At 49.2% G+C, this 53,645-nt stretch carries 44 protein-coding genes; 8 read left to right on the forward strand and 36 right to left on the reverse strand.

Annotation, left to right across the window (positions count from 1 at the left end; genetic code table 11):
- Positions 1 to 126 precede the first annotated feature (126 nt).
- From FZ040_RS11900 to FZ040_RS11990, 19 genes are all read right to left on the reverse strand, one after another.
- Entirely contained in the window at positions 127 to 477 is a 351-nt protein-coding gene (locus FZ040_RS11900) for a flagellar protein FliT (RefSeq protein WP_255448872.1), read from the reverse strand.
- Entirely contained in the window at positions 467 to 880 is a 414-nt protein-coding gene (fliS, locus tag FZ040_RS11905; RefSeq protein ID WP_149172190.1) for a flagellar export chaperone FliS, read from the reverse strand. Before fliS ends, FZ040_RS11900 begins: the two co-directional genes overlap by 11 nt.
- A 44-nt stretch (positions 881 to 924) precedes the next feature.
- Positions 925 to 2,550, reverse strand: coding sequence for a flagellar filament capping protein FliD (gene fliD, locus FZ040_RS11910; RefSeq protein WP_149172191.1), 1,626 nt, complete (start codon positions 2,548 to 2,550; stop codon positions 925 to 927).
- A gap of 13 nt (positions 2,551 to 2,563) precedes the next feature.
- Positions 2,564 to 3,007: a flagellar protein FlaG gene (locus FZ040_RS11915; RefSeq protein ID WP_149172192.1), complete on the reverse strand. Its 444-nt coding sequence runs from the start codon at positions 3,005 to 3,007 to the stop codon at positions 2,564 to 2,566.
- Between the two features lie 41 nt (positions 3,008 to 3,048).
- A complete protein-coding gene (gene csrA, locus FZ040_RS11920) occupies positions 3,049 to 3,276 on the reverse strand; it encodes a carbon storage regulator CsrA (RefSeq protein ID WP_149172193.1) in 228 nt (75 codons plus the stop codon).
- The gene (gene fliW, locus FZ040_RS11925; RefSeq protein ID WP_149172194.1) at positions 3,276 to 3,722 is read right to left on the reverse strand and encodes a flagellar assembly protein FliW; all 447 of its coding nucleotides are present in this window, start codon (positions 3,720 to 3,722) and stop codon (positions 3,276 to 3,278) included. The genes csrA and fliW overlap by 1 nt, the downstream gene beginning before the upstream one ends.
- 37 nt (positions 3,723 to 3,759) lie before the next feature.
- Positions 3,760 to 4,338, reverse strand: a complete 579-nt coding sequence (locus FZ040_RS11930) for a DUF6470 family protein (RefSeq protein ID WP_255448873.1) — start codon at positions 4,336 to 4,338, stop codon at positions 3,760 to 3,762.
- Between the two features lie 89 nt (positions 4,339 to 4,427).
- Positions 4,428 to 5,771: a flagellar hook-associated protein FlgL gene (gene flgL / locus FZ040_RS11935; protein ID WP_149172195.1), complete on the reverse strand. Its 1,344-nt coding sequence runs from the start codon at positions 5,769 to 5,771 to the stop codon at positions 4,428 to 4,430.
- Positions 5,772 to 5,797: 26 nt separating this feature from the next.
- A complete protein-coding gene (flgK, locus tag FZ040_RS11940) occupies positions 5,798 to 7,606 on the reverse strand; it encodes a flagellar hook-associated protein FlgK (protein WP_149172196.1) in 1,809 nt (602 codons plus the stop codon).
- Between the two features lie 57 nt (positions 7,607 to 7,663).
- Positions 7,664 to 8,134 (reverse strand): flagellar export chaperone FlgN, encoded by a 471-nt coding sequence (gene flgN, locus FZ040_RS11945; protein WP_187620328.1) that lies wholly within the window; start codon positions 8,132 to 8,134, stop codon positions 7,664 to 7,666.
- 33 nt (positions 8,135 to 8,167) lie between these two features.
- Positions 8,168 to 8,653, reverse strand: a complete 486-nt coding sequence (locus FZ040_RS11950; RefSeq protein WP_149172198.1) for a flagellar protein FlgN — start codon at positions 8,651 to 8,653, stop codon at positions 8,168 to 8,170.
- A gap of 34 nt (positions 8,654 to 8,687) precedes the next feature.
- A complete protein-coding gene (gene flgM / locus FZ040_RS11955; protein WP_149172199.1) occupies positions 8,688 to 8,966 on the reverse strand; it encodes a flagellar biosynthesis anti-sigma factor FlgM in 279 nt (92 codons plus the stop codon).
- A 187-nt stretch (positions 8,967 to 9,153) separates the two neighbouring features.
- Entirely contained in the window at positions 9,154 to 9,567 is a 414-nt protein-coding gene (locus FZ040_RS11960) for a flagellar protein (protein ID WP_149172200.1), read from the reverse strand.
- Positions 9,568 to 9,699: 132 nt separating this feature from the next.
- Positions 9,700 to 11,385, reverse strand: coding sequence for a ShlB/FhaC/HecB family hemolysin secretion/activation protein (locus FZ040_RS11965; protein WP_149172201.1), 1,686 nt, complete (start codon positions 11,383 to 11,385; stop codon positions 9,700 to 9,702).
- A 29-nt stretch (positions 11,386 to 11,414) separates the two neighbouring features.
- A complete protein-coding gene (locus tag FZ040_RS11970) occupies positions 11,415 to 19,574 on the reverse strand; it encodes a YDG domain-containing protein (protein WP_149172202.1) in 8,160 nt (2,719 codons plus the stop codon).
- A gap of 101 nt (positions 19,575 to 19,675) precedes the next feature.
- The gene (locus tag FZ040_RS11975; RefSeq protein ID WP_149172203.1) at positions 19,676 to 21,103 is read right to left on the reverse strand and encodes a flagellin N-terminal helical domain-containing protein; all 1,428 of its coding nucleotides are present in this window, start codon (positions 21,101 to 21,103) and stop codon (positions 19,676 to 19,678) included.
- A gap of 212 nt (positions 21,104 to 21,315) precedes the next feature.
- Entirely contained in the window at positions 21,316 to 21,777 is a 462-nt protein-coding gene (locus FZ040_RS11980) for a type III secretion system chaperone family protein (RefSeq protein ID WP_149172204.1), read from the reverse strand.
- Between the two features lie 22 nt (positions 21,778 to 21,799).
- Positions 21,800 to 23,206: a glucuronate isomerase gene (gene uxaC / locus FZ040_RS11985; RefSeq protein ID WP_149172205.1), complete on the reverse strand. Its 1,407-nt coding sequence runs from the start codon at positions 23,204 to 23,206 to the stop codon at positions 21,800 to 21,802.
- A gap of 176 nt (positions 23,207 to 23,382) precedes the next feature.
- A complete protein-coding gene (locus FZ040_RS11990; protein ID WP_149172206.1) occupies positions 23,383 to 24,822 on the reverse strand; it encodes a carbon starvation CstA family protein in 1,440 nt (479 codons plus the stop codon).
- Between the two features lie 210 nt (positions 24,823 to 25,032).
- On the opposite strand from FZ040_RS11990, the gene FZ040_RS11995 reads away from it, so the two are divergent.
- Complete coding sequence (locus FZ040_RS11995) at positions 25,033 to 25,839, forward strand: sulfite exporter TauE/SafE family protein (RefSeq protein ID WP_149172226.1); 807 nt, start codon at positions 25,033 to 25,035, stop codon at positions 25,837 to 25,839.
- On the opposite strand, the gene FZ040_RS12000 is transcribed toward FZ040_RS11995, so the two are convergent.
- From FZ040_RS12000 to FZ040_RS12015, 4 genes are all read right to left on the reverse strand, one after another.
- Complete coding sequence (locus tag FZ040_RS12000) at positions 25,781 to 26,596, reverse strand: class I SAM-dependent methyltransferase (RefSeq protein ID WP_255448874.1); 816 nt, start codon at positions 26,594 to 26,596, stop codon at positions 25,781 to 25,783. The two genes, FZ040_RS11995 and FZ040_RS12000, sit on opposite strands and share 59 nt — an antisense overlap.
- A gap of 25 nt (positions 26,597 to 26,621) precedes the next feature.
- Positions 26,622 to 28,064, reverse strand: a complete 1,443-nt coding sequence (locus tag FZ040_RS12005; protein WP_149172207.1) for an O-linked N-acetylglucosamine transferase, SPINDLY family protein — start codon at positions 28,062 to 28,064, stop codon at positions 26,622 to 26,624.
- A gap of 2 nt (positions 28,065 to 28,066) precedes the next feature.
- Complete coding sequence (locus tag FZ040_RS12010) at positions 28,067 to 28,918, reverse strand: metallophosphoesterase (protein WP_187620329.1); 852 nt, start codon at positions 28,916 to 28,918, stop codon at positions 28,067 to 28,069.
- Between the two features lie 176 nt (positions 28,919 to 29,094).
- Positions 29,095 to 29,334, reverse strand: a complete 240-nt coding sequence (locus FZ040_RS12015) for a hypothetical protein (RefSeq protein WP_033171335.1) — start codon at positions 29,332 to 29,334, stop codon at positions 29,095 to 29,097.
- A 243-nt stretch (positions 29,335 to 29,577) separates the two neighbouring features.
- On the opposite strand from FZ040_RS12015, the gene FZ040_RS12020 reads away from it, so the two are divergent.
- Genes FZ040_RS12020 through FZ040_RS12030 form a run of 3 tightly spaced genes read left to right on the forward strand, consistent with a single transcriptional unit; the run spans position 29,578 to position 33,115 of the window.
- On the forward strand, positions 29,578 to 30,084 hold the full coding sequence (locus FZ040_RS12020; protein ID WP_149172209.1) for an NADH-quinone oxidoreductase subunit NuoE family protein: 507 nt from the start codon (positions 29,578 to 29,580) through the stop codon (positions 30,082 to 30,084).
- Between the two features lie 17 nt (positions 30,085 to 30,101).
- The gene (locus FZ040_RS12025; protein WP_149172210.1) at positions 30,102 to 31,355 is read left to right on the forward strand and encodes a complex I 51 kDa subunit family protein; all 1,254 of its coding nucleotides are present in this window, start codon (positions 30,102 to 30,104) and stop codon (positions 31,353 to 31,355) included.
- Entirely contained in the window at positions 31,352 to 33,115 is a 1,764-nt protein-coding gene (locus tag FZ040_RS12030; RefSeq protein ID WP_149172211.1) for an NADH-dependent [FeFe] hydrogenase, group A6, read from the forward strand. The genes FZ040_RS12025 and FZ040_RS12030 overlap by 4 nt, the downstream gene beginning before the upstream one ends.
- 24 nt (positions 33,116 to 33,139) lie before the next feature.
- Here the strand turns inward: FZ040_RS12030 and FZ040_RS12035 are convergent, their stop codons facing one another.
- From FZ040_RS12035 to FZ040_RS12050, 4 genes are all read right to left on the reverse strand, one after another.
- Complete coding sequence (locus FZ040_RS12035; protein WP_187620330.1) at positions 33,140 to 33,694, reverse strand: LacI family DNA-binding transcriptional regulator; 555 nt, start codon at positions 33,692 to 33,694, stop codon at positions 33,140 to 33,142.
- Positions 33,695 to 33,777: 83 nt separating this feature from the next.
- The gene (locus FZ040_RS12040) at positions 33,778 to 35,097 is read right to left on the reverse strand and encodes an ATP-binding protein (protein WP_149172213.1); all 1,320 of its coding nucleotides are present in this window, start codon (positions 35,095 to 35,097) and stop codon (positions 33,778 to 33,780) included.
- Positions 35,098 to 35,107: 10 nt separating this feature from the next.
- The gene (gene trpS / locus FZ040_RS12045; RefSeq protein ID WP_149172214.1) at positions 35,108 to 36,118 is read right to left on the reverse strand and encodes a tryptophan--tRNA ligase; all 1,011 of its coding nucleotides are present in this window, start codon (positions 36,116 to 36,118) and stop codon (positions 35,108 to 35,110) included.
- A 346-nt stretch (positions 36,119 to 36,464) separates the two neighbouring features.
- Entirely contained in the window at positions 36,465 to 37,049 is a 585-nt protein-coding gene (locus FZ040_RS12050; RefSeq protein WP_187620331.1) for a hypothetical protein, read from the reverse strand.
- Positions 37,050 to 37,298: 249 nt separating this feature from the next.
- Between FZ040_RS12050 and proC the strand changes: the two genes are divergently transcribed.
- Positions 37,299 to 38,081, forward strand: coding sequence for a pyrroline-5-carboxylate reductase (gene proC / locus FZ040_RS12055; RefSeq protein WP_149172216.1), 783 nt, complete (start codon positions 37,299 to 37,301; stop codon positions 38,079 to 38,081).
- A 371-nt stretch (positions 38,082 to 38,452) separates the two neighbouring features.
- Here proC and FZ040_RS12060 read toward each other — a convergent pair whose 3' ends face one another.
- The 7 genes from FZ040_RS12060 to ulaG all read right to left on the reverse strand — a co-directional run bounded on the left by FZ040_RS12060 (position 38,453) and on the right by ulaG (position 44,616).
- Positions 38,453 to 39,154: an L-ribulose-5-phosphate 4-epimerase gene (locus tag FZ040_RS12060; RefSeq protein ID WP_074515739.1), complete on the reverse strand. Its 702-nt coding sequence runs from the start codon at positions 39,152 to 39,154 to the stop codon at positions 38,453 to 38,455.
- Between the two features lie 23 nt (positions 39,155 to 39,177).
- Positions 39,178 to 40,227, reverse strand: coding sequence for a hypothetical protein (locus tag FZ040_RS12065; RefSeq protein WP_149172217.1), 1,050 nt, complete (start codon positions 40,225 to 40,227; stop codon positions 39,178 to 39,180).
- Positions 40,228 to 40,242: 15 nt separating this feature from the next.
- Positions 40,243 to 41,085: an L-ribulose-5-phosphate 3-epimerase gene (locus FZ040_RS12070; RefSeq protein WP_149172218.1), complete on the reverse strand. Its 843-nt coding sequence runs from the start codon at positions 41,083 to 41,085 to the stop codon at positions 40,243 to 40,245.
- A 76-nt stretch (positions 41,086 to 41,161) separates the two neighbouring features.
- Positions 41,162 to 41,449, reverse strand: a complete 288-nt coding sequence (locus FZ040_RS12075; RefSeq protein ID WP_033171328.1) for a PTS sugar transporter subunit IIB — start codon at positions 41,447 to 41,449, stop codon at positions 41,162 to 41,164.
- 41 nt (positions 41,450 to 41,490) lie between these two features.
- Complete coding sequence (gene ulaA / locus FZ040_RS12080; protein ID WP_075428890.1) at positions 41,491 to 42,978, reverse strand: PTS ascorbate transporter subunit IIC; 1,488 nt, start codon at positions 42,976 to 42,978, stop codon at positions 41,491 to 41,493.
- A 75-nt stretch (positions 42,979 to 43,053) separates the two neighbouring features.
- On the reverse strand, positions 43,054 to 43,494 hold the full coding sequence (locus tag FZ040_RS12085) for a PTS sugar transporter subunit IIA (RefSeq protein WP_149172219.1): 441 nt from the start codon (positions 43,492 to 43,494) through the stop codon (positions 43,054 to 43,056).
- Positions 43,495 to 43,512: 18 nt separating this feature from the next.
- Entirely contained in the window at positions 43,513 to 44,616 is a 1,104-nt protein-coding gene (gene ulaG, locus FZ040_RS12090) for an L-ascorbate 6-phosphate lactonase (protein WP_149172220.1), read from the reverse strand.
- Positions 44,617 to 44,930: 314 nt separating this feature from the next.
- Here ulaG and FZ040_RS12095 point away from each other — a divergent pair, with 314 nt between their 5' ends.
- Complete coding sequence (locus tag FZ040_RS12095) at positions 44,931 to 45,725, forward strand: DeoR/GlpR family DNA-binding transcription regulator (protein WP_149172221.1); 795 nt, start codon at positions 44,931 to 44,933, stop codon at positions 45,723 to 45,725.
- 68 nt (positions 45,726 to 45,793) lie between these two features.
- Here FZ040_RS12095 and FZ040_RS12100 read toward each other — a convergent pair whose 3' ends face one another.
- Positions 45,794 to 47,212 (reverse strand): helix-turn-helix transcriptional regulator, encoded by a 1,419-nt coding sequence (locus tag FZ040_RS12100; protein WP_149172222.1) that lies wholly within the window; start codon positions 47,210 to 47,212, stop codon positions 45,794 to 45,796.
- A 204-nt stretch (positions 47,213 to 47,416) separates the two neighbouring features.
- On the opposite strand from FZ040_RS12100, the gene FZ040_RS12105 reads away from it, so the two are divergent.
- Positions 47,417 to 49,693 (forward strand): autotransporter domain-containing protein, encoded by a 2,277-nt coding sequence (locus tag FZ040_RS12105; protein ID WP_187620332.1) that lies wholly within the window; start codon positions 47,417 to 47,419, stop codon positions 49,691 to 49,693.
- A 19-nt stretch (positions 49,694 to 49,712) separates the two neighbouring features.
- On the opposite strand, the gene FZ040_RS12110 is transcribed toward FZ040_RS12105, so the two are convergent.
- Positions 49,713 to 51,548: a M48 family metallopeptidase gene (locus tag FZ040_RS12110; RefSeq protein ID WP_149172228.1), complete on the reverse strand. Its 1,836-nt coding sequence runs from the start codon at positions 51,546 to 51,548 to the stop codon at positions 49,713 to 49,715.
- A gap of 545 nt (positions 51,549 to 52,093) precedes the next feature.
- Here FZ040_RS12110 and FZ040_RS12115 point away from each other — a divergent pair.
- Positions 52,094 to 53,629, forward strand: coding sequence for an SLC13 family permease (locus FZ040_RS12115; RefSeq protein WP_187620333.1), 1,536 nt, complete (start codon positions 52,094 to 52,096; stop codon positions 53,627 to 53,629).
- Positions 53,630 to 53,645 lie beyond the last annotated feature (16 nt).

Here is a 53,645-nt window from a genome sequence, read left to right on the forward strand (position 1 = left end):
GGTTTCGGGGCTGCTAGCTGACCGCCGTCGCCTTCCTTAGCAGCTTACGTATTACCAAAAGATTTGTTCTTACACTTTATGTATCGAAGATTTTTCGATTTTCTTAAGGTTAAACTCAAAAAAAATTTAATATTTTCGATTCATGATATTCCCGAGCGGGTTGATCCCTTGCAGATCGTAAGCATGCACGGTTGCATTTTGGCGCTTTGATTTATTGAGCCACGCCTTTGCCTTATAGATGATCTGCATGTCCAGCGGTTTGATCTTTGCGATCAGGGTCTGGCACTCTTCGGTCTGCCGATACGTCTCCGTAGCCGGCATAGCCTTCATCCTTGCGACAACCGTATCCCGCTGCTTCACGAGCTCGATAAACTCGTCGACATCATTCCGATCGATAAATTTCAGGAGCTCCTGCGATATCGTATAGTACAGCTGCCAATTTTTCTTTGCCTGAACCAGCGCATCATCATCCAACATAGCTGTCTCCTTGGACATTCTTGGTGCCATTTTCCTGACGAGCTTTCTTCATCGCCTGAACCCAGGCATCGCGAAGCTCCTTGATGATATCGATTGCCTCCTGGACCATCTTCGTATCGCTTTTGATATTTCCCTCGACCAGGCGGTCATACGTATAATTATAGAGGGGCATCAGCTGCTTACTGATTTCATATTCCATATTCAGTGTAATGCGAAACTCAGAGATGATATTTTGCGCCTTCTGCAAGCATGTATTGGCCTGCTCCCACTGTTTCGCTTCGATGGCATCCTTGCCCTCATTCATGAATTTCAGGCAGCCATTATAAAGCATCAGCGTCAGCGCCTCCGGCGTAGCCGTCATAATCTGCTGCCGTTTATAGGCCTCTGCTGCGTTATTTATCATTTTGTGCCTCCCTCTGGAGCAACCATTGCCCCATTCATCATTCCCTACTGATTGCTAATATAGCCCATCTGCATGCTAAGCTGCTGTATGGCGCTTTCCATAGCATCATATTTCTTATAGAGCTTACTCTCATAAGCATCCATCATCGTCTTGAAATTTGACATCTTTGTCTGCAGCTGCAGGATAAGTGTACCAAGGGTACTACCATCCGATGCTTCGGTCGAAGTACCGGCATAGGTTTTCATTTCCTTCAGCGAGCTATTCATCTTGTCATAAATACGGCCTATTACGCCCTCCTGCTTATAGTCAGTCGTCGTTTTGCCGTTTTTATCGGTGACATCACCTGACGCTGTGAACAGCTGGTAAACGCAATCCGGGTCTTCAGACAAAGCCTTCTTGAGCTTGTCCTCATCAAGTTTCAAATGACCGCGATCCGTCTTAGACTCAATGCCAATAGACATCATCGTGTTATAGCTGCTGTCTACCGACTCTACCGGCGTATAGATGGCCTCACGCAAGGCACTGATTGCCTTACCAAGCGTCTGATCATGATAGAGCAGGCCAGATTTGGCCTTTTCATTCCACTTCTCAATCTGCTCTTTGGTCATGCTGTTTTCCTGCGATTTTGTCAGCACACCATAGTCTTTATATCTAGTCTCATTATACTTATCGTTCAGACTATCAATCATCTTATTGTAATCTTCAACGAATTTCTTGACGTTTTCGATAAGCTTATCTGTATCCTGCGAGACCGTCATCGTCGACGAACCCGTTGACAACAACGAATACGTAACGTTCGATGCCGACACCTTATTGGTATCTGTCTTATAGGTCTTACCATCAATAATCGCAATCGCATCCTTACCGGCCACGGACTGCTCTGCATCAACAGCAAAATTAAGCGTACTGCTGCCATCAGCATTCTTTTTCAGACTGCTCGACGGTTTGCCATTATCATCATAAGTTGTCTCTACCTGATAAAGATTCAGCGCATTCATCAGACTAGCCGCGTTGGTATCCTTAGCGGTTATAGAAATCTTATTATCCTCACCACCAGAGCTATTATACAAAGAGAACGAATCATTCGTTGCATCATAGCCCCCCTTGATATTGAGACCAAGATTCTTAAAGCTAGCTGCCAAATCATTAAGCGTCTGTTTGTTCGTTACAACCTGTTCATAAGTCAGCGTCAATGTCTCTGTCGACTTGCCGTCACTGACGGCTAAGGATAGCTTGGTATCCTTGTCCCAGTTTGACGTATCAATAAGATCACTAAGATAGATGCTCTTCTCATCCTCGGCACCAGCATTACGCGTGATGCCATTATCACCAGTCAGCATATAGGCATTCGAAGCCAGCTGTTTTACTTCTACCGTATGACTCATAGCTGCCGCATCAGCATTAGCCGTGGCTGTAACTACCGAAGAATCGGATGCAGCCACCAGCATCGGATTGGTTGCCGCCGAACGCCGATACGTCGTCATCGTCGAATTGGTAAACGTATTTAGCTCGCTGTACACATTAGCATAAGCCTCTTTGAGCCATTCATTTTTGACTTCTTTTTTATAGAGCTTATCATAGTCATTCTGCTTGGAAATCATACCAACCTTGACCATCGAATCAACGTCGATGCCCGAACCAGACAGACCATAGATACCATTTACCGCCATATCCTACACCTCCTTAGGCATTTTTGTCCAGGAAGGCTCCAAGCCAATCCTTAGCTTTGATCATATGCTTGATCATTTCCTCAGGGGGAACTTCCTTGAGTACCTCACCAGTCTTTTTATCCAGCATCTTGACGGACATCGTATTGACTTCCTTATGATACTGGAATTCAAGGTCTGCATCAATCCGACGCATCAGATCGTTAAGTTCCTCTGTCATATAGCTGACAGAGGACTCATCCATCTTCTGCTCCTCATTTTGCTGTTTCTGATTCTCTGCATTCCGAGCATTTTCGCCCTGCTGCACCTGCTCCTTGACCGCATCCATATCCGATGCTTTAGCAGTTGCCACCTCGGCATTAGCTTTTTGCGAGCTTACCGCTGCCTTATCGGCACTAGCTTTCTCTGCTGCACCCACAACAATAGCGGAAGCCACCACATCCTGAACTTTACCTATCATCGTAATCCCTCCGTAGAATAAACTTAAGCTTTCCCTAACTTTTATTTTACCGGCATAACTGCACTTAGATCCAAATCCTTTGGTGCTGGTGCCGCCGCTTTTTGATTTTCTTCCTGAATGGCACGATAGATTTCACCGCGATAGATTTTTACCTCGCGTGGTGCATCAATGGCGATGCGCACATTGTCCCCCTGTACTTCAACAACGTTGATGACAATATTATCACCGATCATAATCTGCTGGCGGGGTTTTCGAGTAAGTACGAGCATTATTTGTCCTCCTTATTTTCCGGAAACAATCTATGCTTCGTCGTATAGCGGCTCTTATCGAGTACAATCTGACGAGCCTGCATCGTCGCAGAATTGACAACCACCGGTGCCATGAGATTTGCCGTCATTTCAGGGACTTTACCGCCAGGAATCGTAAGGAGCGTATAAATCAGCATGTCTTCCTGTGAAGTGATGCCCAGTTTTTCCTGATTCTCGTCATCAAGCTCAAACTCGTAATCTGGAAAGAATACAAACGGCATCGTCATAAGGAATGCCAGCTCTGGCGTGGAAAGTGACTGTAAGAAAACATACGGACTCTCATCATCATAGGGGATAATGACAAAGTCATGTTCCTCTTCAAAGGCTGGAATCCCATCTTCAAAGTGTACAATCTTTTCTTCATCGATTTCAATTTCGCCAAACCGTAGTGTGTTGACCTTTTTCATTCGTTACGCCTCCAAATCCACATGATACCATCTGCCATCATGCGTAAATATCGTATTTGCCTTCCGTAACCCATTGTTTCAAATCCGGTTTCTGCTTTAGATAAGTCTCGACTTTGCCCGGGGTAAAATGCGTCGTGGCAAAAGCATCCGTGTCAATCTTGACCGTCACATCCCCAGGATCTACATCGCCCTTTGCCTCTACGGGATGGAAATGGATTTCCGGGGCTGGAATGAGATTGGCTACGATATGACGCTGTTTTTTTATCTCCTGTTGGAGGTTGCTGTCATACCGCTGCTCGACCGGCTTTTTGCCCTTCTTGCCACCATTTTCAATATTATCCCAAGCCTCCGATGTCCAACGGGACGTCGTTTTTTGGAGATCGCTGAACCCCTGCTGCCCATGTTCCTTGGCAAAATCCGTATGATTCGTAAAGCCATAGGAATGACGGCTGGGATACTGGTTAATCTCAACCGTGGGCTGCGTCCAATGGGCATTGGACCGTGCCTGTCGATTTTCACTATGCAGTTTTGCCGGTGTTGAATGGGCTTCCAGCTTTCCAAGCTGCGTGTGCAGCCCAATCATGGGCTGTGTCGTCCGCATATTTAACCGCAGCATAGATTATTTCACCCTTTCCCTAGGAAAATCCTGCTAATCCTTTATCTTACCTTTATTATACTATGTTTTTCGCCGTTAAGCTATCCTTATCACAGGTAATCCGCCAGTGACTGCGGCAAAATTCTGCCGCCAAGCGACAAACTCATGTTGTAAATTGTCTGCTCCTGCATAAGCTGTACGGCTAGTTTGGCTACATCCGTTGAACTTACCTTGGTAATATCAGCCGTAATTATTTCATTCTGATTATCCAGCATAGTCTGTACGGACTGGTAGAGCTGTTGGCGGGCACCAAGTTTTGTCTCCGTGTTGACTGTAGTCGAATGAGCCGCATCCGCCACCGTCTGTCCATCTTTTGAAAGCCATTTATGATTGGAACTTTCTACCTGTGCCCTTACCGTCAACATCTGATTGAGCATTGCCGATCCAGATGCCTTATTACCAGAAGCCGAGTCATCAAAGATATCCGTACCGAAGATTTCAGGGCCCGTGACGTTGACCGTATCGGCTACCGGCTCCGTCGTACCATTTTTCTTGACCATGGAAATACCTTTGTCATCGCCATGGTAGGTAACGATTTGCTGCTTGATTGTTGCAAATTTTAGTGTAACCGTCTTACCGTCCACTGTTATGCCAGTACTAAATCCTTCACCAGCTGTTGTCAACTGCCCAGTATTAGTAAAATAATCGGCTACCTTTGCCGTACCACTTTGTGCAGGATCAAATCCAGAAATCGTTCCTATTTCATCTCCATCTTTAACCTGGGTACGAGACTCACTGGCTATTTTATCCTTATAGCCTTCTTCTACAAATTCCTGCGTATAAATCTTGCCATTCTTGGTATTGAGATAATAGGTATTTCCATCATCTCCCGTGAGTGTAAGCATCTGCTTCATACTGCCGGAGCCATCCACTGCGCCATCCCCACTGAAAAACGCTGCCTGATTTTCTTCCAATGTCTTAGCAAGGCCACGTTCGACTTCTTTCGTCGACATGATAAACGGCTTCGTCAAATCCTTCTGGCCGCCGAATACATAGCTGTCGCCCTGCATCGTATTGCCGAGCGAAACGAGCTCCTGAATCTCTGCCATCATTTCCTTGGCAATAGCAGCCATATCACTGGCGTTGTTCGTGCTGTTAGCCGCTGCCACCGTCTTTTCCTTAAAGGTCGTCTGGATGCTCGTCATATTGACCAGTGCCGCATCGGAGGTCTTCATCCAGGAAAGTGCCGTACTGACATTATCCTGATACTGAACATTTTCATTCTCCGATACCGTGTAGCGGAGATATTTCGAATAATCAACTGAATTATCCGAAGGACGATGTAACTTGCTGCCATCGCCCTGCTCCAAAAGCTTCGTCTGACGGGTATTGGCATCATTGAGCTGTTTCTGATAGCCATAGACCATCTGATTACTGCTTACGCGAATAGACATTTTATTTCACCTCGTTAAATCAAAGATTACCGGCCTACCGTGCCCGTACTATTGATCAGACGGTCGAGCATCTCATCCATAGTCGTCAGGCAGCGCGAGCAGGCACTATAGCCCTTTTGGAACGTAATCATATTCGTAAGTTCCTCATTCCAGTCAACACCTGCTGTCGACGACCGCCAATTGACAATCTGGGTAATCAGGTCTTCCTGCGAACTTTCCTTATCCTTTAACGACTCTGCATCACTGCCCAATCTGGACATAGCCGCATTGTAATAGGCATTGAGTGAATCCGCTTCGGTAGAACGAGACGATGTTGAAACTGCCTCGGTACTGTCCTTCAAATATACCTTAGCCGTATTGTATTTCTGCGCCTCGGAACCATTCATATTTATAAGGGCACTGAGATTGACCGCATTTGTACCGTCTTTGGAACCATTCGTGACAATCTTATAACTATCCAAAAGCTTGCCATTTGCATCGGTAGCTTGCTCTACTGAGAAGATACGAGCAGCTACGCTATCCTGACCGCCAGTTTTGGACAGCTGGCCATTAACAGTCAACGCCGTGATGATATTAATGCCTCGAACTGTATCGACGGATTTGATCGTTCCATCAATCTTTACCTTTGGCATTCTAGTTGTCGTACCATCCGCGTTGGTCGTCTCCGTATAACCATCGAGGGAGCGCGTAACCGTACCAGCCGTCATAGCCGTAGCCTTCATCTGGTGATTGTCCGCATCCCATTCGTATACCGTATTGTCATCGCCATAGAAATTCAAGCCGTAGAGCGGGCCTTTGTATTCGCCATTGGCATCAGTCACGGTGCCGTCCGGCTGGGTGGTAAACGATCCCAGCGAACTATCCGAGCCATTGATACCAGCACCCTGCTGGTGCATGTTGTTGAACGTCGTGAGCAGAAAGCCTGCCATATCGGCGAGTTTATCGATATATTCCTTATCTTCAGCAATGGTATCCTGCTGGGCCTTTAAACTGCCATTCTGCGGCAGAAAGGTAATGCCGGATTCCTTGATGTTGATGACATAGTCATTGATGCCATAATCGCCATTATTGATGGGGTCAGACATCTCAAGCGTCAGCCGTTCTACACCACCGACCATTGTGATACCATTCGATACCACCGAGTACATGCCCTTCTCGTCCTCATAGACGTTGAGGTTCATATACTGGGAAAGCTCGTCTACCAGCAAATCGCGCTGGTCGCGCAAATCATTTGCCGAAGCCCCGATTGCTTCCTGTTGCATGATGTTCTTGTTGAGCTGAACAATCTTGGCCGTCGTCTCATTGACCTTATTGACTGTCACGCGCATATCATCATACTGCGAATTAATCTGCGACTGGAGCTGCTGGCCTGCCGTCTTGATTCTATCGGCAAGGGTATTGCCCTTCTCGATGACAGCCACACGCGTACTGGCAGTTGAAGCATCCTTCGACAGATTCTGCCAAGCCGCATAGAACTGATCCATAGCATTCATGATGCCGGTCTTATCCGAATCATCAAATACCGCCTCAATCTTTTCGTAGTTGACCTGCGTCGTCTTGTAATACTCCTGCGTCGAGGTTTCCTGCCAAAATTGCTTATCCGCATAAATATTACGGGCACGTTCGATGGACATCGAATCAACACCCGTACCAACCATAACATTGCCATAAAGAGAGGATACTCCCTGGCCTCTCGTTGCTGCGAGATTTACTTTCTGACGAGAATATCCTTCCGTTGAAGCATTTGTGATATTATGGCCGACCGTATCAAGCGACAGCTGGTTAGCAAATACGCCGCGAACCATCGTATTCAGACCAGAAAATGTTGAACGCATTTATCTCACCTTATCTTTCTTCATTTCCCTATCATCTTCCATATTCCGCAAAGGGAATCATACATTTGCATCAAACATCTTAATGCCACGGCGATTCTCCACCTCAGGTGCCCCCGGAGGAGCATAGGTATCGTTAGCCGCGGTCTGGGTCATCACATTGATGTGAAAATCCACAAACTCCTTACTTCGTTTCAGGAGTGCCTGCGTTGATGCCAGTTCCCTCTGCAGGCGTTCATCCAATCCCTGGATTCTTGCTAAGAGCCGCATAACCGCATCTCTTTCCACAGAGTCCGGCATGCCGGCTGCATAGGCAGTCAATCTCTTCTTGCCTGTCTGCTCGAGAAATTCACGCGTGAGCTTCTCAAGCTGACCTAACTTAGCCAGGGTGGGCTCGATTGCCTGAACAGCTTCCGTAACGCCCTTGCCAGCACTGTTTTCCTTTAATGCCGTTTTGATTGCCTGGAGTTTTTCCAGACATTCTGTCGAAAGCATGAGCTGCGTGCGCAACAGTTTAACGACTTCATTCATCATCTTCCCACCCTTGCTTTATCGCTATGCCTTTCAGGCATCAAATTCATAGTTTTTCCGGTGGCTGACCACTTCGCCGCCACCCTGTCCATAGGTCGGTTCCACCGTGGCTCCGCCCAGCCTATTCAAATGATAGGCAACGGCCTGCATAGCTCCCCGGATAAGCAGGCTGTTGCCCTCGCTTAATTCTTTTGCCTCAGCTGTATTTTGGGATAAGGAAGTATGAAGCTGTACCAAAATCTGCTGCAGCTGTGGGGTTGGCGCCATCCGTACCAAATCTTCCATCTTGGTATCCTGCTTGATGGAACGGTTCTCTACCGCCAGGTGTATCAACGCCTTCTGGCGTTTCTGCTCCAACTCCCGGATTTTTTTCGTCAAGGCATCTTCTTCTTTAACGAGTTCCTCAAGGGTCTTCATGTCAATCGTGACCAGAGCCTTTTTCTTCTTTGTCCCGAGCTCGATGAGCTGCAAATAAACTTTGTTCAAGTCATTGAGTATTGCTGCAATTTCCTGCCACATAGGCTGCCTCCGTTCTCAGGAATCGATTTCTTCATCAGAAACGCGTGTCCAGCAAGCGATCTGCGATGCTCTTGCTATCCACTTCATAAGTTCCATCGGCAACCTGCTGACGAAGCTCCGCGATCTTCTGGGCACGGCTTTCATCCATCCCGCGAAGTTTCTGCAGCATGCTGCTGAAGCTCTGCGCCTCATTGGAGAAAACCACTTCATCGGCTTTATGTGCCCGTTCTGCAGCACCACTGCGTTTCGCACCGCCTGCCGAACTGACATTGTAAGCGCCGGTCACTGCCTGGATGTTGTTGTTGATTATCATATAAATTCACCACCTATTTATGAAACTTTGACTGGATAAGACCCCATAAGGATTCTTTTTATGTCTTCTGATTAAAGTATCGTAAAAAAAAGCAGGAGACTTAACTCCTGCTTTTCGGCTATTATCCGTGTTTATGTTCACTTTTCTTTATTTTTCTAAGCTTTACGCCTTATTTCATGTTAAGTAATTAACCGAGGTTGTTTTTCGAATACATCCCATGCCCCTGGCCGGATGATTTAGCGGCCTGTTTGGCAGCAGTAATTGCCGACGCTTTTTTCTGGAGTTCTTTATGGAGATCTTCCTGACAACTCTGACAGATTTTTCCCGTGATAATAGGCTTGCCGCACTTCTCACATGGATAGCTCATCTTGACCCCAATCTGCTCGAAACGGCCTTCCCGGATCATCTTCTTGATCATACCTTCCGGTGCACCAGTAGCCTCAACGATTTCCGGAATCTTAGCCCCCGGATTATCGCGAACATAGTTCACTACTTCGGCTTCTTTTTCAAGGATTTTCTCGTAACAATCCATGCAAACACGATGCCCTGTATCCGCAAACAATTTGCCACACATCGGGCAATTCTTGATTTTACCTGCCATATCTTCCACTCCTATTCAACCATTTCGCTATTCCATTTTGACGAAAAATACTTTTTCTTTTATATAAAAATAATTCGGCAGGAAGGATAAATTTCCTCCCTGCCGAACAATTTCTTTTTTCTTGTTTTGTTTTTACCAGATTTTCCCCATCATGAACCACGTACGTCCTTTAGCCTTTGCCCCTTGGGAGAGGTTCGGATCATCGCCAATACGGCGGGCATAATCCAAACGCGTGAACCAATCATTGGCCCGTGTATAGGAAAAGCCCAGTCCCCAGCCCCAAAGGGTTTCTCCGCTGGACCACTGCCCCAGCGAACCAGCACTCCCCTGACGATCCATCGATCTATCGTTGTTGAACCAGATGTGGCCGCCATCGATATAAGTACTGAACACGAGTCCCGGAACATCCGTATAGAACCGCGTCTCGACTGTACCCAGAATGCCTTCATCACCGGAACCTTCGCCCTGCGGATAAGCACGGACACCATTGGCGCCACCTAAGTACATTTCCTCCGAGCCGTCCAGATTGCGGCTGGCAATCTGACCGCTCCCCTTGACCATCACGTCAGCACGATGTCCCAGCTTCTGAATAGCCGTCACATTTGCTTCTCCTTTGGTAAAGCGGCCTTCCGTGTGCCCATCAGCAAGCGTACGACGGGCATCGGCACTGTCAAAGCCCAGCGTGCCCGTCGTAACGGTAGCACCATAGTTGGCTGTAAAGCCATCGCGGCGCTCAAATCCGTTGATGCCGGCATGGATATTATGCGAATGTTTCCGCTTGCTGTCGTTGAACATATCCATGTCATCCCTCAGCTTGCGGTAATCATATCCATAAGTAGCCGTCAAACCACTGCGCGTGAAATGATAGAGCGGACGACTGCCAAACACGCTATACGTATTGGCGACACCATTAGCTCCTAAGCTTCGCATACTGCCACCGACTTTATAATCCATTCGGCTGTAACCAACTCCCAGCATCGTACCACCGTGGCCGATAAGCGCTTCATAGTTAGCGTAATAGTTATGCATATCCGCATTGGAAATCATCGTACCGACACTGGCCTTGCCGCCTGTTCCGCCCACATCGTAGATATTATGCTGCAGTCCATAGCGATAGCGGCCGGAATTCCGGCTGCCGTAGTTCTCCACATAGAGAATCGTATTGGACCCCTTGCTCTTTTCGATGCGAACAGTCAAATCACTGGTACCAAATTCCTTGCCGGGGCTCAGCACGCCAACAGCACGCGTACCACTGACATCCGACAGGGTATAGAGAGCTGACTCCAGATTTTTCGTACGGATGATCTCACCAGCTTTGAGGCCATTTACAAAACCTCTGGCTACCTTATCTTTCATACGCGTCTGATTGTCGAGCTTTATCTGTCCATAGCGGCCAGGGATAACCTTGATAACAATCATGCCGTCACTGCTCTCCTGTGCCGGCACATAGGCGGCAGCAGCCGGATAACCATGCTGGCGGCAATACCGCGTGATGGAATTGAGCGTCACATTGAGCTGGCTCATCGTGCGGTTCTTGCCCATGCCATTTTGAAGAATGCGTGTAAGCTCGGCCTTATCCAGATAGAGTTCATGCGCATCAAGCGTGAAATTGCCGATCGTGAATTCCACCTCGTGCTGCAGCTGTGGCTGCCCCTGCGTTTTATCCTGCACTTCGGCCGTCGGTGCCGGCATTTGCTGCTTGACATCATCTCCCGGTCTCGACAAGGAAGATGCTGCCATGGCACTGCCGCTGAGCGCACCGAGGATTGAAACGGCTGTCACACTTGCCGCAAATTGTTTCTTCCACTGTTTCTTCATCTCACTGTATCCTTCTTTCTTCCCTATCGTCATACGGCACTTTGAATCTCTGCATCGGCGTCACGATTGGACGTTTCGCCGGAAAGCGGAACAATTTCCAGATTTACAATCTCTCCTTGACTGTCCACTTGAATATTGGCAACGCTGCCAGCATCGACATTTTCCATATTTACCACATCGCTTCCCGTGATGCCAATCTTAGCCAAGCGCTCGCGGTTATCCATGCTGCGGATTTCATTCAGATCACCATCCAGGCCTTCCGAAATATTGCCACCATCCTCAAGTTCATGGACATCGCCACTGCTGATGGTCGTAATTCCCAGGACTGTCCCCTTTGTGTCACGATATTCCAGGGCTGCCTTAGCCATTCCACCAAAAGCACTGACATCATCCAGAGAAGACTGCTGATATGCCGTCTGATCCGGACGGAATTGCGATTTCGGATTGACGGTATCGTGATACTCACGGCCTGGGTCTACCAGATTAACGATAAAGGCTTCCTCATTAGCAGGATTCTGGCTGAAGATGTAGTTCTGACCGACATTGCCAGCCGTTTTGCCCTTATACCAGCCATAGACGCCATACTTGCCCGGAATCGAATTGGATATTTCCTTCTCGTCCTTCGGGGCAAACGTAAAGGCATCCACAAGATTGCTATCCTTCTCCTCGAGTCCCAGTACACTACCCGTAAATGGTGGAATTGTCTCGCCAACATTGATTTTCTGCGGCTCAGCAACGATATCCAGCCCTTTGCGGCGAATCGTTCCTTTGCCAGCTGCCGACGTCTTATCCAGCTGATAGTTGGTATTGTCCAGACTCAGCGTATACGAAACATCGTGGTCGAGCAAAGCATCGGTATCTTCGCCAGCGGCAGCATTCCCATTGTCGTAAGTACCGGAGGCTTTAAGGCCGATATTGTCTCCCTTAATGATGCGGTCATCGAGAACGATATTGCCCGCAGCGTTCAGGACGCCATCGGTGCCATCGTACGTCTTATCTGCCCGCGTTACATCCGTAACCGTGAGCAGGCGTTTTTCAATCGTACCATTATGCCCCGTGAGTTCTGCCGTCATGCCGTCCGTCGTCAGGCTTTCACCTGCCGTCGTATCTTTTAACGCATAGTTGCCATTGGTCCAACCGAGCTGATAGGTGTAGTCCTTGCCCGTATCGGCATTCCAATCCTTGTAGGAACCAGACTGGATAAACACACCCACCGTATCGCCACCGATAACGTTCGTGTTATCGACATTGATGTTAGCCTTGTCGAGGTATTTGTCAGCCAGCGAAGTGTCGCGGTCGTATTCCTTGACTGGCCCTTCTTTGACCGATACATTTACCGTACGCGGCGTTATCGTGCCGCTTCCCGTAAGCGTATCCGAGCCACCTTTGGCCTTGACCACATAGTTGTCCTTCGTCGCACCATCAAGCTGGAAATTGCTGAAATAGACATCCTTAGTCGTGACATTGCCCTTTGCATCGCGGGCTACATCCTTGCCAGCATAAGCGGCACTGATGGAATCCGCCAGCAGCGTAATGTTGTTCTTCTCATCCGCAACGATGCCCGTATTCTCATCGGTACCATCGAGCAAATTGATATGATTACGCTGTTTCTTATCGGCATCGGCTGCATCATCGCCATTGTATTCTTTTTTGATGTCCCTGCCGTAACCATCGGCAAAATCGGCATAAACCACACGACGCTTGATTTCGCCATCGCCTTTATAGGTATCTTTATCCTCCTCAGTAGCAGCCCCTTTGAGGGTGTTGCTGCTGTCTAGCGTGTAGTTGCCAGCCGTATTGCCCGTAAGTTTCAGCGTATAGTCAATCTGTTTGCCAGATTTTACCTTGCTGTCTGGATCTACTACATTGGCATTCTTATCCGCATAAGCGCCTGTTACCGTGAGATTGACCGTGTTTTTGTCTTTATCCACAATACCATGGTCATCTTCAAAGGTATAAGCAAAGTTGTTGATTATATTGCCCGCTGCATCCTTGACTGTCTTTTCACCATCATACGTCTTGGTATAACCACTGAGGTTATCCGTCTTGATCTTGAGCACGCGCGGCGTGATACTGCCTTTGGTTGTATAGGTCCCACTAAAGGAAGTTGACGTAAGCCCCGTAATATCAAAATTATGACCCACGTCATCAGCATCCAGACCGGTTATCTTATAAACCACATTGTCATAGCTAAGGGTGTCTCCCTGCACGACATTGACCTGCTTATTTCCTGTGGCATCGACATAGTTTGCCCAATCCTTATCATGACGGAGCTTGAATTCTACTTCTTCCCCACCAGTCCTATCATTCGCGTACGTATGAACCGAAAAATATTTCTCCGGATCGAGGACAGTCGAACTGCCATCATAAACTTTAGTGATATCACCTTTCCAATGATTGATATCAATATCATCCATGGTTAAAGCCAGCCGTTTGATTCGACCTTTTTTAGCAGCCTCAGCAAAATAGACGGTATCAGCAATGGTATAGTTGCCATGAATCGTCCCAGTCGCCTTCGCTAATGCGTTCTGCAAACCGGAGTACTGAACACCCTTGAACCCAGCCTTGCCTTCCGCATTTTCCTGATAATTAACATTGCCATCGGCAATGAATTCTCCCGCCTGATTTTTGTTGCCAAAAGTGCCTGTTACATCATTTTTGTCCAATGTGATAGATTCATTATTCTGCAAACCATCTAAGGTGATTCCCTTGACTTCGGCCCCGGTTTTATTATTATAGGAGCGCTCCGTGTAGTCAAAGTCAGCGGTCAGCTCTCTCGGCGTAATCCGCCCTAAATCCTTGCCGGTAATCGTTGCCGTATTGGCATTTGTCCCCTCGATGACATAATTTGACGCACCATTGCCTTTCAATACCACATCGTATAGTACGTCTTTCGTAGTAATATTGCCCTCTGCGTCATAGGCAACATTTTTATCCACATAACGGCCATTGAGCTTGGTGGTATCGAGTGCTGTCGTATCGCCGTTTGCATTGATGACACCCTCGAGTTTAATCTTACCGCTAGTATCGACGCCACTAGGAAGATTATCTCTACCATCATAGACTTTCTCCATCACAGTTTTATCCGCAAAAATAGTGCGAATTGCCTTGGGCGTTATGCTGACACCCGAATTCTTGGACTGCGTCAGTACACCATTGGCATAAATCGACGATGACAGCCCGCTTAAGTTGAAATTCGACAATGCATCGCCCAATAAACCAAACTGATACGTAGCGCTATTGGCGTCAATCCCTGCCGAATTGTAAATAGCCGAATTAATCTTATAGTCCTTGCCGGCTTTCAGGGTAACGCCACCAATCGTAATGCTCTGAATATAGTCCGCCTGATCCTTAATCCCGACCTCATCGCCAAAATAACGGCTGGTATCGGTATGGTCATAAGAAATACTATTGGTCGTGTCATACACCTTGGTAATCTTATCGGCAAATTTCACATCGACATCATTATCGGTAAGATCTTTCGGAGTTATCTTTCCCGCACCATTAATTTTAGTTACCCCATTCACCGTCTGGCTGTTAGCAGGATTAATGATATAGTTCCCCTTATCTTTCCCCTGCAACACCGTAACATAGGTAACCGTATCAGCAGTCTTTACATCAGGACTGTTAAATACCGCAGCATACTTAGCCGGATCAATCGATACATCATCTACCTTATTCGTTTCCGCATCAGTCTTTATCCCTTCATAGACGGGCGTAACTGTTCCCGTATACTCCGCATTGCCATCATAAGTTTTCGAAACTGGCCCATACGTTATCGTAAGTGCCGCCGGCGTAATATCGCCTGTACCTGTCAGCGTATTATTAACTACATCTTTATTAGCCGTATCTTTTAAGCGGTAATTGCCCTGACTGTCCGTATCCATTGATATCTTATAGTAGACATTCTTCGGCTTATCTGAATTGACATTTTTATCTTCATACTCGACGGCTACATTCCGCGTACCATCAATCCAGCCCGTGAATTCCACTGCCGCATCATCCTTGATTTCATTGCCAGCAGCATCATAGACTTTCTTCGAGCCATCATAAACCTTCGTTACATTATCTGGTTTTACTGCGACTGTGATGTTCTTTGGCGTGATGGTCCCCACCATATCCGCATCATCCGCCTGCGTCCACTTGAGATTGTTCGTATCCACATCGAGTAAATCATCACTAAGCTTATAATTTGACGAACCAGCAAGCGTCAGCTCATACGTCACCCCCTGCGAAGTGCCGTCATTACTGCTCTTATTATTGTAATAGGCTTTATTGATGGTATAGTCCAACCCCACCCTAGAGGTTCCGTTGTCATAGGTCAGTGTACCTACATAATACTGACTATCATGATTAACCGTTTCGACATTTTCATTTCCGTCATAGACCTTCGTAATGTCATGCAGTTTGGTAAGATCCAGCTTGCTGCGGTCTGCTATCGTCAACGGTTTAATCGTGCCTTTATCATAAACCGTATCGCCGATACCAGCCAATACGTAATTGGAATTTTTGATAATCCCCGCTACGCCTGTATACTGAACATCTTTGCTGTTTGTTGCCCCATAATTCATAACATTGGCATCCGCCTGGAAGGTCGCATCCGTCGTACCGCTGCCATACTTTGCCTTGATGTCAGCTAGCGAGAAGATATCTGACAAATCTTCCCCAGTGACAACTCCCGTCGCACCAGCTAGCGCAATCTTATCATTTTCCTGTTTCCCTTGTACGAGTGCCGATTCATCATAATCCTTGGACGGATTATAAAAATCAATCGCCGTAATCTCACGCTGCCTGATGAGACCCGTACCATTATATGTAGCCGTAGATGCTGTCGTATCACCAACGGCGATAACATAGTTCTTCGACTCAGTACCATCGCCCTTGAGAACCTTAGCCGTATACGTAATATTCTTGTCGGCTACCTGCTTATCCTGGATATTGACATTTTTAGCTCCCTCACCAGCAGTATCAAGATACTCACCCGTGATAACGATTTTATCCGTATCATCCTGAATCAGATGATGATCCGTATCATCATTTTTATCATAAACAACATAGCCTGCGTCCAAGCCAAACTCTTTCGCATCATTGACCTTCACATGCTCATCGCCATCATAAGCTTTGCTGGCTTTCTCTCCGGAAAACTTCAGATTAATCGTGCGCGGTGTAATCTTTCCGGCACCATAAACATGCTGATTGATAAGTCCATTAGAAAGATTGACCCCGTCTAATTTGTAATTGACAGCATCATCGCCACTTACCGTTACCACATACCGCACGCCAAGATTATCGGCAGCATCCTTTGTCTTTGTCTGTGACGTACCATCACTTGCGGTAACGAAATCAGCCCCCGTAACCGTAAAGGTCAAATCGTCAGCTGGCATCTCATCCAGGCGGACAACCGCCCCATTAGCACCCGTGTAGGATGTACCTGCCGTATACTCACGCTCTGCAGCCTGCTTTTCCAGCTTGCCTTCTTTATTCTTTTTGTACCACGAATAACCCGCCTTGGCAATATCTAGGCGATTGATCGTACCTGTCCCATAAAGAGCGCCGCCATCATCCACATTGATTCCCGTGTCGGTAAGACCATCAACGGATTCACTATAAAGCACGTTATTCGTATTGGTTGCATCGACCAGTTTATAGTTTTTAGTCTTCGTCCCCCCTGTTAATTTAATGCCGCCATAGCGGACATCATGATCGCCAGCCATTTTGGACGCAGTGAACGAGCCATCGGCATTTTTCGTGCCATAGTTGGCATAGTCAGGTTTCGTTTCATCCGTCTCATACACCAACGTGATATCATCTTCGCCAACTTTGCCCCGATTCTCCCCCTGCTCTGTCACAAAGGCAACCTGCTCGGCTGGCGTATTGCCATCACCTGTTACAATGGTCTTGCCATTATAATCACGGTTAATTCCAGACTTCTTTTTCAACTCAACCAGAATTTCACGCTGCTTAATGACACCATTTTCCGAATCCCCGGAAATTGTCAGCGACATATTGCCAGATGCATCGGTACTAGCCTGATTTACGCCGCTCTCATCGACGAGCACATAGTTTCCAGCCTCGTTGCCCGTCAGCTTAATGGACCCTTCAACATGAACATGCTTGCCAGTGCCAACATCGGGACTGTCTTTCCCATCATCATCCACAAACTTCGGCTTATTCGTTTCATCCGATGAGAACTCCAGCGTCATGCCATTTGCCGCATCCTCGGCAAAGATTCCGCCAGAAATGTCACTGAAAAGATTTTTTACACCATCGCTGGCATCAGCTTTACCATCATACGTCTTCTCTATCTTGGCCCCCGCATCAATTCCAAACGAAAGTGTTTTCGGCGTAATAGTAACCGTATTGCCGGTCAAATCGTAGCCATTCTGATCCGTATAGTAAAGATTATACGTACCAGCATTGCGCAGCTTGTCTTTATCCCCCGCTTTTAGTTTCAGAGTATCCGCATCAATATAGCTGTCAATCACGGCATTTTGAGCATTATATTCCCATTGTTCATCACCGCTGCTAGTATGCTTATCGGTCTTTGTCCCACGCGTATAGCCATAGTTAACATTTACCGTACCATTCGCCTTTAAAAACGAACGCAACATGGGGAGGGTACGTCCATTATATATTACCCAGTCATCCGTACGATCAGAACTGCCTAAAAAGCCATAGCTGGCAGCCTTAGTTGCATCTGTTTCCGTTCCCGAGCCGCCCTCAGCTATCTTATACGAGTTATCTTCTAATTCCAGCCGATAAACATTTGTATTTGCTATTGTCCCCGTATTAACTATCGAATTGTGTGTCGTATAGGCATTCGTAATAGAGGTACTAGTCGAAGCTGTACCAACAATGCCTGCATCCTGCCCTTTTGTAACGCCAGTACTTAAAGGTTTCTCAGCCGTATAAAGCGAATAGGCATCGTTAATTGTTACGTTTCCTTCCGTCGAACCAACAATCCCCCCCGTTACAGCTAAGGTGTCGTTATTATAAAATAACTGCGTTTCGTTATACGCATTTTTTATTGTAGTTCCAGATGTAGCAACACCAATAATTCCGCCTAAACCACTAAAAGTTATTCCCGTGACTGATGCCGTTCCTATGCCAAAACTAGTTTTTTCACTATATACATTTTTGATTGTTGTATTATCTGCCTGACCAATCAATCCGCCAGCAGCTTTATTGCCATATACTCTTGCACCGCGTAACCCAACATTTTCTATTGCAGCACCGTTCGTCTTGCCAAAAAGGCCACCGTAGTTATATGCTTTACTCTTAACAAAAAGCCCATCAATCACAAAGAAATTACCATCAAATTTCCCCGTAAAATCTGCGTTATCATTACCGCCAATTGGCGTAAACGCCTGGCCTTCCAGATCAATATTATTGGCTAACGCATAACGGCCGCTAAGATCTTCATTAATATTCTTTAGGTCGTCAGCCGAAGAAATCAAAATATAGTCCTGATTCGTACGATTACCGCTATTTATCGTATAATTTTCATGTGTTGTGGAATCCTGCTTGTGGTCTAGGCGTATATTCCCATTGGCATTTAAGGTAACATTGGTATTGACCACACCTGCCTGCGTCTTTATATCATCCGTATTCATAAAACGGATATTATTACCCTCTATATATACTGAGTCCGCTTGGACCTTTCCCATATTGACAACATCCGCAGCTGCACTGGCAGCCGTTCCTTGCAATGGATTTGCCCCGGGAATTTCCTTTTTAAACGAATCCACGTCAAGCTTGTTGGTTACCGTAGTCGAAACATAAAGATTCCCTACATCAACACTTGCGTCTTTACCGAAAATCACACCATGTTGATTGACAATATAGACATTATTGCCGCCCTGTATCGCACCATCAATCTGGGACTGATTCGTCCCCGTTACGATATTCAGGTAATTATTTTTCTTTTCTCCTCCATCAAAGGATACGGTTTCATTTTTGGCAACCGAAAAATCCTGCCAATGTACCACATTATTATGTACCACATTATTATTCGGATCTAAGTCTACTACATTGGTCGTATTATGGTCATAAGTGACTTTAGCTGTATTTGTCTGCCCCTCATCAAGAACCGGCGCACCATAAGTGACCGGAACCATACTGAACATTCCGGCCATCAAAGTGATACTGATCTGCGCTGTCAGTTTTGCCTTTTTATCTATCGTATCCATTGCTGTCGCCTCATCCTTTATAAACAGTATCCCACTTCATTACTATCCCGATACTCACAAAAGCCTCCCTCAACCGAGGAAGGCTTTTCCTGAAAACGTATTTACTGTAACAAGCTCAGTACACTGCTGCTGCTCTGATTGGCCTGAGCCAGCATCGTCTGCGAAGCTTGCAGTAAAATATTATTTTTCGTATAGCTTGTCATCTGCTGCGCCATATTCGCATCGGTAATCACAGATTTCGCGGCAAGCGTATTCTCACTGGACGTAATCAAGTTAGCCGAAGTATATTCCAACCGATTCTGGATAGCACCAACCTTGGTTTGCTGATCTAGCACCTTTTGCAGTGCATTATCCAAAACATTGACTGCTGCATTAGCATCTTCCTGAGTCGCAATGCTAAGGGTCTCAACTGGTGGCGGCGTCTTAAGCCCCAATGCCTCTGACCGCAAATCCGAAAAGCCTGCCGTTATCGTCTGATTGGCCTTCGTTCCCATCTGAATCTTGATGGCATTATCCTCCGAGGCATTCTCAGCAAAAATCGACGTTGAGAACTCCAGCGCCTTATTCGCATCCCGACGCGGATTGCCATTGCTGTCCTTGATGCATATCGTCAGTCCGGACAACTGCCCTTTAATACCAGCGGTTTTCGACTTAATTGTTATTCCCGCTGTTTCATCAGCCGTATGAATCTCCTCACCAAAGCCATTGATACCAATATAGGAAGGATCGCCAGACTTCACCAAATCCACCAAACTGCCATTAAGTACAGTCTCCCGCGTAGCGGAGTCTTCTTCCCATGAACCACCGACAAGTCCAACCAACTCTTCGATAGAATATGCTGTATTACCTTCTAACAACTCTGGACCAAAAGACGGGTCCATTGAGTCATAATCCGGATTAAGCTTGGTCGTTTTATGCATCATCGGCTGTGTAACCGTATGCGTCTCACCATTAAGCACATACGATACCGTAATGGTATCCGTCTCCTGAATCCCCAGAGAATTGCCCGCACGATCTTTCAAATCCAGCAGACTTGTATCCCCCGTTGTGTCCTCTGCCAAATTCTGATTCGTCATATGCGTAGCCACATCTGTAATGGCATTGTTATGGCTGCCATCAATAAGCATCTTTCCGTTGTAATTGGCGGCCGCATTATCATCAATCTGGTCAATCATCTGATCGACTTCTTTTTGCATGGTAGCCCGATCTGCATCCGTATTGGTATCATTGGCAGCGTTAAGCGCCTTTTCCTTCAGCCCGCGCAGTGCATCCACCGTGCTCTGCATGGCACCTTCGGCCGTCTTGAGCATTGCGCCACCATTCTGCGTATTCTGATTGGCCTGTTCCAGTGAATCGACCTGCACATCCATCCGCTCCGAAATCGCATAGCCCGATGCATCATCTGCGGCATTGCGAATCTTGAGTCCAGACGAAACCTTCGACAAATCCTTTGCCATCGCTTTTGCATTACGATCAATTTCATTCAATGTACGTCTCGCCGGCATGTTATTCTTGACTACCATAGCCATAACGGCAACCTCCTTGTATCCTTCCCCACTGGCATATATTTCACACACTATCGCTAGTTTAATATACGGACATCCAAACTTTTCTACTTAGTATATCGAAAAAAACAAAATATTCTTAAGGGATTTATGAAATTTTAATTCTCCGAACCCTCCCTTATCATTATACATGAAAATAGGAGCCACCAAAAGTGCGCTCCCATTTTTTCTGCTTTTTATTTTTCTTTATGCCAGATATGTGCCATGATGTCTTCGTAGACAGCCTCAAGGTGTTGGACGAGGACGCTAAGCATCAGCTGAATCATCTTGCTGTCGAAGGTCTCGTCGACAAATGGCAGGCAGATATCGAGATAGACCGTGCCATCGTCGCGCAGGTAGTATTTGAAAATCTTGTACTGCGTGTTGAGTTCGTTGAGATAATCCTTTAGGGAACTGCGCTTTTCTTCTGTTATCCCCGTGATGATTTGCGTGCGGATAACCGTGAAGATACTCGTGTCAATCAGGATAGCCATTGGCAGAATCTGTCCCTTGGCCTCAATGCGCGAACGGAATATTACCGTCGAATAATCATCCTCTACCGACTCTGTGCTGAATACGTCGATATTGTTCTCCATGAGAAACTCTTGGAATTTCAGTGCTTTCTCATTGCTTTCAACACCTTTGGATTTCTTTGGCATGCTGTTTCCTCACCTATCTGTATTATTTTTCGTTCGCAAAATATAACTTAGCATTATTATAACATATATTTTCGATTAAATTTCCTAAATTCTCCCAATCTGCCGGATATTCGCCATTTTCTACAATCCTTCCCACGAAGTTGCATAGAACACGGCGATAATATTCGTGACGATTCAAGGAAAGCAAACTGCGTGCATTGCTCGCCATGTGGATGGCATTGCCCAGCAGCAAGAAGTTTGCCGTATTGGCCAGCTGGGCTTTGATGCCCGCTTTATCCCCCTGGAAGGTCCACGAACCACCCAGCTGCAGTTTTCCGGCTATGCCGTTCCCTTGGAATGCGCCGATTACCGAGGCAATCATCGCACCGTCAGACGGATTGCGCGAACTGATGATGGTCTTGGGAATTTTATCCTCCCGATTGAGTCGGTCAAAAAATCTGGCCAGATTGTCCCCTCGGCAGCCGCTCGACAGGCAGTCATCGCCTTTATCCGGCCCCAGTTGCTGTGCCCGTACGGTATTGCTGTCGCGAACCACGGCATATTCCAGCTGCATGACCCAGCCGCGCCGCGCGTATTCCCTGGCCAGGAACAACAGCACCGCCGTCTGATATTGTTCGCGGGCTTTTTCCGAAGGTGTCCCCTTGCCGTTAATAGTACGGCCAACGATATCATCGAGTTCAAAGTTTTCCGCGGGGCAGTAACCGATGGCTGCCAAGGTGTGGTCAGCCGTGCAGCAACCCAGCGAAGCAAAGGAATCCATCCGTGCCGACAACGCCTCATAAACATCGTGCATCGTACTGATTTCAATACCCGCTGCGGTTCCCAGCTCATATTTCATATAGTTTTCCCATTCTTCGTCCTCGATGCGCAGGGCCTTGTCCGGACAAAACACCGGCATGATAGCCGCTGGGCAAGTTTTATCCTGCCGGAGCTGCTCGAACTGTTGCAACTCTGCGGACGGGTCAGCCAAAATGCCCAGACTCTCCACCTTTTCCCTTTCAAGGATTTTTCGTGACGAAAGGTCTTTTAATTTCGCATTGGCATCGTTCCAAATTTTTTCCGCCGTCTCCCCGCAAAGGATTTCCTCACAACCAAAAAATCTTTTTAGCTCGATGTGCGTGTTTAAATAAATCGGATTCCCCACGGCCTTCGGCAGGGTTTCGGCAAATTTCTGGAATTTCTCACGATCGGGAGCATCACCAGTGATATACTTCTCTGCCACACCATTCGCCCGCATCAGCCGCCACTTCTCCGGTGCATTCTTCAGCATCAGCTGGGTGAGATTGCGATAAGGTTCATCACCTGCAATCTCCTCAACCCGCAAATGGGTCCGATAGTCGATGATGGGCAGGCTGGCCACATAATCATGATAAAGTCGCTTGGCAGCCTCAGTCTGGAGCATGAAATCATCCTGTATATATTTCTTCACGCGAATCTCCCCCTTTGCCGGAATTCTTGCCAGCGAAAATTGTCTTTACTTACTTTCTTTATTCGCCTTTTCTGCATAAAATCCTGTAAAAAACGCCTTCAAACGAAATAGATACCATGACAAAAAGGCTCATTGACTTCTATTCCTGTCAATGAGCCTTCCTTTATCGGCTAATATCAAGATTCCTTTTTCCACAATGTATGGCTGGCGTAAAGAGCCACACATACAATAGCGAAAATGATGCCGGCCGGATAGGTGACGCTCGTTGCGAGCTTGAAGCCTTCCGGCGCCTGCAGGATATAGGTAAAGGTTACAGCCGACATGAAGGTTGCCGGAACAGCCGGGATAACCCAGGCTTTGCTTCCCTTATGAACGCGGTACAGATAGGTAGCACCCGTCCAAAGGACAATCATAGCCAGCGTCTGATTCGTCCAAGAGAAATAACGCCAAATGATGTTGAAATCCATCTGCGACAGGATACCGCCGATAGCCAGCAGTGGTACCGCAAACAGCAGGCGTTTGCCAGCTTTTTTCTGGTCAACACCGAACCAGTCGGCCAGCGTCAGGCGGGCACTGCGGAACGCCGTATCGCCAGAAGTAATCGGGCAGGCAATAACACCAAGCATAGCCAGCGTTGCGCCGACATAACCAGTCCAGCTGCCAGCACCGCCCATAAAACCAACACAGATATCATAAACAACCGTACCAGCACCACCAGCAGCCATAGCCTTGGCGAGACCACCCGTGCTGTCATAGAACGTAACACCGGCAGCAGCCCAGATAAGGGCGATGATACCCTCGGAAACCATAGCGCCGTAGAATACCGGACGGCCAAGGCGCTCGTCACGCAGGCAGCGCGCCATAATCGGCGACTGCGTCGAATGGAAGCCCGATACAGCACCGCAGGCTACGGTGATGAACATCAGCGGCCAAATCGGCATGGCATCCCCTTTGGGGTGCAGATTGGCGAGCTGAAGTTCCGGCATCGTGTGGCCACCGACACCGAAGAGCATACCGCCCATAATGCCAAGTGCCATGATGATAAGGCAGGCACCAAAGAGCGGATAGAAACGGGCAATAATCGCATCAATCGGCAACAGGGTTGCCAGGAAGTAATAAGCCAGAACACAAGGTAGAACAATTGTAACGGCTACCCCCGTGAGTTTTGCCAGCAGTCCTGCCGGGCCTGTCATGAAAACCGTACCGACAAGAACCAGCAGCACTACGGAGAACACGCGCATGATGAACAGCATCGTACTGCCCATATGGTGGCCTACGACCTCCGAGATACTCTTGCCATCCTCGCGCAAAGAAATCATACCGGACAAATAGTCGTGAACACCACCGGCGAAAATCGTACCAAAGACAATCCAGAGGTAAACGGATGGCCCCCAAAGAGCACCGCCCAGCGCACCGAAAATCGGGCCAAGGCCAGCGATATTCAAGAGCTGAATCATGAATACTTTCCAAGTCGGCAGTGGAATGTAGTCAACCCCATCGTTATGAACCAACGCCGGTGTAGGCTTGTCGGTCGGGCCGAAAAGGTTGTCTACGATTTTGCCGTAGATGAAATAACCACCAATAAGTGCCATCAAAGCAACCAGAAATGTAACCATTTTTTTCACCTCATCTTGTAAATTTAATAATAAAACTGAAAAATGCGACGATTGCTTGTAAATTATCTTAGCATAATCAGACAGAATTGTCTATATATTTCAAACTCTTATGATATACCAAATAAGAATCGTATTGATAACCTCAAGTTATCTGCTTGATTCGGTATGGTATACTAAAAATGTTTGTTTATCCCATCTGTTAACGAAAGGATTTTTATGGCTATTCTACTGTTTTTACTGCTCGGCCTTTTTGTCGGCACTTTTGGCACTTTGGTTGGTATCGGCGGCGGACTTATCTGTGTGCCGGTCTTTATTTTCTTTATGTCCGACGGTGGACTCTATCCCTACTTCCATACGGCAGCACAGATTACCGGCACCTCGCTGGTCGTGGTACTGTCCAATGCCGTATCGGGCACCATTGCCTACATCCGCCAGAAGCGCGTCTTTTTCCGCGCGGCGGTTCCATTTGCTATCGCAACCCTGCCGGGTGCTTTTATCGGTTCCTATATCGTCAATGAATTCAGCGCTCCTCAGCTTGATTTCTACTACGGCCTGTTCGTGCTCTGCATGGCCTGCATCATGTTCTGGAACACCATGCACAAGCCCCCCGTTGACCTCTTAGACCTGCCCGAAGGATTTACATTCAACAAATGGATTGGCATTACCGCAAGCTTCGGTGTCGGTTTTGTCTCTAGCATCTTCGGTGTCGGCGGCGGCATCATCCATGTGCCGCTGATGATTTACCTGCTCGGTTTCCCGGTACACGTCGCCACGGCAACCTCGCACTTTATTCTGGCCTGCTCGGCCATTTTCGGCGTTGTTTCCCACTTCCTGCTCGACCATATCATCTGGCTGCCAGCCATCTGCATCTCAATCGGTGCCGCCATTGGCGCACAGCTTGGCGCACGGATTTCACAAAAAACAAAGTCCAAGGTTATCCTTGGACTCCTGTCACTGGCTATGTTCGCGCTAGGTATTCGGTTAATTTTAATGGGCGGACACATATCTCTTGGATAAAATCCGCTAAGTATTCATCAAAAATCATATTTTCCTCGCAGAACCGTTTGAGTTCGGCGAGGTTTTTTTCTGCCTCGACATCGTATTCAATGCGATGAATGAGCCGTGCCAATTGCTTTCGCGTCTCTTTATCATAAAGACTCTTGAGATTGGCTACAGCGGCGGTACTGCGCTTGGCCTCTACCAGCCAGCAGCTCGTACTGAGGTCATGGCTGAAGTTATCAAAGCCCTGCGCCTCCCACGCATCCCCGGCCGAAAAATCATCGTCCTGCTGCCCTGGCAAAAAATCGATTTCTTTATAAAGCGTATCGTCCAGCAGGCGGACGACTTCACTTTTCGCATAAAGATGCTGCTGCCGCACTGGGAAAATTCCCTCGCGCAGCTGAGCCAGTACCCCATGATAACGGATATTCCCATACGACGTGTAAAGAACTCCGACATCGGTAAGTTTCCGGCTGATATCCATCATGGACTCATAGGGCTGGAAAGCTTCCTCCAAACAGGATTCCGCCACGGCATAATCAAAGGATTCCTCAGCAAATGGCAGTTCTTCCCGGCGATAGTCGAGGATATGCCATGCTATATCCAGCTCGCGAAATTCAGCCAGTTTCGCTATTTCCTCAAAGCGCGTAACCGCAGTAATCGCCGCATTCGGATAAGCCGCCCGCAGCGGCTTTAGATATTGCGCGCTCTCAACAACCAGCCAGCGGCCAGCCTCCGGCCCGCCCGCAATAAAATCCATCAGGGTATGTCTCAAAATCCCGCTCCTTCCCCAGCTTTTCTCAAAGCAGGCAGCTTCTTATCGCCTGCTCAAAATCCCTCACATACGCTGCATCATCCATCAATGCCGAGCGTTCCAATTCCTCTCGCAACCCAAGCTGCGTCCCCAGCAAACCTTCCTTATCCACCGCCAGCTGCAAAGCCAGCTTGATGTACGAATCGGTACAATCTGCCAGCCATTCCGAAAGGCCAGCGGCTCTCATAATGCTCGTACTGAGACGTGCACTGTGATGGTCACCCCCCATCGCCACTACGGGCACCCCCAGGTAAAGGGCCGTTGCCGTTGCCGCCCCTCCGGGATACGGAAAGGTATCGAGCATGATGTCAATTTGCTGATACTGCGTGAGATAGTCATCACTGCCGAGGCGAACCTCGACCCGTTCCATCGGCAGGCCGGCATTTTCCAGCCGCTTTTGCATGACAGACCGCCGCTCAAAAAGTCTCGTCGTATCCTGTACCACCAGCCGGCTGTCTGGCAGATTATTCAGGATTTCCCGCCAGCAGTCCATAACCGGACGCGATATCTTCATGAAGTTCTGGAAACAGCCAAACGTGATGCCACTTCCTGCACGCGGTTTTCGCAACTGCCGCTTCATCGCCGCCGTTGGCTCAAAACAAAAACCATGCGGCAGCCGCAAGAGTTTTTCCTGGAAATAGTTTTCCGCCTGACCGTCTACAGGGTCCATCGCATCATCGGTCAGGAAATAATCCATCGCGGCAAGGCCTGTGGTATCAAACCAGCCTATCCCGCAAAGCTGGACTGCTGCCGGACGCTGCGCCATTACCATCAAGGTCATGCCGCCATCGGCATGACCGCTCAAATCCATCAGCACGTCAATTTCATCCCAACGGATTGTCTTTGCCATCTGTTCAAGATTTTGACCAGCCAGACAACGATAAGTCAGCCCCGACGCCTGCAAGTGGCGCGTGAAATCATCCTCATCGGACGCCAAAGCATAGGCATAGACTTCAAAGGAACGCACATCGAGCCGGGTCAGCAGGCATTCGTAGAATCTGGCCGAAGACGACTCGCGAAAATCCCGCGACAAAAAACCAATCCGTATGCGGTTATGCGAATACTCCGGGCACGGTGGCAGTTTCTCCGTATCCCGATAAAGTCCCTGATATACCAAATGCTGCTGATACAGTTCCTCCGGCGAAATCCCCGGCAGATAGTGAAGCGCAAACAGATAATTGGAGAAATGTTCCCGCTGGCTCCGCAGGAACCGGTCCGACTGCGCCGCATTGCTGTAAGCCGCCGCCGCCCCCTCAGCATCAGCCAAATCATGGAACATCGCGCCATAAAGTTCGTGAACCCGCCACATTTCCTCAGCGGGAACACTCCCGTCTCCGCGCACTTCATCAAGAGCCTGCCGCGCCGCTGCAGTTTTTCCCCGTGCCAGCAGGGAGCAAATAGCCTCTAGCTTTGCTTGCCAATCCACCATTTTCAACCTCGAAATTCAAAATAAGCAATTTCCGGCGGACAGCCGATTCTGCAAGGGAACCAGCTGCCGTTGCCAGTATGCACATATCCATAACAATCGCCAAGCCGCACCATGCCGCGGGTATATTTGAACACCGGAAAAATCGGCAGGCCAAAGATGCCGAACTGGCCGCCATGGGTATGGCCGGTCAGGGTAAGCGGTATCCCTGCTGCCGCGGCGTTATCGATAAACTCCGGATGATGCGCTAATACTATTGTACTTTTTCGTTCTTTTTCGGGAATATCCTCTATGGTTTTGGCAAAGTATTCCGCCTTTAACTGGCGGAATTTCTCCGTCTCCCGAATCATCGGATGATCTGTTCCCGCTACCCAGATAGATTTTCCCGGCACCTGCTCCGCGCGGTTATAGAGCGCATGAACCCGCGTTGCCGACAGCAGGCGTTTGATTTCCTTCACGCCACGGAAATGTTCATGATTTCCCAGACAATACCAAATGCCATCGGCGAACCTGTCCACATATTCATCGAGCAGCTGCGCCGCCGCGGGGTTCTGCCCTTCGTCATCAAAAAGATCTCCGGTGATTGCCAGCATATCCGGCCCATCCGCAGCAATCCGCTCGAGCAGCTGGCGCAAATCAGCCACCGAAAAGAATTTCCCTAAATGCACATCGCTGATTTGTGCCACGCGATACCCGTCCGGAAATGAACCTGCGGCCATCGGAATCCGGTAGCGGTTATCCACGGTATGACAGCGCTCATAACCACAGCCATAGCCACTTGCCGCCGCCAGTCCCAGCGGATAGACTGCCGCCTTCTTCAAAAAACGGCGCCGGCCCGCATCTTCAGGAATTCTCATACTAAGCCGCCAGACTACGATGGCCGGGATTACAATAAAAACCAATAACAATAAACTGATTACAATTAGCCAAAAATAATGTATCATATAAGTCTCCTGAAAAAACGAAAAAAAAGAGAACCGGCAAAGCCGATTCCAACATTCACAAAAATAACAGCATTACATTACCAACATATTCATGCCAGTCCACGAAGGTGAGCATTCTCCGCCTGCCGTTCCCGGTAATACCAGCGGATTGAGTTGCCAATAGCGCAGCGTACTGCGTCAAGTTCCCCTGCCAGCGCCAGCTTGCGAAGCCGGTTGACGTCAAAGCCATTGACAGACAAGTAACTTGCAGAAAGGAAACCTCCTCGTTTCAAGATTTTGCGATAACTCGCACTGTCACGACGGTCCATTTCGATGTTCTTGATAGCCATAAATAATCCCCCCATAGTATTATGTATGAGTCTATTTACATGCTCCCTTAATGGCAACTACATTATACCATGAATTTGTAACATTGTACACTATATCTTGTGGATACCAGTTATTTTGGCCCATTATATCTAATTTTGTCGTTTTTATTCTTCTTGTTTTTTTATCCAAACACTGTCAATCTATAATATTTTATTATATAATAATATTGTTATATATGTATTAAAAATATAGGAGGCTTATCTATGCTGACTGCACAAACGAAAGAATATCCGCTGCCTGCTGAGCTTCAGGCAAAGATAGACCTTGTTCTCGAATCCCACGATAACGACCCGACCCAGATTGTCGGCATCCTGCTCGAAGTGCAGGAGCTCCATGAGCGTCATTACATTTCTGAACCCGTTGCCTACTATTTGGCTGACCGCCTTTCGCTGCCAGTCACCAATATCTTTGACTGTCTCAACTTCTATAGCGAACTCTCTTCCAAGCCACGAGCAAAATACCCCATTCAGGTCTGCAGTTCGCCTGCCTGCCGTGTCAACGTCATCGACACAAAACGCCTGCTTGAAACGCTTCAGCGTTTGCTCGACATCAAGATTGGCGAAACTACTTACGACGGGCGCTTTACCCTCGAGACTACGACCTGCTACGGTGCCTGCGACCGCGCTCCCTCGGTGCGCATCAACGGTCAGATTTACGATCATCTGGATTCGCAGGAAAAAATTGAAGCCCTGCTTCGTTCCCTGACGTAAGCTGAGGAGGAAATGTTATGAGCAACCAAGTTAAGTTTCTGACCAAGAACTTTGGCCAGTACGATACATCATCCATCGGATCTTATATGGATATCGGTGGTTTCGAGGCCCTGCGCAAGGCTGTGACCATGGACCCCGAAAAAATCTGCGACATGATTACTGAGGTCAAAGTCCGCGGACGCGGTGGTGCCGAATATCCGCTGGGGCGCAAATGGTCCCAGGCCCGTGCCGTTGTTGGCGAGAACAAAATCGTCGTCTGCAACGCTGACGAGGGCGAAACCACCACCTTCAAAGACCGGGAACTCATCCAAAAGGACCCTTTTAACCTCATCGAGGCCTTAATTATAGCCGGCTATGTCTGCGGCGCCACCGACGGCTATATCTACATGCGCGCCGAATACGCCTGCCTGCGCCCCTTGCTGCTCAATGCCATCCGCCAGGCCAAGAATTATGGTTTTTTAGGTGAAAACATTCTCGGCAAAGGCTTTGACTTCAACCTTCACCTCTATTCAGGTGGCGGCGCTTATGTCTGCGGGGAAGGCACCGCCCTCATCCGTTCCATCGAAGGCAAAGCCGGACGACCGCGCATGAAACCACCTTTCATCAAAGTAAGCGGCCTCTTCGCCCGTCCAACCTGTCTTAATAACGTCGAAAGCCTGTCTATCGTCCCGCATCTGCTCGTCGATAAGGGCAGGGTCTACGCGTCCTGCGGTTCCGGCGAATCCATTGGCACCAAAATGATTTCCGTTGCAGGAAATGTCAATAATCCCGGCGTCTTTGAGATTCCCTTCGGCACTACCGTCCGCGAAATCATCTACAACCTCGCCGGCGGCATCCAGCATGACCGCGAAATCCAGCTCATTCAGTTTGGCGGCGCCTCCGGCAAGATTGCTGACGCCTCGATTCTCGATACGCCCTATACCTACGACGATCTTCGCAACGCAGGTGTCATGGTCGGCTCTGGCGGCATTTTGGTCATCGACGAACGCACGAGCGTCATCGACTTTCTACGCATGAATCAGGAATTTTTCTCCGAGGAAAGCTGTGGCCAATGCACCCCCTGCCGTGAGGGCAATCTCCACATCAAGATTATCCTCGACAAGATTGCAAGCCACACGGCTACCCAGGAAGACATCCGCATCATGGCCACCATTGCCCGCGTCATGAGCATGTCGTCCCTTTGCGGCCTTGGCGAGACTGCCCAAAACACCCTGCAGTCTGCCATGCTGACATTCCCAGAGGTATTTGAAGTCGGAGGTACTGAATCATGACCACAGAAAACGAAGTAAAAGATATTCCGATGGTTCATCTGACCATCAACAATATCCCCATCGAAGTGCCGAAGGGAACGAAAATCATGCAGGCTGCGCAAACCCTCGGCATCGATATCCCGCACCTCTGCTATCATGAGGATCAGCGAATCAAAGCCCACTGCCGCCTTTGCGCCGTGGAAGTCGTCGGCAAACGCCGCCTGCTGGCTGCTTGCTCCACCGAAGTCTGGGAGGGGATGGAAGTCCACACCGATACCCAGATTGTCCGCGATACGCAGGTATCCATCCTGCAGCTCATGTTAGCCAATCACAACAAAGACTGTCTGAGCTGCCCACGCAATCAGAACTGCGACCTGCAACGTCTCTGCAGCCGCTTCAACATCCAGCACTCCCCACTGCCCAGCGTTCTCAAAGACGAACCCCGCATTGAAACGAATCCTTCAATTGTCCGGGACCCGTCCAAATGCATCCGCTGCGGCCGTTGCATCCGCGCCTGCAAAGACGTTCAGGGTATCGCCGCCCTGACCTATGCCGGCCGCAGCAGTGACATCGTCGTTACCACGGCCTTCAATAAACCGATGGAAGCCACCGACTGCATTCTCTGCGGCCAGTGCAGCCTCGTCTGCCCGACAGGCGCTATCGTCGAAAAAGACGATACAAATAAGGTACTCGACGCCCTGCAGGACCCGCAGAAGCACGTTATCGTTCAGGTTGCGCCATCGGTACGCGTAGCCCTCGGCGATGCTTTTGGCATGGAAGAAGGCGCCATCGTCACCGGACAGATGGTCACTGCGCTAAAGCTCTTAGGCTTTGACAAAGTATTCGACACCAACTTCGGTGCTGACCTCACCATCATGGAGGAAGGCGCCGAGTTCCTTGACCGCCTGCAAAACGGCGGCACCCTGCCGATGATGACCTCCTGCAGCCCGGGCTGGGTCAACTACATGGAGAAGCATTTCCCGAACTGCATCGGGCATCTATCCTCGGCTAAGTCCCCCATGAGCATGTTCGGGGCAATCGCCAAGACCTATTATCCGGAAAATGCCGGCATCGATGTAAAGGATATCGTCACGGTTTCAGTCATGCCCTGCACAGCCAAGAAATTCGAAGCCGCCCGTCCGGAAATGAGCCGCAACGGCATTCCCGATGTCGACATCGTGCTTACGACACGCGAGCTCATAAAACTCATCAAATACGTCGGCCTCTCCTTCAAAAACCTGCCCGAAAGCGAATTTGACAATCCACTCGGTCTTGGCACCGGCGCTGGCGCAATCTTTGGTGCCACTGGCGGCGTCATGGAAGCCGCCCTGCGCACCGTCTACGAAAAAGTCACGGGCGAAACACTCGAAAAAATCGAATTCAACGAAGTCCGCGGCTTTGAAGGCATTAAGGAAGCTGTCATTAACGTCAAGGGCCGGGAAGTCCGCGTCTGCGTAGCCCATACCCTCCAAAATGCCCGCCGCATCATGGAACAAGTCAAAAAGGGCACGAGTCCCTACGATTTCATCGAAATCATGGCCTGCCCCGGCGGCTGCATCGGCGGCGGCGGCCAGCCGATCGGTACGACCAACGCGATTCGTAAAAAGCGCATGGCCGCCCTCTACGAAATCGACCGCGGCCTGCCCCTGCGCAAATCGCATGAAAACCCGGAAATCCAGACCCTTTACCGTGATTTCCTAGGCGAACCGCTCAGCCAGCGGGCCCATGAGCTCTTGCACACCACTTACCATAAAGTATCAAAACCATACGAATTTGACTAACAAAAAAGGTGACTCAAAACTGAGTCACCTTTTTTTCTGTCCCAAACACTTGAGCAGCTCGTCCACGTAGAGCCTTCCCATCTCTACGACGGATTCTGCCGATTCCGTGCGGTCCATTACCATAAGTTTTACTTCACTGTCATCGAGTTCCCAGAGCAATTCCGTTTCCCGGTCGAGCGGGTCGAGCAGGATTCCATCCACACTCTGGTCCAGCATATCCTGTATGTAACCAAGTTCCCGGCCTCTATCCCCGGCAGAATCGCCAAACATAATCCGGTAACCGGCCTGCGAACACCTTTCCGCAATCCCCTTCATGAGCTTGGCACAATACGGGTCGGTGATATCTGCCATCACGACACCCAGCACATACCGGTACTTGGATTTCAAGCTGCGGGCCAAAGGACTCGGGCGATAACCCAGTTCTTCGATGACTTCGGCAATCCGCGCCCGGGACTGCCCGGACATGTACTCATACTTGCCATTGAGATAACGGGAAACCGTTGTTTTTGACACCCCTGCCCGCTCAGCTACATCCACAATCGTAACTTTCTTCCGATTGAACCCCTTAAATCCCGACATGCAAAAATCCACTCCCATCCCTAGAATAAAATACATTCCCCAATGAATTTACCCTTATGGATATTCTCTTAGATTCTTTGCTATTATTTTGCTATTTTATCCGCACTTAGCAGTGAATTGATATACTGCTGGGCGGTGCGTCCCGAAATAGCACTATGGGCCATTTCCCACTTGACGGCTCCGGCACGGAGCTCCTCATCCGAAAGCGTGATTTCCGGATGACGATGGGCCAGCTGGATAACCATGTCATAAAATTCCTGACGGCTCGGGCTGAAATAGCCAATCGACAGGCCAAAGCGTGCCGACAGCGACAGTTTCTCCTGAACCGTATCCGTCTGATGCATATCGGAATCCACGACATCCGGACGGTCATTCCAGGTCTCGCGAATCAAATGACGGCGGTTGCTCGTCGCATAAATCAGCACGTTGTCCGGCTTGACCTCAAGGCCGCCCTCGATAACGGCTTTGAGATATTTATACTCGATTTCAAATTCCTCAAAGGAAAGGTCATCCATATAGATAATAAACTTGTAATTGCGGTTCTTTATCTGAGCGATGATGCGCTGAAGGTATTTGAACTCATGCTTATAAACTTCTATCATGCGCAGGCCGCGGTCATAATACTGATTGAGAATGGCCTTGATGCTCGTAGATTTACCAGTACCGGCATCACCATAGAGCAGGACATTATTGGCCTTGCGGCCAGCCACAAAGGCTTCGGTGTTATCCTTGAGACGTTTCTTTTGATTTTCATAGCCAATCAAATCATCGAGCCGCATATCACCGGTCGTCGTGATGGGTTCTAAGAGTTCCCCGGTAACTTCAATATTGGGCGATACGCGGAACGCCTTATTGAGGCCAAACATGCCGACACCATAGCGCCGATAGAAGTCCGTGATGATGCGGTACATATCGGCACCATCTTTGGCTTCCTCAATCTGGCTGCTGAGCTCCCGAACCTTCTCGCTGACGCTCTTATTGTAAATCTGCTCTTTTTTCTCTACTGCCTGATAGTTCTCGATGATACTAAAACAATCGAGCCCCAAAGCCCGCTCCAGCATGCCGAAATCATAATGCAGCAGCTTGCGAAAAATCTCCAAATCACTGCGGGCAAATTTCTGCACACTGCCTTCACTGGCACCATGCTTTTCGCAGACAAGCGTAAACGGTGTTTCCGTTGTCGCCAGCAAAAAAGCCAGATAGTTATGCCAAAGGTTGCCATTAAATCCATAGTGGGTGGCCACATCCAAAAGCCGGGTGATTTCCGTCAAAACTTCCCCGGACAATGCTTCCGGATTATAGGTCCCGGTCTCGAACTGACGGCAGATATCTGCCAGCTTGAACAGGATGCTGTCCTTTTCGATCTTGCGGTAAATGATAAGCTTTGAGGTCAGGCGATACATAATATTCTCCTTATTTTTCCATCAACAAACCGACGCGTTTTTTGACTTTCGTAAGGGTCTTGCGGGCGATATACGTTGCACGCTCAGCCCCTTCGCGCATCTTCTCTTCAAGGTACGGACGGTCATTCATGAGCTCGGCATATTTCTCGCGGATTGGCTTCAATTCATCGGCAACCGTCTGGCCGACAACTGCCTTGAAATCACCATAGCCCTTGCCTTCGAACTCAGCCTCAATCTCCTCCATTGTTTTGCCTGTGATGGCCGAGTAAATGGTCATGAGGTTGCTGACTCCCGGCTTGTCCTCACGGAAGCATACCTTGGCTTCGCTGTCGGTTACCGCGCTCTTGAATTTCTTGAGGATGGTTTTCTCATCATCAAGAATCGAAATCGTCGCCTTCGGATTCTCATCGGATTTACTCATCTTGCTGGTCGGGTCCTGCAGGCTCATGACACGGGCACCAGCTTTCGGGAAATACCCCTCCGGCAACTTGAAGATTTCTCCGTAATTGTGGTTGAACCGAGCGGCTACATCACGGGTGAATTCAAGATGCTGCGTCTGGTCAGCACCAACAGGTACATAGTCTGCCTGATAAAGCAGGATATCGCCAGCCATCAAGGCCGGATAGGTAAAGAGGCCTGCATTGATATTTTCCGGATGCTTAGAGGATTTATCCTTGAACTGCGTCATGCGGGAAAGCTCGCCAAACTGAGATACACAGTCCATAATCCAACCCATCTCCGCATGACATTTGTTATGGCTCTGGACAAACACCAGGCTTTTCTCCGGATCGATGCCGCAAGCCAGCAGCAGAGCAAATGCCTGCAAGGTCTGCTGGCGGCGTTTTACGGGGTCAATCTGAATGGTCAACGAGTGGAGGTCAGCGATAAAGTAATAGCACTGATACTCTTCCTGCATCTTCTGCCAGTTCTTGACTGCCCCGAGGTAATTGCCCAACGTAAATACGCCCGTCGGCTGAATGCCCGAGAGAATAATTTTTTTTGCTTCCTGTTTCTGTTCCATATCGAAATACGCTCCTTTTTGTGCCGGAGCACTAAAAAAGTCCCCGGCAGTAAAAACTGCCAGGGACGAAATCTTTCGCGGTGCCACCCTGATTCATGGCCTCATTGCCATGCGCTTAGCGGAGTACAATCATACTCCCGGCATCTCACGCGTGCCAGACGTCACAGCCTACTTGGCCTCAGCCTTTCAGTGTGCCCTCAGCGACCCATTTGCCAGCTCGTTTTTCATCCGGATTGCAGCACCCCGGACTCTCTGGAGAAGCGTTACTGACGTTATCCTCGCCTCAACGGTTTACATATCTTCTTAAGTGTAACACCGTAATTCATGAGTGTCAACCTTTGTCTTTTCACGTTTCAAGGAATGGCTGCACCGATTCAATGCGAATCATCCGCTCGGTTCCCGGTTTATGTTTCCGGCTTTTCGCTTCGCGTTCAAACGACAGGCGGTATACATCCATATCAAATACCGCCGCCGCCATTGCGGCCGCTGGAAGCGTTGCCATATCGCCCCCCGTGATATCCACGGCACTTTTCCCCATGGAGTCCCAAATGTCATGCTGCTTCTTTATCACATGATACAGGGATGAAACACCGGCTTCAGGAATAGTCGTACACAGGCAGCGGTCTTCCTCAAGCTGCAAATTATCCACCAGATGGCGATAAGCCGGCATATCCTCTTTCCGGCAAATCACATGGATATTCTGCGGACTCAAAAGCCCGACATTGAACGCCAAATCTTCCCAGGCACTGCCCAGGAGCAGAATCATACCGTAATATTCCGGGAGGCTGCCACTATCATACCGCTTGGCAAACCGCTTCAACGCCAGCGGCAGCAGCTCTTCCTGGTAGTAATTATCCGCCCAAAGGACTTCCTCGGCTGTTTCAGTAGGCATCCCACGCCAAATACCAATCTTCTCTTCTAATGGAATCATATAGCCTGCCTCCTCATCATGAAATTTTCCTATCTTCCTGCTGGTATCCACCATTTCCCTGTTTTCTTCTTTACCCTTGTCCACTAATTCTACATTTCGAAAGAATATTCCTGCTTCCTGCCCCATCCCCCCCTGATACCGGGAAACAACAGTGGCACAATGAAGAAAAATAGTGTACAATAGTAATCGCTTGATGAATATTTGTCTATTTCTATAAAACATTACCATTACAATCAGGAGGATTTCACCATGAATAAATTAGGTTTTATCGGTATGGGAAACATGGCCCAGGCGCTTGCGGCTGGTTTCATCCAGTCCGGCAGCATTGACAAGTCAAAAGTTTTCGCCTTTGCCCCCAATCAGGATAAGCTGAAAAAGAACAGCCAGCGCATCGGCTTTACTCCCTGCGAATCCGTAAAGGAGCTCGCCGAAGCTGCGGACACGCTGGTCATGGCCTGCAAGCCTTACCAAATCGAATCGGTTCTCAATGACCTCGGCAACAGCCTTGAAGGCAAAGCATTGATTTCCGTAGCTGCCGGCTGGGACCATGTCAAATACCAGCAACACCTCCAGACGAATACCCGCATCCAGTTCGTCATGCCCAACACACCGGCCATGGTCGGCGAAGGCGTCCTGCTCTTTGAGGAAACGAATTCCCTGCAGCCGGAAGAACGCACGGAAATCATGAAACTCTTCGAATCCGTCGGCCTTGTTCAGGAACTGCCCACTTCCCAGATGGGTATCGGCGGTGCTGTCACTGGCTGCGGCCCGGCTTTCGTCGACCTTATGATTGAGGCCTATGGCGATGCCGCTGTAAAATACGGCATGAAACGCGCCGATGCCTACCGGCTGATTTCCCAGATGATTCTCGGCTCGGCCAAACTGCAGCTCGCAACAGGCGAACATCCGGGCGTGCTCAAGGATAACGTCTGCTCGCCAGCCGGCACCACCATCCGCGGCGTCACGGCACTGGAGGAAAACGGCTTCCGCAATGCTTGCGTGAAATCTATCGAGGCTATCATGGAACGATAAACAAATCGTCTTATTGATTGCCCGCGGAATAGTTATATTGACGAATAGATATGAGGATGCTACAATAGATGTAGTATTTAGATATGGACATATGTTGGCCATTGAAAAAGCCCTTGGGAGTGATGACCCCAAGGGCTTTTTCGTGCGCCGTGATGATTGGCGCACCTCGCTGGTGCCACAGTGGCTGCGCTTACTTACAGCCCCAGCATCTGCAAGATCAAGGTACCGAGAATACTCCCGATAATACTGACAAGCAGCTCAAGCAGTATTTTAGATATGAACAAATTGCTGACCTCCCTCCCTTGCCGAATTAGCTTGATGAGGGCTGTGGCTATACCAGTATATCATATAGTCAGCATGTCATACCTAATTTATTTTTTTGTCTGCCCGTAGTAGGCGTTCGGGCCGTGTTTTCTGAGGAAATGCTTGTCTAAAAGCGCCTGCGGCATCGGGTCGCGGTCGCCGGTGAGCATCTGCGTATGGAACGCCATCATGGCTACTTCTTCAAGTACGACGGCATTGTGGACAGCATTCATGCAGTCCGTGCCCCAGCAGAACGGGCCGTGGTTCTTGACGAGGACAGCCGGCACATAGTCGGGGTTGATGCCGTATTTCTTGAAGCGTTCTACCGCTACAACGCCCGTATTGTACTCGTATTCCCCTTGGATTTCTTCCTCGGTCATATCGCGCGTGCACGGAATCTCGCCGTAGAAGTAGTCCCCCTGCGTCGTGCCATAGGCACGTACGCCCTGACCAGCCTGAGCAAAAATCGTCGCCCAGCGCGAATGCGTATGCACGACACCGCCGATATGCGGGAATTCTTTATAGAAGATGCGATGCGTCTCGGTATCCGATGACGGATTGAGCTCGCCTTCGACCTTGTTGCCCTCAAGGTCAACAACAACCATATCCTCGGGTTTGAGTACGTCGTACTCAACGCCCGACGGCTTGATGACGAACAGGCCCTTCTCACGGTCGATGCCCGAGACATTGCCCCAGGTAAAGGTAATCAGATGATGCTTTGGCAGCAGCATATTGGCTTCATAGACTTTTTGTTTGAGTTCTTCCAGCATGATGTTTCCTCCCAAGGTTTTGCTTATTCCGTCAGCTCGTAGCGCGCAATCTCATTCGTCTCGCGGTTCGCGCCGATGATGATGTCCTTGCCTTCATAGACATAGTGTAGCACATTCGCCGAACCACGGCCACGATCGAGTTCCTGTGCCTCATAGCCATCAGCTCCATGGGTGAAGGCTAGGAGCAGCCGGTCGCCCTTGCGGTTGCCGATAATCCAGGTCGGCTTGCCACAGATATCGCCGCCGAAAATTGCATGGAGGAATTCGAGTTTCTCGGGATGCGTGTAGGCAAGCTCGAATTTGCCGTTCTTTTTCTCGTAGATATTTACCGTGTCGCCATGGAACGGCGCAATCGCGCAGAGTTCCTCCTCGCCATCACCGTTTAAATCCATGAGCACGGCATCGCTGGCCGCATCCGTGATGAGCTCCTCGATGCGCCACGATCCGCCTGCTGCCTGCGGCGGAAACACCTGCAATACGCCGCCATCAAACGATACGATGCCGCTCGTCGAACCATCGGCCTCATAGTGACGGTAGTAGCCGTGATTCTTGAGCATATTGTCCTTGATTGGCGTTAGCTGGAGCTGGTTGTCATCATTAAACGCGGACAGGTCAACGGGCAGCTCAGCGACAAAGAGCTTGCCAGGGAAGCGCCAGTCTTCCTTATACTCATGGTCAGATTTCAACGCGCAGGCAAGGATATAGTTCTTGCCGCCAGCCTGTAGGATATCGAAGCGGTGGACAAACGGCAGGTCGCAGAGCGTACGAACTTCCCAGTCATTCTTGCCCTTCGGCGTGACGACGACAATCGAGGCCTCTTTGGAGTCATTGGGCGAGTAGAATTTGCGCGTAGCGAGGAACTGGCCATCAGTGCCCGGCACTTGTACCATCGTCATGACGCCGCCCGGGCCTTCCCAGACCGTTTCCTCAATCTCGCCTTCAAGGCTTATCAGATAGCAGTTGTTGACTTTTTCGGCTGCACAGAGAAAATGGTCCTTGCCCTGATAGTGGAGCATGGCCAGCGAATAGCATTTTTCCAGTTCCCCGATTACTTTTTTATTGACATTGAACATAATTATCCTTCTTTCTCATTCTGCCTTATCCAAATACGAACGCAGAAAATCGTTGGCTTTCTGCAGTTCTTCGCGCCAGTCCGTCTGCGGGTCATACCAGAACTCGCCGACGAAGCGTCTGACCCCTAGCTGCCAGGATTTATTGACGATTTTCTGGAAGTCCACATGGCCGGTGCCAAAGGGAATCTCGCGATATTTGCCCGGTACGGTTTCCTTTAGATGCACGGCCACAATATGGCCGCGGCCCGTCTCCAGGTCATCCGCCACATCGCCATCGTAGAGCAGGGCGGCATTGGTGATGTTGCCCGAATCCGGATAAACGCCGAGATATGGCGAATCCACCTGCCGCACATAGTTCATGGCCTTTTCCACTGTGTCCATGAACGGCGTTTCCATCGTCTCAAAGCCCATCTGGATGCCTTCGGCCGCCGCCATGTCGGCAGCCTTGCGCAAATTCTGCAGGAAATCTGCCCGCGTCTTGTCCGTGCCTTCCTCATAGTAGACATCATAGCCAGCCAGCTGGATCGTGCGGATGCCCAGCTTTGCCGCCAGGGCCACCGCCTTCTGCATGATATCGAGGCTGCGGTCCTGTTTCTGCATGTCAGGACAACCCAGCGGGAACTTGCGGTGACCACTTAGGCAGATGGAACGGAAGGGCACCCCTGTTGCCCGCATGGCGGCGCGAACTTCGTCAATCTCCCCATCGGTCATATCCAGCCGTGCCAGTTTCGCATCGGTCTCATCAATACTCATTTCCACATAGTCAAAGCCAGCGTTCTTAGCCGCCTGTAATTTTTCCGCCCAGGTCAGGTCACCGGGCATGGATTTTTCGTAAAGCCCTAACTGATATTTACTCATTTTTCCTTCCCCCAGTCACAAAAAAGGCATAAAAAGGGCTGCTGCACTTTGCAGCAGCCCTGCTGATTCTCAGCTATTAGCCATTGACGATATTTGCCTGGATTTTCTCTTCCATTTCCTTTTCGGCCAGCAGATTCTTGAGGCCGATGACCGTAGCCTTGGTTCCCGTGAAGGTGCCCACCAGCGACTCGGAGCAGAACACCACATCGTAGTTGTTGGCCTGGGATTTGGCATCACCAACATTCGTATGATAGATTTCTGCATCAAGGCCCAGTTTCTTGAAGACCTTCTCGAGTTTCATCTTGATGATCTGAGAAGAACCCATACCCGAACCACATGCAGCGATAACTTTCAATTTAGCCATTTTGAAGCACTCCTTTATAATCACAAAGCGAATTTCTACAATCAATCAATGACGACTTCATCCACAGGTACGCCCTGTTTCTTGGCGAGGATTTCCTTGTATTTATCAAAGTCCTCGGCAATGACGAAGTAAGTATCCTTGTTGCGCTGGTAGAGAATCTGCGGGATAGCCAGCAGCAGGATGACTACGGCTGCTACACCGACGTACTGCAAGTTCTCCATGATGACGCCGATAAAGGGCCAGACAGCATCCCAGTCAAAGTTGCCATGCCAGCCACCGAAGTTACCCGTCGTGAAATGATAAGCAGCAAAGCCGCCGCCGAGTACCTGGATGATACCACTGCAGAACGGGATGATTGCTGCGGCGCGGATACCGCCGAGACGGTTGGCAAAGACAGCAAAGGTTGCGTTATCGAAGAACAGCGGCACGAATCCCGAGATGATGAGGATTGGGCTGTTGAAAACGATAAGACCCATGATGGCCAGGAACTGGCCAAAAGCACCGAACAAGAAGCCGAAGGTTACGGCGTTCGGATGACCAAAGCCATACGTTGCGGCGCAGTCGACGGCCGGAACAGAACCCGGCAGGAGTTTTTCCGAGATACCCTGGAAGGAGTTCGTGAGCTCCGATACGAAGGTACGGACACCAAGCTGCAGGATAGTTAGGTAAACAGCGAAGTTTAAGGATTTCTCAAGGATATAGAACAGGAAGTTCTGATTCTTGCCAAAGCCCTTATCGATCTGATGCATGAGGTCCGGGCCCAGAATCGTGATGATCGTACCGAAGAAGATGGTCATGAGCACGCCGGTTGCCACCATGTTCTCATTGAAGATGGAAAGGAAGCCCGGCAGTTTGAGGGTTTCCAAAGATTTTTTCGGATCGCCGATCTTCTTAGCAATCTTGGATACCAGGAAGATACCAAACATCTGCTGATGACCAGTAGCGAAACCGCCGCCCTCGGTGAGCTTTGCCACCGGCTCAACGGTGAGGTTCGAGGCCACTGCCCAATAGGTACCAAGGAGGATACCGAGCATTACCACAACCTGCGGGTCCATAAGGCCTGGGAAGCAGAAGAGGACGAGCCACAATGCCGTCGAGGACTGCTGTACCATGACATGACCAGTGATGAACAAGGTGCGGATCTTCGTATACTTACGGAATAGTACCAAGAGGATATTCATGGTAAAGGCAATCAGCAGTACCATCATCATCATGGAGAAGGAACGGCCGATATTCTCTACCGAGGCCTGGGCTGCTGCCTGACCGAAGTACGGGTCGATAACGGCAGCCGACAGCTCGAATCTGTCCTTGAGGCCTGCCAGCACCGGACGGAAGTTGCCGACGAGTCCGCCAGATGCGACATTCAAGATCATATAGCCGACAGTACCTTTGATAAAGCCTGCCAGACACTCATACCATTTCTTACCTAAAAGTGCGTAACCAGCAAAGACGATAAAACCGATGAAAAAGGCCGGTTTCGTCAGGATGTTGTTTTGGAAAAACTCCCAAACGGATAACAAGATTTCCATAACTTACTTTTTCCCCACTTTCGTTTCTTTTCCCCTAAGGGAGCCTCCCCAGACTCCCCTCACTAAAAGCTCTCTTTACGCCTCGATCTGCAGCAAGTCTTCCGGTGTCTTGGCTGCCAAGACCTTGGCTACGATATCCTCATCGGAAAGCGTCTCGGACAGGGCCATCAGATTGTTCAGATGGACTTCGTCATCGGTAGCTGCCAATACCACGAAGATGCGGGCATCTTTATCCGGATCGCTCTTATCAAAGCTTACGGGTTTTTCCGTCTTCATGAAGCACATGGCCGTGCCATTTACGCCGCGGCCGCGCTCTGCATGCGGAATGCAGATATCCGGAGCGATGACGATGTAGGGACCAAGCTCCTCCACCTTTTCAATGATGATTTCCGGATATTCCTTTTCGATGGTGCCATCAGCCAGCAGCGGTGCACAAGCTGCCCGCACGGCATCCCGCCAGTCATCAAAGCCTTCATGGAACGAATAGTGTTTTGACTCGACAAATTCTTTAAACATCTTGGCTCTCCCTTCACATTACAAGCAGGAACGGAATGGAATGTTCTGCGGATGCTCGAAGCAATCCTCAAACCCACGGCGGTGATGGTAGTAAATCTTATCCTTATCCATCGGATAGACATAACGGCCGCCCACCTGCCAGAAGAACGGATGGAATTTGTACTCGTTGCGGTCTTTTTTGAAGTTGTAGAGCAGCTCGATTTCGTTGCAGTCAGCCTGGAAGTTCGTCCAGACATCCCAGTGGATTGGTACGACGACCTTGCACTGGAGGTTCTCAGCCATGCGCAGGATATCGATGGACGTCATCTTGTCCTGCATGCCAATCGGGTTCTCGCCGAACGAACCGAAGGCAACATCGATGTCGTAATCCTTGCCATGTTTCGCAAAGTAAATCGAGAAGTGGCTGTCACCGGAGTGGTAGATGTTGCCGCCTGGCGTCTTGAGCAGGTAGTTGACTGCTTTCTCGTCCATGTCGGTCGGGCATTTGCCGGTGAGCTCCTCACGGTCCGGGCCCGTCGAGTCCGTCGTCGTGATGCAGGTGCGGTCAAAGCTGTCGAGGCAGACGATTTCGATATCCTTAATCTTGATGACATCGCCCGGTTTTACGACCTTGCAGCGCTCAACCGGCACGCCCCATTTGACCCAGGTATCAACGGATTTCTGCGGTCCGATGAACGGAACCGGAATTTCCTTGCCGTTCTCATCCGTCGTCGTCATGCCGCTGTGCAGTACATGGGCTGCCCACTCCGCTGACATGTGGTCCTGATGGTAATGCGTTGCGAGTACCGCATCGACCTGCTTGAATGCGAATGGGTCGATGACGAACGGTACGTTGCGCAGATTCGGCTGCATCGAGCGGCAGCCGCACATGTTAGCCATCTGATGACCAACCTTCATCTTGCCATCCCCGTGGGTACGTTTGCCGTTTCCACACCACAAATCCACGGTTACATTGGCACCACCTGGCGTCTTGAACCAGGTTCCCGTGCAGCCCAGCCACCACATGGCGACCTGACCTTCCGGTACTTCGTAGCTTTCGATATCCTCTACCAACCAGGTTCCCCATTCCGGGAAGGTGCTCATGATCCAGCTTTCGCGGGTCATTTCGGAAATCTTACTCATGTTAATCCCCCTAAAACAAATATTTATGTTTCGTTTATGATTGTTTTGCCGTATTTCCTATCGACATCCTTATCATATCACAGCGTTATGCTCATTTCAAGCATTTTTTCATAAAATAATCAAAAAATGACATTTGTAATATTTTAAACGCTCATTTTATGATTATTTAATGCTTGATTTTTCGCTATCACTCCGTTATACTATCCATATAAACATAAGTCATATGGATATGATTATTATGAACAATAGACATACTCGTATCGCAACTGTTTTGCCTATTCCATAAACATCTATACCGAAAGGATTCCACTATTATGAAAAACAGTAAAAGCGTTGTCTTTCGCCGTCAGCAGGCGTTACTCAAACTATTGAAAGAAAACAAGAGCATCGATGTCGATACGGCAGCAGCCCAGCTGGCAGTATCCGCCACCACAATCCGCCGCGACCTCGTGATGTTCGAACAACAGCACCTTGTCACGCGCTTCCACGGCGGTGCCAAACTCATTGACGGCACCTTAAAAGAAGAAGATACACCAACCGCTGACCCCAAGAGCCGTGTTGATGTGGAACAGAAAAAGGCCATTGCCCAGTACGCGGCCTCACTGATTGAAGATGGCGATACCATCTTTATGAATTCAAGTTCCACCACCCTCATGATGCTCGACTATATAAAGGATAAGCGCGTGATCCTCGTCACCAACAACAGCAACGCCATCTATTACCCGCATGACCCGCAGGTCACCATCATCCTGACCGGCGGTGAAATCTATCAGCGCCGTAAATCCCTCGTTGGCGAGTTTGCTTTGCAGACGCTGACAAAAATCAATGCCGACAAGGCCTTCATCGGCGTCGGCGGCATCAGTGTAGCCAGCGGCATTACCACTTCGGTACTGCCCGAAACCGCCATCAACGAAATGATGATGCGCCGCTGCCAGGGCAGCTGCTACGTACTGGCCGCCCGCCAAAAAATCGGCCGCGAACACAACTTCCTCTCGGGCACCATCGACAAGATTGATACGCTTATCACCTGCCCCGGGGCCAGCCCCGACGAAATAAAAAACCTCCGCACCCATGGTGTGGAGGTCATCGAAGTCATCGAATCGGCTTAATTTTATCTAGCAGGTTATATGCAAAAGGCTGTTGACATTTTCAGGTCAACAGCCTTTTCTATTACCATTTAGCTTTCCTGCAAAATCCGACGCAGCTGCCGTTGGTTTTTGGTATTGGTTTTCCGGAGCATATTTCCAATGTGATATTTTACCGTACGCTCCGTAATGCATAAACACTCAGCAATTTCTGCAATGCTTTTCTGAGCAATAATTTCCTGCAACACTTCACATTCTCGCTGGGTAAGGCCAAACCGTTCCTGCCATTCTGAAAAAATTGGCCTATCCTTCGGCATAGAATCCACGGCCCGCGGTTCTGCCATTACCTCTTCTGCCACCAATGTAGAAGGTCCCTGTCTAATACACGGAGGAAGTGGCAGCCGCAAAGGACGTGTCCGACTCTTGACTGACAAATAAAGCAACAGTCCACGATAGAAAAGAGCAACGACAATCAGCAGTAAAGCCAAATAAGGAATAATAACACTGGTCAAAGAATAGCTGTTAAGATACGAAGCCCCCATAAGTGCCCCCATAGCCGAAGCCGGCATCTCGATTCCACGGCCCATTGCCGCCCAAAATTCAGGATGTTTGGTATAAACAGCTACTTCCAAGAACAAACGAATTACAAAGACAATCAACACGCCGGTAAAAAATGCATCCATATAGCCCAGCAAAGGAATAAGACCTGTTATTTCTGTTTCTGGCAGTGAGGTTCGCAAGAACAGCGGAACAACCTTAGCTATCAGCGCTACCAGCGGCAGATAAACAGGAGCATAATCAGCCAACACCCCTGCCAATAAAAAGCTGGCTATCGTAAACAGACGCGAGACAGCAAAGGTCGGCTGATACGCAGAAAAATAGGTCATAAACAGGCTGTCATCAAGACCAACCATCAATCCCAGCATCACTGCAATGAGAATCGGCAGATACAAGTTGCGCAACAGCACCGGCTGTGGCGATAACGGACGTTCCCGGTCACGATAACGAGGAATCCGGTGAAGCAGACAGGCCTGCAAAATGAACCCACTCAGTACAGGTACAACATACAGTGGCCCTCTAGGGATAGCATAGATACAAAGCCCGATACCAAGATTTGCCAACGCCAACGCTATACCAATAAAGCGCCCTTGGAGATTGCTTTTTACCTGACGGGCGGCCAGATAGAAAATACAGGCAGCTATATATCCCCAGCTCAACAAGAACACTGCTAATGACAAGTACCACCCATAACTGCTGTCAGCTGACAGAAACAGCGCCACCAAACTAACCAGATTGATTCCCTGTACTAAGGTGAGCACATTTCGCCGCCGCTGACGCGATAGCCGGCGATATAACAGGCTAAGTGAGACCATTCCCAAACTGGCCAGCACCATAAAATAGGCATTAGCCGTCAGTATATCTTCGGCCGGTACATATTCCAACACTACCATATATATAAGAACGTTGTAAAAAAACGAAGATGCATATAGAAAGACAAGCCGCCACGGCATAAAATCCCCTCCCCCGTTCCAACTAGCTTTATTATAGCACGAAAAATGCGAATTTTCCTTATAGTACAGGCCAAAGTACAGGCTTGGAGCGAAAAACTGTACCGAAATACAGCAGGAAACAGCCACCCACGGAACAAATTTCTTCCTAGCATACCGAATAATGAAAAAACCAGTAACACGATTTTGCAGAAGGGAGTCGATTTTATGAAATTACAGGAACGAAAAATCACCCAGCTGGTTCTGGGGGCATTGTTGGCAAGCAGCAGCGGACTACTGTTGCCATCGATGGCCACGGCGAAAACTGCCGATGCAGTGGCACCAGCTGCCAAGGAACTGACCGTTACCAGTACGTCTGTCAATGAAACGGGCGCAGCTATCAGCGCTACGGATACGGTATTTGGCAATGCCTCCTACGAAGGCATTTCCCAAATCGTATCAGCAACCGGACTGTCGGTGTTAGATAATAATACGCTGGCGGCTGACGGATTTACTGTGACGATAAACTCGGGAACTATGAACCTCATCTACGGCGGCAAAACAACAACAGCCACCGCCCAAAATAATAGTGTGATCATAAATGGCGGTACTATTGGCAATGCCGAAAGTCCCTGGGGTGCCGTCGTAATTGGCGGCTATGGTGCTTCAACAGCCAGTGGAAATACCGTAAAGGTCACGGCTGGTACCATCAACGGGCAAATCATCGGTGGACAGGTGGGAACAGGCGGAACCGCCAGCGGCAATACCGTCACAATAAGTGGCGGTACCTTTGCCGGCAGCATCATCGGCGGACAGGGAAAAACTGCCAGCAATAATACCATCACCATTAGTGGCGGTACCATCGGCACGGCTGCGGGATGGACCTCGATTAATGCCGGATTAGCTCCCTATGATGAAGACAGCGGAACAGCCTCAGGCAATACTCTGACCATAAGCGGCGATGTAACGCTTTTAGGCAATGTAATGCTTTCCATTGGTACTGCACAAGGCGCAAGTGGCACCTCGAGCAATAATACCCTAAACCTGCTTACAGCTGTCAATGCTCTCGAGCTCAGCGGCGGTGACGGAACTACTTCGGGCAACACCCTTAATGTAGCTGCTAAAGGAATTACGACAGGGAGCATCATGGGGTTCGATTCCATCAACTTTTATCTGCCTGCCAATATTGCCAACGGCGACAAAATGATTACAGTAGCTGCTAATACAGAGATTGACGGCACCGTCAATCTAACCGGTGTAAAACTAGGTGTAACAGCACTTTCCGGCGTAACCCTTAGCAAAGGCAACACCGTCACACTGATTTCAGCACCAGCTGGTATTACCACCGATACTACGCTGTCTACAGCGGACAGTTCTACGCTTGGATCTGCTTCCTTCCTGGCCCTGGCCAATCTCGATACCGTAAACACCTATACGCTGTCCATCAGCAAATCAGGAACAGATGCTATCATCGCCACAGTAGACAATGTCAGCAGCAGTTCTACCGGCGGCAGTGGCGAATCCAGTAGCAGCAGCAGTTCTACCGTCAATGATGTGAAAAAATCAACGGTAGAGCCTAGAGCCGCTACGCTTTCGGCACTCACCCAAGGCTCAGACTTTCTGGCTTCATCCGGTTTTAGCCAAGCAGCCAACGCCGTAAGCCTTGCCGCAGCCGAAGCACAACAAGGAGGTGCTGCAGCCATCAGCACCAATTCCTTTACACCATTTGCGGCTACAGGTGGCCAAAAAATGCGCGCCAACAGCGGGTCGCATGTTGATACAAAAGGTTATTGCCTTAACGTCGGCTTTGCCAAAGAAACTGCCAATAAAAACGGCAAACTCCTCTTTGGGCCAGTAGTAGAATACGGCCGTGGCACCTATGACAGCTATAACAATGACGTACATGGCGATGGCAAATCCCATTATTGGGGTATCGGCATGATGGCGCGGCAAACCAATAACGATGGCATATACTATGAAGGGAGTCTGCGTGGCGGCCGCAGCAGTTCCGATTATTCCTCCAACGTAACGGTTCTAGGCGTGCCCACTCATATTGCCTATGACAATACGAATACCTATTGGTCAGCCCATCTAGGTATCGGCAAAGTGACAAAACTTGCTGGCAACAACGCGTTAGATACCTATCTCAAATATTTCTACACCCGCCAAGCGGGGGATACTGTAACCATCGTAGGCGCACCAATGGCATTTTCTGCCGTTAACAGCCATCGTGCCCGCGCCGGTATGCGAATTACCCACAAAATTAACGAAAAAGAAAGTCTCTACGGCGGACTTGCTTATCAGCATGAATTTGACAGCGAAGCACGCGCCACGTATAACGGCAACGCTACCCCAGCCCCTAGTGTCAAAGGCGGCAGTGGCATGGCTGAACTCGGCTGGCAAGTAAAAGCCAGCGGGCCGTTGACACTGGACTTCGGTTTAATCGGCTGGGTCGGCAAGCAACGCGGCCTGACTGGACAGATTGGCGCACTTTGGAAATTCTAAACCAGAGTGCTATATCCTATCATCTCATTTCCCCCTTCTTATCCGCAGTCTTTTTGACTGCGGATTTTTTGTCGGCATTTTTCTTCTCTTCTTTCCATTTTTTCTCATACTGTTTCTTGGCTTCGGCTTTATCCTTCAAGCGCTTCTTGTATTCCTTATCACTGATAGCTGGCAAATAATCATCGGGAATTGCACGAACGTATTTGTTATCCAAGGCATATAATTTCTGGTAATTTTCCTGCGCTTTATCCCTCTGACCTAGTTCATCGTATATTTCGGCGCTGATTAACCAACCATAGGGATTGTCCGCCTTGATTTTCTTGGCGGTATCCAAATCTGCCAGGGCTTTGTCATTTTCCCCCATCATCCGATAGGTATCGGCGCGATTGAGGAAATTAAACACGTTCTTCGCATCCATAACGACAGCTTTGTCACAGTCCTGTAATGCTCCAGAAAAATCCCCATTGACGGCTTTCGCCCGGCCGCGAACGGCAAAGTTCTCCGCTTCGTTTTCAGGATTTTTAGCCGCAAAGACGCGATTGATCTCAAACAAGGCCTTAACGGCCTGTCCATAATCGCTATAGGCATCGGCATTTTCCCGCATTTTCTTGACAGCTTTGGCATCGCTTTGAATTACAGCTTCCCGTGCCTGCTGCAATTGCTTTTGACGCTTTTGCTCTGCCGCTTTCATTTTGCTTCGTGCACCGCTGGACGCTTCCCCTGCATAAGCATTCGTCACGAGTTCCTGCAGGCGTGCGCCTGCCTGCTCTGATGCTAAAAACGCTTGCAGCACTGCATTTACCCGCGAATCTTCGAGGCAAGTTACTGCGCCATCCCGATTCGTGCGAAAATTCCACGCCGCAACGGAATCATAATCATGAAAGGCCTTGGCGATTGCACCAGCAACATAATAGGCATTTTCCGTCGTATTGTCGTAGTCATCCCCGGTCCAATCCACACTTAATAGTTTTTGTCCATCGATATAAACATCCCGGCGATCCTTGACCGTCACATGCCCACAGCCGTAATCCGACATCATCTTGGCTAATTTTTGCTCCCGCAGGTCCGTATCCGGGTGATCGTTGTAATTTTCCTGGTCTTTTTTCTTTGGGTCGGAATCCTGATATTCGAGGACGTTCTGAGTCTGATAGGTCAAATAGTACGACATGCGGGCCATCGCCGCTGCACCACCGCCGGGATTGAACCCCGCACTGGTCATTAAATAAAAACCGCCTTCATCGGCATCGTACTCAGTTGGCAGCGTGACATTCTTAGCGATGGAGTAATTGGCCAGCGCATTTAGCTTGTTCCAGTCCATAACACCTGTATCCATGTTGAGGAAACTCATTCCATAATACTGTGCTACGGCTTTGGCATAGTTATGCGCACTGTGCTGCTCCAGGCCATGCGTCATCTCATGGGCAAGAACAGCCGCCAATTCATCGGGATCAAGATTGAGTCCACGCACCAGCGCCCTGTTGATGCTCACATAGTTAGTCGGATAGCAGGCCGCATTAAAATCCGGACTGTTATTGACCGTCCAGCAAAAGGGCAGGCTGTTGACCTTTAATACGTACGCCCCCTTATTGACCAGCTGATTCATAACAAAATCGACGACTTGCACATCATTCTGATTCGGGTCAATGCCATTTTGTTTGATATCCTGCTGCTGGCTTTGAAGCTGGGCACTGACGTTATTTCCCATAGCCAGGATGCTGGAAAGGCTGGATTTATATGCCCCCAAAACGCCAAGTGCCTGTGCGGCGGCCGCCCAGGCATCCACGGCTTCTGCCTGCGGCATCGGTGCCTGCATCACGCCAGTCATCAGCACACCGGACAAAGCCATTGCCGTCATGCGTTTTTTCCATCGATTGTTGTATTTCAAAGGAATCACCTCATTTACTTGAGTTAGAAAACTATATGTATTTTACCATATCTCGCTTGAAATTTTCGTGAGTGCGGATAATTTTCTTTAACTTTTTGTCCTTTTGTAACTGAAGTTACATACTCTTTTCATAAATCTCCCCTATAATAAAGCTGTCGATAGGAGATGGGCTTGGTCAATCCCCCAGGCCGCAGGCTTTTATCGATATCCCTAAACAAGAAGGATTTAATCCCACCCTTCTTGCTTCCCATTTCTCAATTTTTTATCATCCCTTCCCTAGAAGTCCGCAGCTTGGACGTAACGCTGCGGACTTCTTTTTTTGTTTAACATTATTTTTCCACTCAATTACGACAATTTTTCTATCATTCCTAAATAGAATGGTAAATTATCCTATTAGCTATTGAAAAAAGACAGAATATTATTTATGATAGAAATAAAGCGAATTGTAGGTATAATTTATAGAAATTATTCTTTTGCTTACTTCAATAAAAGGAGGCGTATTTATTTTGGACAAGATGAGTAAAGAAGCGCTAGCGGTCAAACGAGCAGAACAGGCCTTTGACCGCAAACGCCGCACGATTGGTCTCTTCGGCGGCCCAATACTAGCCCTGCTGGTATTCCTTACCCCGATTGCAGGACTCACTTTAGCGGCACATAAACTGCTGGCTATCATGGTGCTCGTTGCTCTCTGGTGGATCACAGAGCCTGTACCGATACCGGTAACTTCGCTGATTGGGCCAACGCTGGCCGTTGTTACCGGGGTTGTACCGGTTAGCACAGCATTTGCCGCCTTTGCCAATCCGATGATTTTCCTCTTTATGGGCGGCTTTATCCTGGCAAAAGCCATGATGACTCATGGACTCGATAAGCGGTTTGCCTACTGGCTGTTATCACGTTCCTGGGTTGGTTCGAATCCGAAACGCATTTTCCTGGCTGTCGGTCTGGCGGCGGCCCTGTGCTCCGGCTGGGTCAGCAATACTGCTACGGCCGCTATGATGTTTCCGATCTGTCTCGGCCTTTTGACTTCCATCAAAGAGATGTTTGCCGCCAATGGCCGGACCATCGATTTGCACGAATATAAATACGCCACCGGACTCATGCTTATGACGGCTTACTCCTGTTCGATTGGCGGCGTACTAACTCCGATTGGAACCCCGCCAAACCTCATCATGCTCGGGTTCCTCGACCAGATGTGTGACATTCATGTATCATTCTTTGAATGGATGACCTGGGGTTTTATCGCCATGGTCGTCTACTTCCTCATTGCCGCCTTCGTCTTGTCGCGCATGTTCCCAGCTGATGTCGAGCGCATCGAAGGAGCCGACACCTTTATCAAGAATAAGCTCGCAGAGCTTGGCGGCTGGACGCTGGCTCAGAAAAACACGCTGTTCTGCTTTATCGTCGCCGTTACGCTCTGGGTTACGCCGGGTATTCTTTCCATTGCCCTCGGCAGTACGGACCCGACGCTAAAACTCTACAATAAATTGTTCCCAGAAGCGGTTGCCGCTATGGCTGGCGCACTGATTCTCTTTATCCTGCCGGTCAATTTTGAAAAACGCCAGTTTACCCTCAAGTGGCAGGAAGCTATGGAAGGCATCGAATGGGGTACACTGATTCTCTTCGGCGGCGGTCTCGCCATGGGCGGCATGATGTATAAGACAGGTCTTTCCCAGTGGGTCGGTGACCTTATCGTCAGCTCGATGGGCGGCTCGCCATCGCAAATTGGCATGGTCGCCATCTTCTCGGTCATGGCCCTGCTGCTCTCGGAGCTAACGAGCCATACAGCCGCCACAAATATGATTGGCCCCTTGGCCATCACGGCGGCAGTATCGGCCGGTCTTAGCCCGATTCCGGTATCCGTCGGCATTGCCCTTTCCGCATCGCTTGGCTTCATGCTGCCGGTATCGACACCGCCAAATGCTATCGTCTACGCATCGGGCTATATCCCCATCACGAAGATGATTCACACCGGCGTCATTATCGACGTCGTCGGCATCGCCTGCGTGACGATTCCACTGGTTATCTACTTCGTCAGCTGGGTTGTCGGCTAGAATTTCTGCTATATAA

The organism is Pseudoselenomonas ruminis, assembly GCF_008271295.1.
GTDB lineage: Bacteria > Bacillota > Negativicutes > Selenomonadales > Selenomonadaceae > Selenomonas_A > Selenomonas_A ruminis.

Coding starts and splice junctions, on each gene's coding strand:
- proC (WP_149172216.1), top strand. CDS start 37,299: ATGAATAAATTAGGTTTTATCGGTATGGGAAACATGGCCCAGGCGCTT.
- FZ040_RS11990 (WP_149172206.1), bottom strand. CDS start 24,822: ATGGTTACATTTCTGGTTGCTTTGATGGCACTTATTGGTGGTTATTTC.
- flgK (WP_149172196.1), bottom strand. CDS start 7,606: ATGCGTTCAACATTTTCTGGTCTGAATACGATGGTTCGCGGCGTATTT.
- fliW (WP_149172194.1), bottom strand. CDS start 3,722: ATGAAAAAGGTCAACACACTACGGTTTGGCGAAATTGAAATCGATGAA.
- fliD (WP_149172191.1), bottom strand. CDS start 2,550: ATGGCGGTAAATGGTATCTATGGTCTGTCTGGTTCGGGCATCGACGTT.
- flgL (WP_149172195.1), bottom strand. CDS start 5,771: ATGTCTATTCGCGTAAGCAGTAATCAGATGGTCTATGGCTATCAGAAA.
- FZ040_RS12115 (WP_187620333.1), top strand. CDS start 52,094: ATGAGTAAAGAAGCGCTAGCGGTCAAACGAGCAGAACAGGCCTTTGAC.
- FZ040_RS12110 (WP_149172228.1), bottom strand. CDS start 51,548: ATGACGGCAATGGCTTTGTCCGGTGTGCTGATGACTGGCGTGATGCAG.
- FZ040_RS12040 (WP_149172213.1), bottom strand. CDS start 35,097: ATGTATCGCCTGACCTCAAAGCTTATCATTTACCGCAAGATCGAAAAG.
- FZ040_RS12075 (WP_033171328.1), bottom strand. CDS start 41,449: ATGGCTAAATTGAAAGTTATCGCTGCATGTGGTTCGGGTATGGGTTCT.
- FZ040_RS11970 (WP_149172202.1), bottom strand. CDS start 19,574: ATGGATACGATAGATAAAAAGGCAAAACTGACAGCGCAGATCAGTATC.
- FZ040_RS11950 (WP_149172198.1), bottom strand. CDS start 8,653: ATGTGGCAGGAAATTGCAGCAATACTCAATGACTTGAACAAAGTTTAT.
- ulaA (WP_075428890.1), bottom strand. CDS start 42,978: ATGGAAATCTTGTTATCCGTTTGGGAGTTTTTCCAAAACAACATCCTG.
- FZ040_RS12010 (WP_187620329.1), bottom strand. CDS start 28,918: ATGAGAATTCCTGAAGATGCGGGCCGGCGCCGTTTTTTGAAGAAGGCG.
- FZ040_RS12025 (WP_149172210.1), top strand. CDS start 30,102: ATGAGCAACCAAGTTAAGTTTCTGACCAAGAACTTTGGCCAGTACGAT.
- FZ040_RS12095 (WP_149172221.1), top strand. CDS start 44,931: ATGAAAAACAGTAAAAGCGTTGTCTTTCGCCGTCAGCAGGCGTTACTC.
- FZ040_RS12065 (WP_149172217.1), bottom strand. CDS start 40,227: ATGTTCAATGTCAATAAAAAAGTAATCGGGGAACTGGAAAAATGCTAT.
- FZ040_RS11915 (WP_149172192.1), bottom strand. CDS start 3,007: ATGATAGGTAAAGTTCAGGATGTGGTGGCTTCCGCTATTGTTGTGGGT.
- FZ040_RS11975 (WP_149172203.1), bottom strand. CDS start 21,103: ATGGCTATGGTAGTCAAGAATAACATGCCGGCGAGACGTACATTGAAT.
- FZ040_RS12050 (WP_187620331.1), bottom strand. CDS start 37,049: ATGATTCCATTAGAAGAGAAGATTGGTATTTGGCGTGGGATGCCTACT.
- fliS (WP_149172190.1), bottom strand. CDS start 880: ATGATAAATAACGCAGCAGAGGCCTATAAACGGCAGCAGATTATGACG.
- FZ040_RS12035 (WP_187620330.1), bottom strand. CDS start 33,694: ATGTCGGGATTTAAGGGGTTCAATCGGAAGAAAGTTACGATTGTGGAT.
- FZ040_RS11965 (WP_149172201.1), bottom strand. CDS start 11,385: ATGAAGAAACAGTGGAAGAAACAATTTGCGGCAAGTGTGACAGCCGTT.
- flgM (WP_149172199.1), bottom strand. CDS start 8,966: ATGATAATCAACAACAACATCCAGGCAGTGACCGGCGCTTACAATGTC.
- FZ040_RS12070 (WP_149172218.1), bottom strand. CDS start 41,085: ATGAGTAAATATCAGTTAGGGCTTTACGAAAAATCCATGCCCGGTGAC.
- trpS (WP_149172214.1), bottom strand. CDS start 36,118: ATGGAACAGAAACAGGAAGCAAAAAAAATTATTCTCTCGGGCATTCAG.
- FZ040_RS11960 (WP_149172200.1), bottom strand. CDS start 9,567: ATGGCAGGTAAAATCAAGAATTGCCCGATGTGTGGCAAATTGTTTGCG.
- csrA (WP_149172193.1), bottom strand. CDS start 3,276: ATGCTCGTACTTACTCGAAAACCCCGCCAGCAGATTATGATCGGTGAT.
- FZ040_RS12005 (WP_149172207.1), bottom strand. CDS start 28,064: ATGGTGGATTGGCAAGCAAAGCTAGAGGCTATTTGCTCCCTGCTGGCA.
- FZ040_RS12020 (WP_149172209.1), top strand. CDS start 29,578: ATGCTGACTGCACAAACGAAAGAATATCCGCTGCCTGCTGAGCTTCAG.
- FZ040_RS11980 (WP_149172204.1), bottom strand. CDS start 21,777: ATGCCAAAGAAATCCAAAGGTGTTGAAAGCAATGAGAAAGCACTGAAA.
- FZ040_RS12105 (WP_187620332.1), top strand. CDS start 47,417: ATGAAATTACAGGAACGAAAAATCACCCAGCTGGTTCTGGGGGCATTG.
- FZ040_RS12060 (WP_074515739.1), bottom strand. CDS start 39,154: ATGCTGGAAGAACTCAAACAAAAAGTCTATGAAGCCAATATGCTGCTG.
- FZ040_RS12100 (WP_149172222.1), bottom strand. CDS start 47,212: ATGCCGTGGCGGCTTGTCTTTCTATATGCATCTTCGTTTTTTTACAAC.
- ulaG (WP_149172220.1), bottom strand. CDS start 44,616: ATGAGTAAGATTTCCGAAATGACCCGCGAAAGCTGGATCATGAGCACC.
- FZ040_RS11900 (WP_255448872.1), bottom strand. CDS start 477: ATGTTGGATGATGATGCGCTGGTTCAGGCAAAGAAAAATTGGCAGCTG.
- FZ040_RS11930 (WP_255448873.1), bottom strand. CDS start 4,338: ATGCTGCGGTTAAATATGCGGACGACACAGCCCATGATTGGGCTGCAC.
- FZ040_RS12030 (WP_149172211.1), top strand. CDS start 31,352: ATGACCACAGAAAACGAAGTAAAAGATATTCCGATGGTTCATCTGACC.
- FZ040_RS12085 (WP_149172219.1), bottom strand. CDS start 43,494: ATGTTTAAAGAATTTGTCGAGTCAAAACACTATTCGTTCCATGAAGGC.
- flgN (WP_187620328.1), bottom strand. CDS start 8,134: ATGAATGAAGTCGTTAAACTGTTGCGCACGCAGCTCATGCTTTCGACA.
- FZ040_RS12015 (WP_033171335.1), bottom strand. CDS start 29,334: ATGGCTATCAAGAACATCGAAATGGACCGTCGTGACAGTGCGAGTTAT.